We start from the raw sequence: 57,671 nt of genomic DNA, 5'->3' as shown, positions 1-57,671 counted from the left end.
TCGGTGTGCAGGTCGCCAGTTGGAAGCTGGCCGCCGCGCCGATCGGGCCGTTGTACAGGTGCGGGGCGATCTGCGCGTAGTAGGCCTCGGCCATGCTGGCGATCTTCTTGGCTTCCAGCAGGCCGCCGCAACGCGCCACGTTCATCTGCAGGATCGACGCACCGCCGGCCTGCAACAGCTTGAAGAACTCGTACTTGGTGGTCAGCCGCTCGCCAGTGGCAATCGGGATCGTGGTCTTGGCGGCCACTTGCGCCATGGCGTCTTCCTGGCCTGGCGGCACCGGCTCTTCAAACCACAGCGGGTCGTACTTCTCCAGGCGCTTGGCCAGGCGAATCGCCGAGGACGGCACCATCTGCCCATGGGTACCGAACAGCAGGTCGCACTTGTCGCCCACCGCTTCGCGGATCTTGCGGCAGAAGGTTTCGCAACGCTCCAGCACTTCCAGGGAAATCTGGTGACCGGAATAGGCGGTGTAAGGCCCGGCCGGGTCGAATTTCACGGCGGTGAAACCGAGCTTCATGTTCTCGATGGCACACTCGGCCGCCAGGTCCGGGTCGTCGTAGTCGTACTCGCCCTTGCTGTTCACCGGGTACAGGTAGGTGTAGGAACGCAACCGCTCGTTGACCTTGCCGCCCAGCAGCTCATAGACCGGCTTGTTCGCCGCCTTGCCGATGATGTCCCAGCAGGCCATCTCCAGTCCGCTGACCACGCCCATCATGGTCAGGTCCGGACGCTGGGTGAAACCGCTGGAATAGGCCTGGCGGAAGAAGCGCTCGATATGGTGCGGATCCTGGTCCTGCAGGTAGCGCTCGAACACGTCCTCGATGATCGGCACCATGGCCTTGGGCCCGAAGGTGGCGGCATAGATCTCGCCGACGCCTTCAATACCGCAGTCGGTCTTGAGCTTGACGAACAGCCAGTACATGCCCCCGATGTGCGGCGGCGGTACGGCAACGATATGGGTTTCCAGGGAGACGATTTTCATCTCAGGCACCTGCCTTGTGGTTGGTCTTGAATTTATTCACCCGGGCACGCAATGCGAGGGCGGCCAGGGTGCCCAGCACGCCGATAAAGGCGATGTAGCCGAAATACAGCTGGTAGCCGAGGGTGCCGGGGTAGTTTTCGGTGAGGTAGCCGTTGATCAGCGGGATAAAGGTGTCCGGCAGGTAACCCACCACCGAGACAATGCCGATGGCCAGGCCGGTGATACGCAACGGCAGCTTGCAGGTGTCGAGGATCGCCCAGTACAGACCACGGATGGCGTAGGTCATCAGGCCGATGAAGATCACCGTGACCACCAGCACGCCGACACTGCCCAGCGAAGGGAAGACGATCAGTCCGAGGATCCCCAGGGTCGCCAGAATCAGGGCAACGATCAGCACCGAGACGTTGGAGAACTTGTCCCCCAGGTAGCCGCCGCCAATACCACCGATGGGACGCATCCACAACTTGATGGTGGTGATGGTCCCGGCCATGACCGCGGTCATGCCGTGGCCTTGCAGGTAGTCGGAGAAGCTGTAGGTCGCCCAGAAGATGTGATAACCGCAGAACACGATGGCGGTCACCAGCCACAGCTCGGGGATTTTCACCAGGGTAGCGAGGTCCTGCAGCAGGTTGCTCTTTTCTTGCTCCACGGCGCTTTCGCTGGCAGCGGACTTGGGATCCTTGAGCGACACCAGCACACAACCGATGGCGATACAGGTAAAGGAGTACAGGTAGACCACGTGCTTGAAGCCTTCGGTCGCCGACTCACCACGGGTTTCGGTGGCGTAGGCGAACAGCCCCAGGGCCACGGTGGCGAGCATCGCTTCCACCAGGCCGCGGCCGCCGTCGAGGATGCCGAAGAAACGCCCTTGCTCGGACTGCTCGGCAATCATCTTGACGCGCTTGAGCACCGAGGCCCAGAAGGTCAGGCCGGTGGTCAGGCCCCAGCAACCGAAGATGATCATCAACCCGGTCATGGACGGCGCGGTGGAGTACCAGATGCCCAACAGGCCGGTCGCCACCAACGAGAAGAAGATCAGGAAGCGTGGCGCCAGGCGATCCGCCAGCCAGCCGCTGGGCAGGTAGCTGAGCAGGAAGATCGTCCCGAGCATGGAGTACAGATAGCCCAACTCGCTGTGGTTGATGTGAAACACTTCGAGCATGGTGGTCTGGTAGACCTGGCGCAAGTAGAGGATCGGGTAGATCGCTCCGGCGGCCAGGACCAGCAACATCAGTTGGAAATAACGGCTGCCCTTGTCACTTTTGACGGACGTGGCGGCGGCGTGAACCTGGGCAATAGCAGGCTTGGACATGACGTGGGACCTCGGGCGATCCGCCAGTGTGCGGTCGCCCCTCTCTATCAATTGTTGTTATTAGGGGTAGCTGCAAGCCACGAGCCGTAAGCCACAAGCCAAAGGCCTGAACACCTACCACTTCCAACTTGCAGCTTGAAGCTCACAACTTGCAGCTGCTTTTCTTCAATACTTCATGACCACCAGTCGGGTCTGGGTGAATTCGAGCATGCCGTGCTTGCCGTCATCGCCGCCCAGGCCGGAGCGTTTCCAGCCGGCGTGGAAACCCTGGTAAGGGTCGGCCGGGGTCCGGTTGACGTACAGCTCGCCGGACTCGATGGCATTCGCCACTTTCATCGCCGTGCGGTAGTTCTCGGTATAGAGCACCGACGACAGGCCGAACTGGTGATCGTTGGCCATCGCCAGCGCCTCGTCGATATCACGGTACTTGAGCACCGGCAGGACCGGGCCGAAGATTTCTTCCTGGATGATCTCCATGTCCTGGCGGCAACCGCTGAGCAGGGTCGGCGGGTAGAAATGCCCGGGACCTTGCGGGATCACACCGCCGGTCTCCAGCACCGCACCCGCAGCCACGGCACGTTCGACCATGGCGTGGATGTTGCGCCGCGAACTGGCATTGACCAGCGGGCCCATCAGGCTGGCGTCCACCGCGCGGTCGCCAAACCGTACCGCGCTGATTTTCTCCTTGAGCAGCGCGAGGAAACGCTCGTACACGCTTTCCTGGACATAGACCCGCTCCACCGCCGTGCACAACTGCCCGCAGTGGGTGGTCTTGGACGCTACGATGGCGCTGGCGGCCGCTTCCAGGTCGGCATCGGCCTCGATGATCGCCGGGGTCTTGCCGCCCAGTTCCAGGGACGGCTTGGCGATATTGGCCTTGCAGTAGTCGAGCACGATACGCCCGGCGTTGACGCTACCGGTCAGGGTGATCAGACCGACGGCCTTGTGGGTACAGACGCTGGCGGCGGTGTCGTGGTCCATGGTGAGGATATTCAACACCCCGGCAGGCAGACTCGATTGCTGCACGGCCCGGGCGATGGCAAACGCCGAGATCGGTGTGTTATTGCTCGGACGGACCACCACGGTGTTGCCGGCGATCAGCGCGGGAGCGATCTTGCGCAGCAGGGTGTAGACCGGGTAGTTGAACGGGATCAGGCAGGCGACGACGCCGATGGGCTCGCGCTGCAGAAACAGGTTTTCGTCCGGGGTGTCGCTGGGAATGATCTCGCCTTCGATACGCCGCGCCCATTCGGCGTGATAGCGGGTGATCTGCGCCGCATAACGGGCTTCGTTGCTGGCGTCGGCGACGCTCTTGCCGGACTCTGCCGCCAGGGCCTGGCCGATATCTTCGGCCTGGGCTTCAAGGGCGTCGGCAAAACTGCGCAGGTGCTCGGCGCGCTGGATACTGGTGAGCTTGCCCCAGATCCTCTGGGCGGCGTCGGCGACGTCGACGGCCTGGATCGCCTCTGCGGCGGTGGCGGCCGGCACGTGGTCGATCAAGGCTTCGGTGGCCGGGTTATAGACTGCGATCCGGGCAGTGCCGGTGGGCTCGACGAATTGACCGTTAACAAAGTTGCGCTGGGAAGACATGTACTGGTTCTCGTACTTTTCTTATCTGAGAAGCCAGCAGTCTTGTCATCCGGCGCGGGATGAACAAACGATTAATTCAGGCGGCAAACATTCAAAAAATGCAGGTTACCGCCTGGCCTTCAGATAACCGGCATCAGCGCCGCCGTGGACGGCTCCAGGTGCCGCCGCGCCAGCTCCAGTTCTTCCTGCAACCACTGGCTGAAAATCTGCAACTGGGGAATCTGTGTCTGCTCCTGGCGTGTCACCAGCCAATAGGACTGGTGCCCATCCACGTGCACGTTGAGCACCTGGGTCAACTGCCCGCTGGCCAGCTCGCCGGCCACCATGTGCCAGTCGGCGATGGTGATGCCCAGGCCGTCGACGGCGGCACCGATCGCCAGGTCCAGCAGGTCGAACTCATAACCGCTCAGGGTATCGACACCACTGATGCGCGCCGCGTCCAGCCAGTGTTTCCAGGTCAGGTAACGCTGGTCTTCCTTGGCCAGCACATGCAGCAGGGTCAGGCGATTCAGGTCGATCTCTTCCTGCCCGCTCAGTTCGCGGGCATACAGGCTCGGCGAACAGACGGCGATATGCCGCTCATGCATCAGCAGCGAGCTGTCCAGGCCATCCCATTCACCGTCGCCAAAGCGGATCGCGCAATCCAGGGTACTGGTTTCGGCCAGGCTGTCCTGCAGGCGCGTGGTGATGCTCAACTCCAGCCCCGGGTGCTGCTGGCGCAGGCGCCCCAGGCGTGGCAGCAACCAGCGACTGGTAAAGGTCGGCGGCGCATTGATGCGCAGGCGGTTGGCGTGGTTCTTCTCCTGGATGCCGCGCACGGTCATCTCGATCTTGTCGAAGGACTGATGCAGCGCACGCAGCAGGACACGCCCGGCAGTGGTCAATTCAAGGTGGTGATGACGGCGCTCCAGCAGGCTTTCGCCCAGTTGCTCCTCAAGCTGACGGACCTGGCGGCTGACGGCGCTCTGGGTCACGTTCAGCAGCTCGGCAGCACGGGTAAAACTGCCGGTGCTACCAGCGACTTCGAAGGCTTTGAGCGCATTGAGCGCGGGCATTTTGCGTTTCAAGAAAAGACACTCACCAAGGGCCGGACAGTGCCAAGCATCGCATGGTGCCGGGGGTGGGTAACATTCCTTTTTGTCTATCGTCCTACAAAATAACCCTGCCGGCGACGACGCCCCCCCTGTAGGAGCGAGCTTGCTCGCGATGGTCGTCAACGATACCGCTGAGGGCCTGGTGTACCGTGGCGCTCTCAGATCCATCGCGAGCAAGCTCGCTCCTACAGAGGGGGCGCTCCTGACAGCAGGTGTAAGCGTTCAAGGTCGCTTTTGCAGTAAAACTGTCGTTAAAAGATAAATAGCACGAGTATTTCGCACACGCCTCATGAGTATTCAGCACTGGTTATTTTCAACTTATAAACGCTACCCTGCCCTATCACTTTAAATCAAAAACTTCTGCGCACTTACATTGGGCGTCATCACTACTTTCGCCCCATTGTGTTGCAGATTTTTCTAACAACTTACTTTTCGGGCCGCGTAATGGCAATCATAAAAAACTCCCCAACCAGAACACTTGGCCTGCTCGCTTTTATATTCACCTGCTGCAATGCCAGTACCCACGGATTCAGTATTTTTCTTTATTCCGCCCTGTTACCCGAGATCCGCCAACACTTCTCACTGAGTTATAGCCAGGCCGCCTCCATCGCCGCCTTGCTGCAACTCTTCTATATGGGTGCCTCGATTGCCAGCGGGATCGCCGCCGCCTGGATCAGCCCCTTGAACATGGTGCGCCTGACCATGCTGCTCAGCCCGGTGCTGCTGGCACTGGCGGTCGCCACGCCCTGGGTCCTGCCCTTCGCCTTGTGCCTGGCACTGGTCTCGGCCTGCGCGGTGTCCAACTGGAACGCGATTGCCGCCCTGGCCGGCGAAGTGATTCCCGCGTCCCACCGCAGTCGGGTGCTGGGCCTGGCCTCTTCCGGAGCGGCCTTTGCCATCTGCCTGAACGGTATTCTTATCGCCCTGCTCCAGGGCATTTCCCTAAGTGCGTTCTGGCTGATCTGCGCCGGGCTCACCCTGGGCGTCACCGTGCTGACCCTCTGGGGCCTGGCGCCCCTCGCCCGCCAACCGGACACCCGCCCCCAGTCGGCGACCTCTCTGGTTCGGGTACTCCGGCACTGGTTGCGCCTGTGCCTGGAACAGCCCGTCGCCGTGCATATCCTGTTGCTCAGTGGTTTTATCGGCAGCATCAGCGGCCCGTTCCTCAACTTCCTCTCGGCCTTCGTCACCGAACGACTGGGCGCGGGCCCGCAGGTTACCGGCTCGCTCTGGACCCTGATCGGCGCCTGTGGCGCCCTGGGCGGGATGTCACTGGGATCGCTGGCTGATCGCTGGGGAGCCTTGCGGGTCATGGCCATCAGCATCGGTGCCTTCGGCCTGGCCATGCTCGGCCTGTTGCTGCACCCCGGCCTGCTGCTGACCTGGCTGGCCGCCGGGCTGTTCGCGCTGTTCTATTTTCCCGTCTGGGGCCTGATGGCCGCCTACCTCAGCGCCCGCCTGACACCCGTGCAAAGCCTGCAGGTGGTGAGCCTGAGCATGGTCGGCTACGGCCTGGGCAGCGCCAGCGCAAACTGGGCCAACGGCCTGCTGCTGCAAAGCAGCGGCTCGTTCGCCATCATCCATGCCTGGATCGCCGGCTGGGTCCTCGCCAGCCTGCTGTTACTGCAAGTCATGGCCCGCCACCAACGCAGTCGGCCACTGCTCCACGAGCCGATCTGAGCGTCGCAACTGGCGTCCGAGCATCTCCACCATCGCCTCAAGCCCCGGCTCCTGGCAGGCCGAGGAACGCCAGAGCATCAAGCGGGCCGGCTCGATGGCCGGGAAACCGTCCCGCTCATCGAGAATCCGCCAGCCCTCCGGCACCAACCGGCGGGCGGTCACCCCCACCGTTTCGCCACCTTCGATGGCCACCCCGATCCCCCGCGGGCTCTGGCTGGTGTAGACCACGTGCCAGGACCGACCGGCCTCGGCCAGGGCGTCGATGGCATTGGCGCGAAAGGCGCAGCCCTCGGCATAGACCGCCAGCGGTACCGACGCGTCATCCCTCCAGGAACGCTCATCCGCCGTCACCCAGACCAGCGGCTCGTCGCAGAGAAATTCGCCCTGTTGCAGGCTGGCATGCTGCACGCCGAGCACCAGGTCCAGCTCACCCCGTTGCAAACGCCCGACCAGGGCCACCGAAGCCTCACAGCAAACGTCCGGGCGGACCTTGGGAAAGTGTTCACGAAAATCCCGCAAGACCCCGGCCAGGCAGTATTGCGCGTAGTCCTCGGGCATTCCGACATGGATGCAGGCGAGGTCATTGGGCAGATGCGCGGCGTTGATCGCCTCGTTGTGCAGCTTGAGGATGCGCCGCGCATAGATCAGGAAGGTTTCGCCGCTGGGGGTCAGGCTGACGCTGCGGCTGGTGCGGTGGATCAAGGGTGTGCCCACCACCTCTTCCAGGCGTTGCAGACTCTGGCTGATGGTCGACTGGGTTTTATGCAGGCGCTCGGCCGCCGCCGAAAACCCCTGGCATTCAATAATCGCCACAAACACCTTGAGCAATGTTCCGTCCAGATGACCTGACATAACTATCGCTCCTGCCGATGGATTCGATCGTAACTCATCATTTCTATTACTCCTGCTTTTAAGCAACTATCGATTCAACGCCGAGACAACTTCGAACCTTGCACTGGCGACTAATGATCGTTAACTTCAGGAGCCCGAAATGAGCCTTCAACTTGCCGATGCCGAAGTGGGCGATATCAGCGATATCGTCAACACCGAACGTTATCCCATTCATGATTCGGGCCATGTCCAATTACAGGCACTGATCGATCACGCCCGGGCCGAACTGGCTGTCGACGGTTGCTGCCTGCTGAAGAATTTCCTGCGTCCCGAAGTGCTGGAACAGGCTCGCCTCGAGGGCCAGGCGCTCTCGGACAAGACCTTTTATTCGGTGCGCAAGGTCAACGCCTACTTCACCGAAGACGATCCCACCCTGCCGGCTGAAGACCCGCGCCGCACCTTCATGGAGCGCACCAGCGGCTTCGTGACCCGCGACATGATCGCCCCGGACGCGATCATTCACCGGCTCTACGTCTCGCCGATGATGAAACGTTTCATCGGCGCCTGCCTGGGGGAACCGGAGATTTTCGAATATGCCGACCCCTTTGCCGGCCTGGTGATCAACGTGATGCCGGAGGGCACCCAGCAGCCTTGGCACTTCGACACCAACGAATTCATTGTCAGCATGATGACCCAGAAGCCCGAGGCCGGCGGCCTGTTCGAGTACGCGCCGATGATTCGCTCGCGCACGGCGGAAAACCTCGGCGCAGTGGGCAAGGTGGTACGGGGTGAGGATCGCAGCCGGGTCAAGTACCTGGAGCTCAATCCCGGCGATCTGCAGATCTTCAAAGGGCGCTTTTCAGTGCACCGGGTGACCCGTGTCGAAGGTGCGGTGGAACGCAATACCGCGATCTTCGCCTACTCGGAAAAGCCCGGAATCATCGGCCGCGCCGAGCGCACCAAGCAGCTCTACGGGCGGCTCTCCGAAGCTCACCTGCAAGCCGAACGCAGCCGGGTGCGCAGCGACCAATTGCTCGACTGAATATACGCGGTCCTTGTAGGAGCCTGGCTTGCCAGCGATGGCGACCAGTCAGGCGGTGCAAGGCTCACTGGCCCCATCGCCAGCAAGCCGGCTCCTACAGATCCTGCGCACCCAACAAATACAGCTGCTTATAAAAACAAATTTCCATCACCAACCGGTATTAGCGAGGAACACCCCATGAGTCTTTCCGGCCCCAACCGTAATCCGTCCGACTGCGAACCCACCTACGCCGAGATCCAGCAGATCCAGCTGGACCGCCTGCAACGGGTACGCAATGAACTTAAAAAACGCGACTACGCCGCCTGCGTGCTGTTCGACCCAACCCATATGCGCTACGCCACCGGCTCGCGCAACATGCAGGTGTACTCGGCGCGCAACCCGGCCCGTTATGCCTTTATCCCCGCCGAAGGTCCGGTGGTGGTCTTCGAATTCGGCGGCTGCCTGCACCTGGCCGAGTCGTTGAACACCGTCGACGAGGTTCGCCCGGCCAAGGCGATCTCCTACTACTTCTGCGACAGCTTCCTGAGCAACGTCACCGCCGACTGGGCCGCCGAAATCGACGACCTGGTGCGCAAATGCGGCGGCGGTAAACGCATCGCCATCGAGAGCGCCACCTCGGCGGCGGCCTTCGAATTGCAGAAACTCGGCTATCAGGTCTTCGATGCCCAGGAACCCCTGGAGCGCGCCCGCTGCATCAAGGTGCCGAACGAGTTGAAGATGATCCGCGCCAGCCTGCGCGCCACCGAAGCCGGGGTGCGCTTGATGGAAAGCAAACTGCAACCCGGCATCAGCGAAAACGAACTCTGGTCGCACCTGCACCAGCACGTGATCGCCACCGACGGCGACTACGTGGAAACCCGTCTGCTCTCTTCCGGCCCCCGCACCAACCCCTGGTTCCAGGAGTGCAGCACACGGCCCATCGAAGCCGGCGACCTGGTGGCGCTGGACACCGATGTGGTCGGTCGTTTCGGTTACTACGCGGATTTCTCGCGGACCTTTCTCTGTGGCGAACAGGCGGCCACCCACAAGCAGCAGGAGCTCTACAAGCTGGCCTATGAACAGGTGCAGACCAACATGGAAATGCTCAAGGCCGGACGCAGCTTCAAGGAGTATGCGGAGCTGGCCTGGAAGATCCCCGACCACTACAAGGCCAACCGTTATTTCGCCCTGGCCCACGGGGTTGGCATGACCGGTGAATACCCCTACGTGGTGCACCGCGAAGACATCGATGCACTGGGCTATGACGGGGTGTTCGAAGCCGGCATGACCATCTGCGTGGAGAGCTACATCGGCCACGACGCCGGAGGTGAAGGAGTCAAGCTGGAGGAGCAGATCTACATCCACGAAAACGGTATTGAACTGCTCTCCGATTACCCGTTTGATCCGCGATTGTTGCCCAGGTAACTGAATCCGAGAGACCGCCTTCGCAGGCAAGTCGGTCTCATGGTATTACCTGAACTCATACCTGCATGAGTTTTAATAGTTAGGGTCGCGCGATGAGCCGGTGATAAAAGTCGCCAATCAAAGCTCATCAATAAAAACAAACGAGCGAGAGCAATCATGTCTGCTACCTGTCCGCCCAAGCTCCCTCCCTCGCATTCAACACATACCCGCAGCAATCTTCGCCAGCAAATTAGCGCCCAAAGGGTTCCAGGTCCGGCGTCCTCCCCGGATTGTGGGAGCCCATTTGTTGGCGAATGCGATGAACCGAACAGCTTGAAGGAGCAAGGAAGCGTCTGGAGGGGCAGGACGATTAGTAATGTGCATTTTTCGAACGTTTGCTCGCTGAATTTATCGTTTGTTCATAAATGGCGAGATGACAAAACTGCAAACACCTCAAATAAAAACAACATGAGAGCCGTCCTATGTCCTACCCCAAGTTCCGCCTCCTGAACGCTCCGAGCTTTGCTCTGCTGCCAATGCCATGTCTGGTGATCCACAGCTGACAGTACCAGTTGTCGTTTCGTTGCATCCATCAAACACGCATCAACGCCCACGTTTCGGAGAGGCTCATGAAAGACTTAAAGACCCTGGACGGCTCTGCGCCGCATTCAGCCGTAGCAGACCTGTGCATCCAGGCCAAAAGCGGCCAGATCAGCCGTCGTCAGTTCCTGCACACTGCCACGCTGCTGGGCATCACCGCCGCCACCGCCAGCACCTTCGTCGGTTCAGCCTTGCTCAGTGGCCCTGCCCAGGCCGGCGAAACCCTGACCCCGCGCAACGGCGGCAGCCTGCGTTTTGCCTGCGCCATCCAGGAAATCCAGGACCCGATGCTCATCACCTGGATCGAAGCCTCGAACCTGATGCGCAACAGCCTGGAATACCTGACCTGGGTCGACGCCCAGAACATCACCCACCCGTACCTGGCTGAAAGCTGGAAACCCTCGGACGATCTCAAGGAGTGGGTCTTCAACCTGCGCCAGGACGTCAAGTGGAGCAACGGCGACGCCTTCAACGCCGACGACGTCGAGCACAACTTCCAACGCTGGACCGGCGCCGACTCCAAGTCGGTCAACCGCACCGCGTTCCAGGACATCGTCTCATTCGAAAAACTCGGGCCTTACCAGTTCAAGCTGGTGCTCAAGCGGCCGATCCTGGCGATCCCGGAAATGCTCAATGCCTTCACCTGCGCCATTGTTCATCGCAGCTTCAAGGCCGGTGACGACTGGTCGAAAAACCCCGTCGGCACCGGTCCTTTCAAACTCGGCTCGTTCGCGGTGAACAAGGAAGCCACCTTCGCCAAGCGCGCCGACTACTGGGGCAAGCCGGCCTACCTCGACGAGTTGCGTTATGTCGACATGGGCACCGACGTGTCCACCCAACTGGCCGCCCTGCAAGCCGGACAAGTCGACGTCTTGTACCGCGTTACCGTGGCCGAACTGGACCTGGCCAAGCGCCTGCCCAACGCCAAGCTGCTGACCTGCAAATCGGCGCAGACCGTGGTCATGCGCATGGCCGTGGACCAGAAGCCCTTCGACGACCTGCGCATCCGCAAGGCCGTGGCGCTCTGCGCCGACAACGCGCAAATGCTCAAGATCGCCTATCGCGGCATGGGCACCCTGGGCGAAGACCACCATGTGGCGCCATCGCACCCGGAATACTTCCCGCTGCCCAAGCGTGCCCGCGACGTGGCCCAGGCCAAGGCACTGCTGGCCGAAGCCGGGCACCCCAAGGGTATCGACATCGACCTGATCGTCGGCAACACCCAGGGTCGCTACGAGCAGGACACCGCGCAGATCCTCCAGCAGAACTGCCTGGAAGCCGGCATCCGCATCAACCTCAAGGTGATTCCCGCCACCCAGTACTGGCCGATCTGGGACAAGGCCGCCTTCAGCCTCACCTACTGGGCCCACCGCCCACTCGGGGTGATGTCCCTGGAGCTGGCCTACCGCGGCGGCGGCGCCTGGAACGAAAGCCATTACCACGACCCGGCCTTCGACGCGGCCCTGGACAAGGCCATGGGTATCGTCGATCCGAAGCAGCGCTCCCTGGCGATGCAAAGCGTCGAACAGATTCTCCAGGACGCCTGCGTCATCGTCCAGCCGTTCTGGGCTGACAAGTTCACCGCCACGTCGCAGAAGGTCCAAGGCTTCCAGGTCCATCCATCGGACTTCTACCCGATGAACGAAACCTGGCTCAGCGCCTGATCCGACCTTTGAAACAATGAGCTCGCCCACCCCGGTGCGGCGAGCCGGCAACTGTATAGCCGGAGCATGCAAACATGGCTGATTTTCTGTGGCGCAAGCTACTGGCCCTGGCAGCGACTTTGTTGTCGGTGTCACTGATCGTTTTTTTCGCCCTGGAGTTGAATATCGAGGACGTCGCGATCAACGTCCTCGGCCCCTACTCCGCCGCCGACCAACGCGCCGCCTGGCTCACCGAGCACGGCTACGATCAACCGTTCCTGTGGCGTTACCTGATCTGGCTGAAGGACTTCGTCAGTGGCCACTGGGGCACCTCGGTGCACTTTCGTGAACCGGTGATGGACCTGCTGCTGCCCAATCTGGGACAGACCCTGATGCTCGCCGGCCTCGCGCTGCTGATCATGGTTCCCGTGGCACTGACCCTCGGCGTCCTGGCCGGGATTCGCCAGGGCTCGCTCCTGGACCGCCTGGTGTCGTTCCTGTCCATCGTCACCACCTCGATTCCGGACTTCGCCAGCGCGGTGTTCGTCTCGGCAATCTTTGTGTTCTGGCTCAACTGGCTGCCCGGCGTGAGCAGCATGAGCGACGGTTTCAGCGCCCTGCAACTGGCGATGCCGCTGATGGTGTTGTGCCTGTTCGGCGTCGGCTACCTGGCACGGATCACCCGCGCCTCGATGGTCGAGGTGATGCAGGCGCCGTACATCCGCACCGCCCGCCTCAAGGGTGCCTCGACCTCACGCATCGTGCTGCGCCATGCGCTGCGCAATGTGCTGATCGCACCCGTCACGGTGATCATGCTGTACATCCCGTGGCTGCTGTCCAACGTCATCGTGGTCGAGGTGTTCTTCGCCTACAAAGGCTTCGGCTCGCTGCTCTACACCGCCTCGCTGAACCATGACGTCTACCTGATCGAGGCCTGCGCCATGATCAGTGCACTGGTGGTGGGCTCGACCAAGATCCTCTCCGACCTGGCCTATACCTGGCTCAACCCGCGCATCACGCTGCGCAGCCTTGGCGGGAGCGCCCGATGAATCTTCTGCATGCATTCAAGAACCCGTTGGCGGCCCTGGGCCTGTTCCTGGTGGGCGGCTGGGTGATCCTCGGGATCTTCGCCCCGTGGCTGGCACCCCATGATCCGCTGGAAAGCTTCACCCCGCTGCTGACGCCGTTCGGCGACGACGGCAGCGGCCAGACCTTCCTGCTGGGTACCGATGTGCTGGGCCGCGACATTCTCTCGCGACTGATCTGGGGCACCCGTACGGTACTGCTCTGGTCGACCCTGGCGACCCTCACCGCGTTTGCCGTCGGCATCGCCATGGGCCTGTGCGCCGGCTACTTCAGCGGTTGGGTCGATTCGGTGCTGTCCTATATCGCCGACACCGTGCTGTCGTTCCCGGTGCTGGTGCTGTACATCGTGATCATCATCGCCCTCGGCGCCTCGGCGCTGAACATCCTGATCGCGGTGACCTTCACCAGCGCCCCGGCGATCTTCCGGATCATGCGCGCCCTGACCATGGACCTGCGTTCCCGGGACTATGTGCTCAGCGCCATCACCCAGGGCGAAGGTGCGCTGCGGATCATGACCGTGGAAATCCTGCCCAACTGCGGCGGCCCGTTGATCGTCGATTTCTGCCTGCGCATCGGCTACACCGCGATCATGATCGGCGCCCTCGGCTTCCTCGGACTCGGCTTGCCACCACCGACCCCGGACTGGGGCGGCATGATCAACGAAGGCCGCAGCATGGCCATCGCGTTCCCCCACCTGGTGATCTTCCCCTGCATTGCCATCTCCACCCTGATGCTCGGCCTCAGCCTGCTGGCGGACGGCCTGGACGAACACGCCCAGAAAGGCACAAGGAGTTGAGTATGAGCAACCAACAAGTATTGCGCGTCGAGGGGTTGTCCATCGAACTGCCACCGGGCGCGGACCGCAGCCATGCGGTCCAGAAAATCGACCTGGACGTGCGCAAGGGTGAAATCCTCTGCGTGATCGGCGAGTCCGGCTCGGGCAAATCGGTGCTGTCCGGAGCCATCATGGGCGATTACGCCAAGGGCCTGCGTCACAGCGAAGGGCGTATCGATTTCCTCGGCGAGGACATCTGCAGCATGCCTGAAGCGCAGTTGCGCGGCCTGCGTGGCAACCGCATCGCGATGATCTTCCAGGAGCCCATGGCGGCCCTCAACCCGGCGATTCGCATCGGCAGGCAAGTGGAGGAAATCTTCGAGATCCACGCGCCGGACATGGGCCCGGCGGAACGCCGCGAACGCATGCTCGCGCTGCTGGAGTCGACCCAGTTGCCGGAGCCGCCACGCATCGCCAACAGCTTTCCCCATCAACTCTCCGGCGGCCAATGCCAGCGGGTGGTGATCGCCATGGCCCTGGCGATGAACCCGGACCTGCTGATCGCCGACGAACCGACCACCGCCCTCGACGTGACCACCCAGGCCCAGGTGCTCAAACTGATCCGCGACCTGCGCGGTCGCGGCCAGCACGGCATCCTGTTCATCACCCATGACTTCGGTGTGGTGGCGGAAATCGCCGACCGTATCGCGGTGATGGAAGGCGGTTGCCTGGTGGAAATCGGTGAGCGCGACCAAGTGTTGCAGGCGCCCCGCCACCCTTACACACGCAAGCTGATTGCCGCGGTCCCGGCGTTGAACCCGGAACTGCACGTGCCCTGCGCCGACGGTGAGATGGCGTTGCGCATCGAACACCTGAACAAGACCTATCACGTCGAAGGACGCCAGGTCTGTGCCCTCAAGGATGTCTCGCTGCAACTGCCACGGGGCAAGACCCTGGCGATTGTCGGTGAGTCCGGCTCGGGCAAGAGCACCCTGGTCAAGGCGGCGATTCGTCTGGTGGACAGCGACAGCGGGCATGTCTGGCTCGGCGACAGCGATTTCCTCGCGCTCAAGGGCGAGGCGCTGACCCGCGGTCGGCGGCAGATCCAGATGATTTTCCAGGACCCCTACGGCTCGCTCAATCCGCGCCATCGGGTCGGCGACATCATCGCCCGTGCCGCGCAACTGCGCGGGCTGTCGGCCAAGGACGCCTGGATCGAAGCCGGCGACTTGCTGGAGCAGGTCGGCCTCAAGCGCGACGCACTGAAACGCAAACCCCGGCAGTTCTCCGGCGGCCAGCGCCAGCGCATCGGCATCGCCCGCGCCCTGGCCATGCGCCCGCAGGTCCTGATTGCCGACGAGAGCGTTTCGGCACTGGACGTCTCGGTGCAGAAACAGGTGCTGGAGTTGCTCGCCGAACTCCAGCAACGACTGAACCTGAGCATCCTGTTCATCACCCACGACCTGCGCGTGGCAGCGCAGATCAGCGATCACATCGCGGTGATGCGCCAGGGCGAAGTGGTCGAGTACGGCACCGCCGAGCAAGTGCTGTTGCAGCCTCGGCATAGCTATACCCAGACCCTGTTGGCCGCCGCGCCCGGGGCTTCGGTTCGACCGCCGCCCCAGGTGGGACCAGCAGCGGGCCTGAGTGCCACCGGCGGCTGATCCTCCCGGCCCGCCGCCACAGGGACGCTGTTTGCAGCGTTCGTCGTAGCGGGCCTTACCCCTTTCATCCTGACCGCGTTTTTGCCGCGGCCGGGATGGCTGTTGCCAACAATAAACCTAGAGAGACGGAGCGACCATGAATTTGAACACCACCCGGGCCTTGCGCTCATTAACCCCGCTGGCGCTGTTGGGCGCCCTTTCCACCCCCGCGATGGCCATCCAGGTCACCGACAACCTGGACATCGGCGGCGCCGTCCGCTATCGCTGGGACTACGCCCCGGATCGCGATATCCAGAAGTTCGATTTCGACACCGCGTTCCTCACCGCCAAGTACAACTCCGACACCTGGATCGCCGCCGCCAAGTACCGTTTCTACGGGCGCTCCTACCCTTACCAGTACACCGATCGCATCGGCGCGGTGCAGTTCGCCGAAACCGCCTGGGTCGGCTACAAATTCAACCCTGACCAACAAGTCCAGGTCGGCCTGAACCAGATTCCGTTCGGCCTGCAACCCTACTTCGGCAGCACCTTCTATGAAACCCTGGGCAACGTTGTCGGCCTGGAGGACGTGGAACAGGTCGGGGCCAAGTACATCCAGCAGAGCGGCGACTGGAACCTGCAAGCCGGCTTCTACCTGCGTCCGGCCCTGCAAGGGCGCGGCACCAGCAACGGCGACACCTACTCCACCGTGGTCTCCCGGGCCGACAGCTATGTGACCGATGGCAGCGACAACCAGGAACACAACACCGCCGTGGTGCGCCTGGCCAAGGCCATGCAACTGGGTAATTGGAAATCCGAGGTGGGGATCTCGGGACTGACCTCGACCCTGGAAAACCGCGACACCCATGAAGACGGGCGACGCAATGCCGTGGCCATCCACTACCTGGGCAAGGACGGCCCGTGGGGCCTGCAATTGCAGGCGGCGCGCCAGCAGATGTCACCACGCAACCCGGGCAGCAACGAGGTGGTGACCTTCGGCGGCTATGACGGCACCTTCAACGTCGCCAGCCGCGGCAACCTCTACGTCGCCGACCTGAGCTACGACGTCGACGGCAAGTACCTGCTCGACCAGATCAGCGGGATCAAGCTGTATGCCAACTACAGTGCCTTCGACAAATCGGCGGATGACTTCAAGACCTCGCAACGCTTGATCCTCGGCACCTCGTTTTCGGTGAGCAAATTCTGGGTCGCCACCGAATGGCTGATCGGCAAGAACGATCCGTACATCGGCGGCAGCAGCTATACCCAGAGCCTCGCGGCCGGCGGTACCGACCTCTGGAAAAACCAGCTGTATGTGAACATCGGCTACTACTTCTGATTGTTCTGCTATTGCGTGGGAATCGGCATGCCGGCTCCCACGCCATCCCCTCCTCATTTCATTGCGCATCTTTGTGGGAGAGCACCTGGGCTCTCCCACCTTTTTCCATCCCCTTCGCTTTTTTTACTCACTCTCGCCAAGCAACGCTTGCATCGGCTCGCCGCTGATAGTCAGATATCTCCTACAGAAAAAAAGCATCTCAAAAAACAACAATAAACCGGCTCCACGCTGGTCGACGCCGTGCTTCAACGCGGTGTTTTTCAGCGCTGCGCCAGCCGGTCCGGAGTATCTATTTCATGCGTCAACTGCCCTCGCTGAACATGCTCCGCGTGTTCGAGGAAGTCGCCCGGCATCGAAGCTTCAGCCAGGCCGCCGCGTCCCTGAACGTGACCCAGGGCGCGGTCAGCCGACAGATCAAGCAACTGGAGGATTACCTCGGCGTCGCCCTGTTCGTGCGCACGCCCCGGGGCCTTTCGCTGACCGAATCGGGAACCGCCCTGTCGCCGCAGTTGGGCGATGCCTTCGACCATATCGAACGCGCCCTGCAAGCCGTTCGAGTGCCCAATCTGCGCCAGCGCCTGCGCATCCTCGCGCCACCGACCTGGGCCACTCGCTGGCTGTCGGCGCACCTGCGGGCGTTCTGTCAGCGCTACCCGGATATCAGCCTCAGCGTGACCAACCAGGCCAGTCATGACAGCCTGGCCGAGGTCGACTGCCAGATCCGTTTCGGCCTGGAAGCGGACAGCCATTGCAGCAGCCAGTTACTGGTGATGGAGCGGCATATCGCGGTGGCCAGCCCGGAATTGTTCGAGCAGGGCGAGGCACCGGACCTGCGTCACTTTCCGCTGCTGCATATCCTGCACGACGGCAAGCGTCTCAAGGTCTGGGAGAACTGGCTGGCGGCCATGGGCCGTGAGGACGTGGATGCCCGACAGGGTCTGGAATTCAGCACCCTGGACCAGGTGATCAACACCGCGCTGGCCGGCGGTGGGCTGGCGGTGATCGATCGGCAGATGATCGTCAAGGAACTGGCCAATGGCAGCCTGCTGCCGATCACCCCGGTGGAGGTGGTCGGACCTTATGGCTATTGGCTGGATGTGGCGAACGACAAACAGGGGTTGTCGAAAGTGCGGCTGTTTACCGAATGGTTGAGCCTGGTGAGCAACCCCTGATTCCCCAAGGAAACGCACGACCTGTAGGAGCCGGCTTGCTGGCGAAGGCAATCTCATCGACGCCGCAAAGCACGATGAATGGCCGCCTTTGGCGGTTCGCCAGCAAGCCGGCTCCTACAGGTCCGTGTTTATCGCCCAATACCGCCCGGTCAGATGCTCACTGCCTTGACCGGCCTGAGCACTTCGCCCGGCACTACTTCGTCGGCCTTGCACGCCTGGCTCAAGGTCAGCGACTTGGTCTCCGGCGCCCAGGCCCAGGAGATCAATGCGCCCAGTGCGAGGATCGCAGCGAGGATGCCCATGGTCGGGCTCAAGCCGATTCCCGCCACACTCACCGGCAACAGGAAGGTGCTCACCGCCGAACCCAGGCGGCTGACCGCCGTCGCCAGGCCGATCCCGCTGGCCCGCACGTCCGTCGGGAAGCTTTCTGCCGGGAACACCCCGACCAGGTTGCTCACCGCCGACAACACCAGGGTGAACAGCCCGAACACCAGCACCATCAGCCACGCCGCGCTGCCCGGCAACACCGCCAGCAGGAACAGGGCCGCCGCGAGAATAATGAACGAGTTGATCAGGAAGCCCCGGCGGGAAAACTTCACCGTGCACCAGATACCGATCAGCGCACCGACGATCAGCAGAAGGTTGAGCATCAGCTCCGTGCCAAAGCCCTCGGCCAGCCCCATCTTCTGCAGGATCGACGGCAGGAAGGTGTAGATGGCGAAATACGGCATGACGATGCAAACGAAGAACAGACAGTTGAACGCCGTGCGCTTGCGGTACTCGGGACTGAACAGCACCGCGTAGCCGGCGCGGGTTTGCGTGGTTTGCTCCTCATCGAGCACCACGTGTTCGCCCAGGTGCTTGCGGACAATGGCTCGGGCCTCGGCGACACGCCCCTGGTTGACCAGCCAGCGCGGTGATTCCGGCGTGCCGATGCGCGCCAGCAGGATCAGGCCGGCGGGGATCGCCGAGGAAGCCAACATCCAGCGCCAGGCGTCATCGCCCATCCCCAGCATGGCGGTGCCGACAAAGGTCGCGGCAACATAACCGAAGGTCCAGATCACGCTGAACGAGCCGAGTAATACACCACGGTGTTTACGCGGTGAGAACTCCGCCAGCATTGCATGGCCGACACTGAAGTCACCGCCCAGGCCGATGCCGATCAGCACCCGGCAGAGAAACAGCTGCATCGCGGTTTCGGCATAGAACTGCATCACCGACGCCAGGGTAATCAGCACGAAGCTGACCAGGAAGATTTTCTGCCGTCCGAGGCGATCGGAGATCCAGCCGAAAAACAGGCTGCCAAGGAACAGGCCGATCAGCGCCGAGGCACCGATCAGGCCCTGCCAGAAGGTATTGAGGTGCAGTTGTGGACTGATCAGGGTGAACGCGATACCGATCAGACCGAGGATATAGCCGTCGGTAAAGTGGGCACCGAAGGTCAGGCCAGCGATCTTGATATGAAAGCGGCCGATGGGCAGATCATCAATTTTGACGGGTTGAACGGACATATTCGTCTCCAGTTGTTGTTATTGACGGAGAAGTGAAACCAGTTAAAACACCGCCCATTTGTAGGAGCGAGCTTGCTCGCGATGAACGCCAGGACACCGCGGTATCGCAGCGACTCTGCGTTATCGTTGACACTCTTTCGCGAGCAAGCTCGCTCCTACAGGGGGCTCTGGGCTTAGAGACCGCCCATCAGCAGGTATTTGACTTCCAGATAGTCGTCCAGACCGTAGTGCGAGCCTTCACGTCCCAGGCCCGATTCCTTGATGCCACCAAATGGCGCCACTTCCGTGGAGATGATCCCTTCGTTGATCCCCACCATCCCGGCCTCCAGGCCTTCAGCCATGCGCCAGACCCGGCCGATATCACGGCTGTAGAAATACGCCGACAAGCCGAATGGCGTGTCATTGGCCCGACGCAGCACCTCGGCCTCGTCCTTGAAGCGGAAGCAGGCCGCCACCGGACCGAATGTCTCTTCCTGAGCAATCAGCATGCCATCGCCGACTTCGGTGAGGATGGTCGGCTCGAAGAAGGTACCGCCCAGGGCATGACGGCGACCGCCGCACAACAGCTTGGCGCCTTTCTCCAATGCATCGCCGACATGCTGCTCGACCTTGCCCAACGCGGCCGTATTGATCAGCGGCCCCTGCTCGGTTTCGCCGTCCAGCGCATTGCCGACCCGCAGGGCCTTGACCGCCTCCGCCAACTTGGTGGTGAAGGCCTCGTAGACGCCCTCCTGGATAAAGAAGCGGTTCACGCAAACACAGGTCTGCCCGGTATTACGGAACTTCGAAGCCATCGCGCCCTTCACGGCCGCGTCCAGATCGGCGTCATCGAACACGATAAAGGGCGCGTTGCCGCCCAGTTCCAGAGAAACCTTTTTCAAGGTGTCGGCAGCCTGGCGCATCAGCAACTTGCCGGTGCGGGTCGAGCCGGTGAAGGACAGCTTGCGCACCACCGACGACGCCTGCAGCGCACCGCCAATGGCCACGGCATCGCCGGACACGATGTTGAACACACCCGCCGGAATCCCCGCTTGCTCCGCCAGTACCGCCAGGGCAAAAGCCGACAGCGGCGTCTCTTCCGAAGGTTTGAGGATCATCGTGCAACCGGCGGCCAGGGCCGGGCCGACTTTGCGGGTGACCATCGCCAGCGGGAAGTTCCACGGAGTGATCGCCGCGACCACACCGATGGCTTCCTTGGTGACGATAATCCGCGCATCGGCCTTGTGGCTCGGGATTACATCGCCATAGGCGCGCTTGGCTTCTTCACCGAACCACTCGAGGAAACTGGCGGCATAGACCACCTCGCCCATGGCTTCGGCCAGGGGCTTGCCCTGTTCGCGACTGAGCAAGGTGGCTAGCTCGCGCTGGTTGCTCAGCATCAGCTCGCTCCAGCGCTTGAGACGCACGCTGCGCTCCTTCGCGGTCAGCTTGCGCCAGGCCGGCAAGGCCCGCTCGGCGGCGGCGATGGCCAGGTCGGTTTCCTCGGCGCCGGCGCGTTGCACCTGGGTGATCAGCTCGCCATTGGCCGGGTTCAGCACCGGGTAGGTCGGGCCGCCGCTGGACCATTGGCCATCGATGTAGTTGCCAGTACGGATCAACTCGCTCATGCCACGGCCTCGGTCAGGGTGAAAGCTGGCTGGGACGGACGGGCCGAGCGCAGGATACGTTTGCCCGCGGTGTAGTCGTTGATCACATCACACGGGGTGTAGTTGCGTTCCAGCTCGTACAGCTCGTCGGCGTCCAGGCGGGTCTCCAGGGCCGCCAGGGCACTGTCGAACTGCTCGGTGGTGTCGGCGCCCACCAGCATGCAATCCACGCCCGGGTGATTGACCACCCAGGACTGGGCGATCTGCGCGTTGGAGACACCACGACGGCGGGCCACACGCTGCACCGAATGGGCGATCTCGAAGGAGGCTTCGTCGCTGTACATCTGCTGGGTAAAGAAGTCGGTCTGGTTGCGGGTCGACTGCACGTCGCCGGTCAACAGGCCACGGGCCAGCGGACTGAACACCGAAACACCAAGGCCCTGGTCACGGCAGAACGGCAGCATCTCACGCTCTTCTTCGCGGTAGGCGCAGTTCAGTTGCAGTTGCATGTTGATCGGCTTGACCCAGCCGTTGCGCTCGCAAGCCATGAGGATCTTCGCCAACTGCCCGGTGAGCATGGTCGAAACGCCGATATAACGCGCCTTGCCGGAACGCACGATATCGTTCATGGCGCTCATGGTTTCTTCAACCGGGGTGTTCACGTCGAAGTAATGCAGCATGAAGACGTCGACGTAATCCATATCCAGGCGTTTCAGGGACGCGTCGATGCTGTCCATGATGTGTTTGCGCGAATGACCGCTGGCGTTGATGCCGCTGCGGGTGCCGTAGCCGACTTTGGTGGTCACCACGATATCTTCGCGACGGGTCAGGCGCTTGAGGATGCGCCCCACCACTTCCTCGCCGACACCGGCGGAATAGAAGTCCGCCAGGTCGATGAAGTTCACCCCATTGTCCAACGCATGCTTGACGATCGGTTCGCTTTTCTTCTCATCGAAGATCCACGGTTTCCAGTCCGGCGTGCCCATGTTCATGGTGCCGAGGCACAGTTTGGAGACCTGCAGGCCGGAGTTGCCCAGACGAATATATTGCATGGCGCGGACCTCAGGCTTTCGGGGTGTAGAAAGGGTTGGCGACGTGGTTGACCACATCGGCGAGCTGGGCGCGTACCGGCAGGCCGGTCAGGGCGGCGCGGATCGCGGTGCGGCAGGCGTTGTAGTTGTTCAGGTAGACGGCATCGAGGTCATCGCAGGAAGGGTTGACCCAGTTGGCGGTGACGATGGCCCATTCGTCTTCGGCTTCGGCCGGCAGGGTGCCGTCGAGCAGCGCTTCGAGCACAGCCTTGGCGATCCCGGCCTGGGACGCGCCCCAGGTGGCATTGCCGTGGAAGTCGCTGCCGATGGCAGCCTTGTTGACGTAGAGGGTCATCGGCTTGACCGGGATATTCGGCTGGGCGATCACCATGAACGGGCAATGGCCCTGGCTCGGCGACGCCAGGCTGTTGGCGAAGGCCTGGCCGGCCGGACCGTTGCGCGGGCCGATCAGGATATTGATGTGGGCGGCGTTCACGCCGGGGCCTTCGAAACCTTCGCCGATGTACAGGTCTTGTTCTTTCATGAGTGTTTATCTCAGGGACGCGGGAAATGGAGGGTGATCAGAAACGCGTACGGGCCTTGGGACACGAACGGTCAAAGTCGGGTAACGCAGAGCGCAGCGGGAAGCTGGCGAGGACGCGGCAGTGGGGCTGGGTCATGGTGCAAACGCTCTTTGTTTTTATGAGTGAGCTGGTGTTTGCGCTTTTTTATCACTGGGGTTGGAGGGGGGTGTAACCATTAAAAGTCATGGGGGTATGAGGTTTTGTAATAACCTCAATCAGGAGTGGGTATCAGTGATCGTGGATCTCTATTCAATCTGGCCCTTGCGGCCTAATGATTCGAGCAGCAGATGGGATTCGATGTCTGGGTTCACCCCAAAATAATAAAGCTCACAACAGGTGATCGGATTACGCTTCAACTGACCCAGTTAAACGAAATGGAAAGTGTCGAACTGAGAGAGAGGCCTAATCCAGCTGCATCTGATGCGTGAGAGATATTTAGTCTTGCTGAACAGAAAATCGTATGTTTGACCGCATCATCAGTCGACTGCCAGCGGTGCCCCTGCTCGATCGTGATGCTGCCCCTTCGACAACAATACCGTTGAGCGCATAGTCGAACCGCATCGTCACTGATCCTTGAGCCCCACAAAAAATTGAGGTGAGGTGTTAACAAGGCACGTCCGCGTCGCGCCTTGAAATATCACACGCAGAAGGAGCGTAGGCATTTGGCAACCGTATAAATTTAACCGGGCGTTGGTACCCGATCTTGCAGAGGGGACCCGATTTGCTTGTTATTCAGACGATTACTTATCCATCGGCCAGAATAAATTCCACGGCGCTCGACAGTCACAGTTAGGCAGTAACAAACACAGAGCAGTATTGCAAACACCGCCACGTCGAGTGTAAGTCCTGATAGGCCAGTACCTTTCATAGCGCTTTTGATATACGCCCATAGCCAACCATGGAAAAGATAAACTGAGTATGTTATCTCTGAGGTCATTCGAAGGAAGAGGCCGTCTTTAAGAAAACGCCCCCAATGCCAGCTGACCAAGAAGATAGTGAGTGCCATGACCGCGAAATTACTTTCCTTCCATGCCGGGTGATAGGATGACATAAGAAGACAAAATACAACCATCACTAAAATAACGGCGGCAGTGCAGACATAAGCATTAGCCAACCTCTTTTCTATCAGATACACACATGAACCGGCCAAAAGAAATGGGGCGTAAATATTGAAATAGCCATCCGACCATACGGCAAAATCAGGAAAGGCAGGGGCATATAGAAAAAAAACAACCATGCCAACATAAACCCACGGCAGCAATCTTTGAGCCTTGAAAAGCCCAACATATTTAACCAATGCCATAAATAGATAAAAGAGCACCTCAATTCTCAACGACCATTCAACACCTGTAAGGGCGTAGGGCGTATCAAAAAAATCTCCAGTCAACGTAAGTCGAGCCAACATTATTGACAGCGAAGGAAACGGCGCACCAAATGATACTGTTGCGAATAATGACTCCGCCAGTACTGCAAAAATATAAAGAGGGTAAATTCGCAGAACCCGCCTTACCAGGAAAATCTGAGTTGTTTCACGCTGTAGCACGTGAGTTATGATATAGCCTGAACTTAGAAAAAAAATCACAACGCCCGCGGCTCCACCTTGAAACAAGGGGATCAGCATATCCGCCATATATCTAAAAGTAGCGTGAAGGCTTTTATCTTGCGCCATATTAACTAAGTATATAAAAAATTCATGACCAACTACTACACTCATGAAAGCAACGATTCTCATATAATCTAAAAAAACTATTCGGCCTGAAAATTTTGCATTCATAACTGGTCGCTTAAGTGACATTCATTTAAGCATGATTGTACAGGCAATACACCATCAAGGGATATCCATATTTTACGTAGAATGATGTACATTTCAAGGCGTACCCGGAAGAGAACTGGGTCAACCCGTGTAGTGATCGGAACTGGAGATCCAGATTCAAGCTTGGGAGCGCGATCAAAGATGTGTTTCCCGAAGAAGTTGGTGGCGCCATTCTGAAATCTGGGTTGCTCAGTGAACGCCGAGCCGTTGCCAGCAAGGATGGTATGGATTTGGCACGGAAAAATTTCAATCACCTAGGCATAAAAACACGGTGCCGTTGCGATTTGTTGCCGCGCCAAAAAGTGCGACAGAAGTGAAGTTCATCATCCGTTCGATAGACGCGAACATATGTTGTTTGCCGCTCTCAAGGCGTAGCTCAGAGCTGTCGATATGCAGATAACCCATCTCCGTCGGTGCGAATTTACCGCGGTTGGGGGAGTCGGTATTATTGGGGATCCGACTGAGTTCATGACGCACCAGGCAACGATGCAAGGCGCTGCGCCTCAACTATTACGGCAGCAAAGACAGCATCGCCCGCTGACGAGACTCAACCACCATCGCCTCCTCAGCCGGTGTCAGCTTGACACTACGGGGCTAACACCAAATACTCTCTTGGCTGCGCTAGGCCAAACTCCACCTCCAGCGAAATACAAATAGAGAACCGCTAACTAGCATTTTCATGCTATTTTTTAGGGCTGAAAAATCTCAAAATAATCATCCAGCCTAAGCCGTTCTACCATAGAAAAATCTGAAAGACAGATCCGTCCCCCCCAATAATTCCCCATACCGGCAAGCTGCAATGAAACCCATTAATTAGCCCTCCGTCTGGTACAAGCTGGCGTTGGCAATAAAAAGAGTAATGCCCCACCAAGAGGTAATTATCTATCAAATCGCCCACCATTTTCAGTGCAGGTATAAATAATACTGATAATTTAATAAAATTCGGCAAATCGGTCCCGCATGACTGCTCGTCTTAAACTTGTGCTACTGCACAATGGGCAGAGTTCTATCCCATTTTACCTGCAGCCCTTGAAAATCTTCCTGCGTTACAAGCCCTGGAACAGTCAAGCTGACTCCATCGAAATAAACAATTTTGAGATTATCATATTTAACAAAAGATCTATCGAAAGACGCCTTAGCATTGATCACCCCTTCATCTTTAAATGTCACCTTCCAAACTTCATCGTACGCAGGCGCTGGAGATGGGTAGCTAACAAAAAGACGTAACGAAGTATCATTACGACCTAAAATTGTCGGGGCATAGCTCGCCAAGGTTGGCTCGCTGCCAACTTTCGGGCTAACCGGATTATGAATTTTTACTAGGTAGTTCATTGGTACTTCTTGTCCACTATCTATTTCTCTCAGCGCCAAAGCAAGGTTTCTCTGATAAAAAGAAACTTCAGTTTGAAGGTGATTGAAGCCAATCGTCACAAAAAGCATCACCGCACAAACCAAAGAAACAGCAATAGCACAAGCCCAACGCCTAGCCGCCTCGTTTCGAATCAGGGAGGCAGCGACAAAAATTAACGAAACAATCAACACCGGCTCCCATACTTGAAGAAGCATAATGGATCGGCTACCGGGCCCCCACATTGGGTTACCAGCCTCCACAAATACTGTTGGAAGACCAATAGACACAAGCAGCAACCCAATCCAACCAAGAGGAGGAAAAGTTGCAGTCAATCTAGAACCTAACACTATTGATAGAACCAAAAAAAACCCTGAAACAGCGGAGAAAAAATACCAAAAAATACGCTGACTCTCTAAAAACTCAGCCTTGGCCACATCAATAAACTGTTGATTTGATGATGGAAAAATAAAAGCTTTAAGGCTGACCGAAACATTAGCCAAAAGATCACTATATGCGATATGAAACGTCGAGCCGGAAGAAGGCCCAGCAAAATGCATCCATGTTAAGGTATAAGCCATAAAGGTCGTAAAAAAAAATATCGAATCGCAGCCAGCCCATAATAAGCGACTTTTTAATGGTCTCTGCAATCGAAATAACACAAGGAAGGGAACAGCAATAATTGCACCTGACTGAATTGTATATGTTGCCAGCGCAATCAAATAACAAAACAGCGCGGAGAGAAGCAAACCCTTTCTACGCCTGTCCTCATCAATAAATCTTGCATATAAAAAAATTGTCAGAAGCGAAAATGCTAATGCAATAACCATCACTCTATCGACATGATCATGCCTTGCCGGAAAGTTCCAAAGCAACACCAAAAGCGCCACCAACAAGGCGAACAGACGACTACGGCCACGGTCCAGTCTATCAAGCGTCAGGAAGGTTACAATCGCAATCAAGGGTGAGACAATCAATGAAACGACATGGAGCCCCCAGTCAGAAACTTTTATGATCGGCGATATCAAAATCCACCAAAAAGCAGCTAGAGGATTCCTACTGTCCAGAGCCCAAAACTCTTGGAAAATCTGAATTGGATTCCCACTACGCAGAAGATAAAGCCAGTTTCTGTCTTCACCTATAGGCCAAACTTTAAAACCTATACCTGTGCCACTCACCTGAAGAGCCAAAAGCCACGCCAGATAAGCACCCCAGGCAAATAAAATAATTCTAATTGGACCTAGGGGGCTTAAATTTTTTTTTGAAGTAGTATGCACCACTACAGCATCCATTTTATAAAACTCCGAGTACAAAATTCACACACTATAACTGAAGCTTCGAAATGCCAGGAAAACAATCCGCCGCATTGTGACATCAACCTGACTCAGGCCTGTTGCTCATTCTAATATTTTCTCAAATCATCGTCACAAGCTAATTTGGCGCTATCTTCACGGCAGTAGACAGTAAACCATCTCGAACGAGACACTGATCAGCGAGGACTGACCAGCATCCGCTTCGACGACTACTGACAAAAAAAACAGTTAGTATTTTGTAATTTCAACCCAATCCAATTTCGCCGAAAGGCCATAATAGGCATTATTAACAGCAGAACTAAAGGTGATGGTATTCACTCCTGTTTTCAGCAACCCCTCCCCCACGGTGGCCTCAAAATCATTCTCGCTCGTCCATTTAAGCGTAACTGGTGAGCCATTAATCAAAATTTTCATGCTAGCTTTTATCTCAGGCCCAGCAAACACTTCAAACCGTCCATGCAACCGATGTTTCTTAGCCACGGACAAAAAACTGAAGTATAAATCAGCATTTTCATTAATTTTCCATGCCGAAGCCTTGTGATAAAATCGATTAATCTGCCACTCTGCCGGCCGCCAACCAGCACCCGCAATCGGAAATTCCATGCTCCACCAATTGCCAAAGCCCCAATAATAGTGATCACTTACCAGATCATTTTTAAATTTTACTATCGAGAGGGGCGGTGTTGATCGAGCAATGACCCCCCTATAAATTAAGCCCGTTCGGCTTTCTTCTTCGAGCCACGGCTTTTCAACAGTTGGCGTCGCATTCGGAACCTGTATTTTATCCGGATCAACGACCAAGGTGATAACATCATTTTTCGACAAAAATTTATCGTCAATTTTCGGAGTCAACTCAATACCCGGTCCACTTATCGGCGTGGGATAATGAAAAATCCATCCATCCGCGGTCTCTTCACACTGTCCTTTTCGACCGATAACATCTGTCTGTTGCCACTCTTTGGCCGGCATGTAGCAAATCTCTAAGCGATTAATCGGGTGACCATAAATATAGCTCATCGCCGACATCAGATTGGCTTTTAGAAACATCCAAGTGCTGTCAAGCTGACCGCTTTTATCGAGCACCAAAATCGTCTTACCTGCATCCTCACCATCAAATTTATCGACTATATCGCTCAGTATAATTTTCTGCCTATCGGAGAGCTGAACGTAGTGATGAAACTGAAAAAGCTGTGTCGAAAAGCCTATAAAAAACAAAGCTGCTATCCCGCAAAGCGACATTTTATCACTGAGTCTGCCTATGAACATAAGCACAGAAAGCGTGATTATCGCTCCACCTACGGAAGCAAATAAAAATGTTCTCTGACTAATACTTTGATGGGAGACAGACAGCAAAAAAGGTGCATACCCCAGCAGCACAAAAATCACGCCAACCGTCAAAAAGCGCACGATGAACCCTTTAGACGATTTTTTTTCTACACCCTGAGTCTTACATTTATCAATATATGCAAAACACCAAAAAAACATCGTAAGCAAAAAAACAACCGCAGTTGCGTATCCATAATTTGAAAATTCAACACCCGTAATTCTCAACGCGTCAAACCACCCCCCCAAAGCTGTTCTTAACAACCCAATTGAAAACAAATTTGGCAATGAATGTTGGAGAGTTGCCATGACGCTACCAGTAGTAGCAAAACCACTTTGGTAACTTTTCACCAATGGTGCCGTATGATACACATAAAAAATATAGGCTAAGGCTCCTGCAAAAAAAATCAAATATTTCCCAATATTAAGACGCGCCTGAGCAATCGCCCCCCTCCCTCCTACCAGTACAAAAGGAACAAAAAGAGGAATGATTGAAAATAATAATGAGACCTCATACATAGCGCATGCACAGGACAATAACCCAGCGGAGATAGCGCTCAAAAAATAGGACAACCGTGCATTTTTCACATCAAGGGCAAATATGAACAATGCCGTCCCAAGCAGCACAAGCGCTAACGCCCAATTAATGTGAAGTGCCCGAAAAGACAATTGCATGGTGTCCGCCGGGTAAATCAAGATCAGGATACTCGCAACCACTCCCCAACGCAGTGCCCCCGTCATTTTACTGACTATATAACTAAGCGCCGCTCCCTTTACAAAAAGCGAAAGTGCTAAAAGCCAGTTCCAATAATCAAATGAATAAGGATCCAGATAATATGCGATGGCTTGCGGAAAAATCGTTAAAGGCCTAAGGGCGTGCGCCGGAAGAGGGCTCCCGGGATCGGCAATAAAAAAAAGCCCTTGGGTGGTGAACAGACCTAACACCCCCCATTCCTCAATAAGGCCGGTCAAGGCAAAACCGAATGGCAACCAGAGCACGAACACCAACAGCGCTGAGGGTAATGTGTGCGCCAGGATTGCTTTTACACTTGCACAATCCGGTCGGCGCCAAGAGACGCTTTGGTCCATAAAGTACTCAGTATTATTTATCATCGGAAACCTGTGACTGCACAGTCGACTTCGACTGATGAGTGGCGTGCAGCAAGGTTTTGCTCAAGAGGTAAGTTACCGGGGTCAGCAAGACCACAATCAACAGGGGGGCTATCTCTTTTGAAATAGCCAAGCGCTCGACCATGAAATGCAAAATTGATGCAGAGAGTACGTACTGAATCAAATAAACAAGCGGATACAGAACGAATCCGATCCACGTCCTCTTCACTTGAAAAACGACCTGCGAATTGAACAGGTACGAAAACCCGATACCGCACGCGTAAGCGATAACATAGGCAACCTGATACGTCAGGAACAAACCCAGCAGCAGATAAATGCCGTAAGTTATCGCCGTGTTCAATAAGCCGCCCATCAAAAAAACCGCCCACTTACGCATACGACTCTTCATACAAAACTCATTCACTTCAGCTTTTTTCCGCAGTGATTTTTGAAAACTCAGAGTATTCTCTAATATAATCATCCGCCTCGTAATACTCTGAAGCAAAAACCAACAACACGGCATCTTCCGAATACTTGTACTGAATCCCCCATATCAGAGGCGGCAGATAAATACCTTTGTTCGGCGCATCCAACACAACTTCAACCCTGTTTTTTCCGTCATCAACAACGACGGCACAGCTGCCCTTCACACAAATCAAAAACTGGCTACATTTATGATGCGCATGTTCACCCCGGGTTTTCTGACTCGGGACACCGAACACCAAAAAGTAACGTTTAGGCGAAAACGGAATATCCTTATGAAACTCACCTACCGACAAGTCACCTCGCATATCAGCAATATACTTCAAACGGTGAACCGTTACGTCCCCCACACCCACTCTCGTAATAGCCTCTGCTTGATCAGCACCCTCTATGGACTGTGGCAGCGGTTGATTGCTTGAGGACGCATTTTCGACATAGCCGGTGATTCTGGCAGGCGAACCGGTAACGATTGCGTAAGGCGGGACCGACTTGGTCACCACCGCGCCAGCGCCAACCATTGCCCCAGTGCCAATGGTGATGCCCGGTAGAATGACTGCACCACCGCCAATAGAAGCCTTGTCGTGTATGACGGTTTGCAAGAATGACTCAGGGTATATTTTTGACCGTGGAAACTTGTCATTTGTAAAGGTGACATTGGGGCCGACAAACACATCCGCACCGATCCTGAGACCGTCCCAGACAAATACACCTGACTTAATCGTTGTGCGATCGCCGATGATGACATCGTTCTCGATCAGACAATGCGAGCATATATTGACCTGCGCCCCAATAACGGCTTCCGGAAAAATAACTACATATTGCCAAACACGGGTATCCGGACCGATGTTGCTGCTTTTCACATCAGCGGTTGGATGTATGAATTGATTAGGCATTCTCATCACCTTCCCTATTTTTCAGCTTGATCGATACGACCGCCAGCGGCCTTTGTTTGGTGTTTTCATAAGCACGCCAAGCGTAGGTCCCCACCAGCCCCAGCCCCAGGAGATTCAATGTCCCCAGGAGAAGAACAACAAGCATGGTCGCCGCATAACCTGGAACAGCAATGGCACCGGAAACCCGCGCGATGATCACCATCAGCCCCACCAGTACGGCACCCAGCGAGCCGATGGTTCCCATGCGAATCAAAAGGCGAATCGGGTAGTCGGTAAAAGCGAATATACTGTCCATCATATATTCCAGCTTTTTCTTGAATGTCCAGGCAGACTTGCCCTCCTGGCGGACCTGACGCTCGTAATCAACGAACTTACGCCTGAACCCCAACCAGAAAATCAGTGCGATCAGCGATGAACGGGACTCTTCAAGTTTTAGAAGCTGGTCCCTGAAAGCCCGATTACAGCCAAAGATATCAACACCGCCTTTGGGCATATCATGGACCACCAGCTTCCTATACAGCCCCCAGAACATCGATGATGCCAGGCGACTGAGGAAGGGATCGCTTCGAGCATTACGCGTACCGATCGCCACATCACACTCGTCATTCGACAACGCTTGGAAAAAGCTTATCAACAACTCGGGCGGCTCTTGCAAATCTGCAGCCATGACCCCGAAATACTCCCCAGAAGCCGCTATCAGGCCAGAACGAATGGCCGGAAACGAGCCAAAATTTCGGGAGTGCACCAAGAGTTGCGCAGAGAATGGAAGGCGGCCCAATTCTTTCTGAAGCAGAGAGAACGAAGCATCCGGGCTCCCGTCTACCACAAAAACGGCTTCCAGTTCGTTATTCAGACTCACGTTGACTTCAGCCAGCACTTGAATCAAGCGTGGAATAGACTCTGCGTTCTTGTAGACCGGGATAATGACCGAGTACTTCATGCCCCCCACCCGTTTACCGCATCAATCACGGCACTGACCTCGACATCGGTCATTTCCGGATAACAAGGGAGTGTCAGAATTTCCCTGGCAAGAAACTCGGTGTTTTCCAGACAGACATCATGGTAGCTATTATTGAACACCGGTTGTTTATAATCCGGGATGGGATAATGAACGTCTGACGCAATATTCCTGCTACGCAGGTGTTGCTGCAGTGCATCTCTTTGCGGACACTTTATGACATAAAGATGGGCCACGTAGGCGCTGCTGCCTTCTTGAGGGTGGCTAATCTCTGACTTCTTTATTTCTGTCCTGTACCGCTCGGCAATCTCACGTCGCCGTGCATTCCCCTCATCCAGGAAGGGAAGAAACTCGGAAAGAATGGCCGCCTGCATCTCATCCAGCCGGCTATTTCGAGCACCTTCCAGCTCGACACAATATTTCGAGGACCAACCGTATTGCCGAAGCTGGGACGCCCGCCGAGCAAGCTCCTCGGAGTGGGTAACGATCGCTCCCCCGTCACCCAGCGCGCCGAGGTTTTTTGTAGGGTAAAAACTGAAACTGGCAGCGTCGCCAAATGTCCCTACGCGTTTGCCATGTCTAACGGCACCATGAGCTTGTGCGCAGTCCTCGAGAAGCGGCACATTATGTTTTGCGCACAACTCCGAGATTTCCTGAATCTGCGGAACCGCCAAACCGTATAGATGCGTGACAACGACCGCTTTCACACCTGATTCAATGGCATGCTGCACCTGCGACAGCGTGACAAGCTGGGTATCCAGGTCGACATCCATAAAGACCGGTATGGCTCCAATCGCCAAAATCGAGGTCGTGGTATACATACTGGCATTGGCAACAGTGGCAACCCGGTCGCCTTTCTGAACACCCAACGCTTTCAAGGCCAGCTCGATGGCGTCGGTACCATTGGCCACGCTCACACAGTGGCCAGTCCCCAAATATTCGGCAAAAGAAGCCTCGAAGCGCTTCACTTCAGGCCCCAGGACCAGCCAGCCACTGGCGACCACGCGCTGGACAGCTGTATTGATCAACCCCTGGAATTTTCCAATTTTTGCTGAAAGGTTGTTGATTTGCTGCATCGATATTCTCCCTTCGAAGCGTAAACATTTAAATTTCAGGCACCCCTGAACTGGTGCGCTGAAAAGCTCGCCCTCAGGTGGACGTTGAGCCCGACTGCCCCTGAGTAGCGGAGATGGAATCCAGCACAGCAATGTGATCATTGACCACATCTGCCCAAGTACGTTTGGAAAGCAGCTCATAGGTTGGCATCTGCGTCGCTACCAACTCCTCTCGATGCGCGACCGCCCACTCGATACGATGAGCCATGTCTCGCCAATCATAAGGGTCGAAGAACGTCTTGGACTGCAGCACCTCATCAACCAACACTTCTTCGGTCACGGCAATCCTAGCCATGACCACCGGCGTACCTACCGACATCGCTTCGGTAAAGGTAAAGGGACAGCCGCCTTCGCTCAAGCTGGGGTTCACGGCAAGGTCTGCCAGCTTGTAGCAAGCAGCAAGCTCTTGAACACTCAGGCCATGGAGACATAACACGTCGTTCTCCAGACCGTGTTCGACGATAAAGTCTTTAACCACCGGAAACTTATCCGGGTCCCCGGTCAAGATCAGTTTGTGCTTGAGATACTTCTTTCTAAGCAGGTACTCATAGGCCCTCAACAAAGTCAGAATATTCTTGTTTGCCCTGAACTGGCTGGCATAGAACAAATACTTGAACTCAGCATTGACGAACCCCACTGTGTAGTTTTTGTTAGAAGACTTACGCAGGGCCGAGGACAAAAGCGTCGAGCAGTAATGGTGGGATGTCGCCTCAAGGTCCTTGAAACCGCGGGTCGTCACCCACTGATTGAGCATATTGGGTGCATGGTGGATGACCGAGACATCCGAGGGACGGACCAAATAATGATCGACTAACGTTTCCCATTTGATGGTGTCACTATAGGTGACAAAGTGTTGTCCGTTCTGGATAGCTGTGCGCACGCTTTCAAAGGTCTGCAGGAATCGGTCTCCGCCTACGCTCGAAAAACCAATCGGGAAGTCCGATAGCACCACGTCCGGTACACACATGAGCCGGGGAGCCTTGATCTGGTTGAACGCCGGCCAGAAAGCCGCTGGGCTGTACCATGCGCGAACAGTCTCCATCCGCCCGATCAAACCGAGCATCCGCTCGGACTCGACTTTTTCCATACGCCGATACAAACGTAATACAAACGTATCGTCCTTGGGGTTGCCCAGCAGCCGGCTAACGCGTGAAATGAGTCGAAGATAGGGCCTTAGTCTCTTATAAATCATGGCTTTTGATCGGACCATGATAACGCCAACCAACAACAGCAGAAACAACGGACTCAGGAGCAGGGCAAGTCCCAGCGCCAACGCCAGTTCAAAAGCAAAAAGTACACCGGTTACAATATCAACAGTGACCAAACGCTGTTCGGCATGATTGATGGCTGCCTGTTTGAGCACGCAATATTTTTCCAGGATCCATCGACCTATCCTGGATTTTTTTCGACGTTTTTTCCGCTCGAGATAGCGCTCATACAGTTCCAGGACGATGGGCTTCTTTGCAGGGCTGACAATTTCAATTTTTTCGTTATTGATGCCTTCACTGGAGAACAGCTCAACCAGACCTTCCTTTGTCCAACTTGGGCAGACAAGGACAAACTTGACATCATCCCTCTCCGAGGCCCCCTTCACGAACGCGGCAAGATAACGGCCCAGCCCCTCATGACGTAAATCAACGCCCGGAGCATAAGCCAAGTAGATTCCATAATGTTTCACAGACATTCCCTGATGACCTCCCAGTATTTTCCGCCCAAACGTCCGACACTCTGTTCGTTCAAGCGCTCATGGGTCGGTAGGCTTGCAATCTTGGAAATGTACGTCATCTCCATTTCCTTAAGCTTGTGTGCCATATCCTGATAGTCGTCAGGGTCCATCCACGTCAGGTTCAATGCAAACTGAGCATTGATTTCGTGCATGGCGGGATAGTCACTGCTGAGTGCAGGCACCCCAAAATAAGCCGCTTCGATGGTGCTGAACGTACCATTATCGATTTTTCCCGCATGCCAAAGAAAGGCAGCCCCACGCAGAACGGAGCGGTACTCATCATCGGGCAGTTCACCCAACCAGTTCAGGCGCTTTTTCAGGATCCTGTTTGACTTCGCGACCTTGATCGCCGGTTGTAGATGATCATGCAAGCTCTTCAGGAGCTTCTTGGTATCAACGCCGGTGATATGGCAATCGAGCTTTCCATTCAGACTCCCATAATAAAAGCTCAGCGCCTTGAATGCATTTTCGTGATTTTTATGCACGCCCGCGTTAGTGGTCCAAACAAAATAGGGAGAAACCTTCGCATCGCTGACTGGAGACACCGAATCTTCACAGGAAAAATCGGGTGCGAGCATCGGCAGTTTTACCAGGCGCTGTTCATCAACACCCGCGTACTGAATGGCGTCATTCTTGGTGAACTCAGTGGTCACCAAGACTTTTTGCGCGTGACGAACCGCGTGAATAAAGTTCTGATCGGCGCCCGCCATACGTCTTTCATAACGTTGCAAATAATCATAGACAACGAATATACAAGGTCGCAATGGAAGCAAAGGAATGCTTATTCGATCAGAAATAATGATCCAGGCGTCACAGTCCAATAACTGCTGGATGCCATCATCTGGCACCATATATTGCTCGGATGCAGGTTCCCAACCATCATGGCCAGCATACCGCATGGCGCGGCGCGCACTGCCCCCATCAAGAACTTTCCAGCGATATGCTCGACGCTGGATATGTTCACTGACGTCCTTGAACTCCTCATCCTTATAACTAGCCTGTACATCAAGGTGTGCCAAAACGACGTCGACGGGCTCATCCCAATCACGCGCACCAGCATAAATAGCCTGCGCCATGAGTTTTGCCCCACGCAAGCTGCCGCCACGGTATTCAACTGGCACCACCACGGCAACTTTTTTGTTTTTCACATGAGGTTTGAAGCGTTGCTCGTTCTTGATGGACTCAAGTTCAGAAACAATCTGTTTGAAGCCGATACGCCAGGCGTCCACACAGTTCTCTGAGCGCATAGGATCCAGCAGGATGACCTGGGTCTCGCAGATACGCCGAATCAGCGATTCATCGTTATTCAATATCTTGCGAATTTTAATCTTCGCCTCAGCTATGCTTTCACATCGCCCAGGCAAACCAATCCCCCCCATTCGGTCCAGGATCCCTCCTGCCATAAAGACCAAAGGCATACCCACCCGAATCGCTTCGAAAGGATGGTAATGGATGTGATTCGGCTCACGGGAGTGATAGAACATGAGCCTCGACTCTCTCATGTTGCTTTCATGCTCTTCGTTAGTCACAAAACCCAGTACATGAGGATCATCAACCTCAATAGGTTGAGACCCTCCTATCTTGTAAGAGAACTCCCCAAAATCCCGCTTAAAGTCTTCGTACACCGACTTGTAATAACTACTGAAACCAATATCCGGACAAACAAAAAATATAACCTGATCACGCCCTCTCCACGTTGGAGTCAGTTCGCAATTACTGAGCCCCAAGGGCAGATACACTTTTCTTTTCTGCAGGTAAAGCGGTTCTATGCTCGCCAGGTGATCATAGGCGATGCCGAACCAGAGCCTACGCCCCAAACGCTTCACAGACTGGCTGCCATAGTGGCAAATTTTGACTATTTCTGCGTAGCTTAACGTTTTGTCGAGCCCATACGCGCGCCAAATAGCCGCCCCTTCAAAGGATCGGGACACTTCATTCATGAAACCTGGCGAATGGCAAATAAAAAAACAAATGTCAAAATGTTTGTTGGCAATACCCCACGCTTCCTTGGTCGGTGCCACATACCAATTCTGAGCGTTGAGAATCTCCAGGTCTTCAGGTGGAATCGTCAGGCTCGCATCCTCGGAGTAGTCGACACTGGCAGATCGAAAACCAACCTCCTGAGGATAGGATTTAGGCAGAAAAATCTCGCTGATCCCCACGGATTTAAGCATGGGCAATTCGAATTTTCGCGCAGATCCATGATTGAGTAGCCACATCACTCGCAATGGTTTACCTGACATTATTTATTCCATTAGCTATTACGTACGCAGCAATGTCGTCGTTGACGCTGCTGTCAAAAACCAGTTGGCGACGGCGGCAGCCAGTTCAGAACGGAAAATCCCGTTCTGAACCGGGCCTTGCCTGATCAATCAGAGCGCTTTCGCATCCATTCAATCAAGCACCGAACAAATGACACGACATCATCCTGCCAAACCTGGGGGCAATAGTGTACGTGCGGTTCATTCCAGATCGCCACTAATCTGCCAAATATGCTGAAATTCCCTGGTAACGACTATCGAGAAAGCAGCTTACGATAGACTTCAGCATAAGCACGGGCCATATCATCTGCAGTAAAGAGCTGCTCGAAACGCAAAGCAGCCCGACGTCCCATCTCCGCCGCCACAGCAGGCCCCTCCCACAGCTGTCTCATCGCATCAGCCAACGCCGGAGGGTTGGCTGGAGGAACCACCAAACCGGTTTCGCCGCCAATATTGATATAGCTGGTACCGGTACCAATCTCACAGGAGATCAGCGGCTTACCAAACATCGCCGCCTCCAGCAAGGAAATACCAAATGCCTCTGAACGCAAGTGCGACGGAAAAACCAAGCCATAGCACAATTGGAGCAAGGCGGCCTTATCAGGATCCGAAAGGCCACCTAAAAAGCGAACATTGGATAATCCCAATCGTTGGGATTTCGCTTTCAACTCGCACTCCATCGCCCCCTGCCCCAGAATGACAATGGGATAGGGCACCGTCGACGCGGCCTCCAATAGATAGTCAAGACCTTTGTAATAACGCAGCGCACCGATAAAAAGAAAGAACCGATCACCTACGGAAGACTTCCAGAATGAAAGCTTCTCGGGAGTCACGGCAGGGTAAGTGTTTCGGTCCAGTCCGATAGGAATAATTGACAGCTTTTCCTTGAAAGCACCTAATGTTGGACTACTTTCGACATAGTTTGCAGACGAAGCAACGATTCTATCGACCCGACTCAGAAAGTGGTGCATCAACGGCTGATACAACCGTAACAAGGTTTTCTGCTTGACTATGTCCGAGTGATAACTGACGACTGTTGGCTTGCGCACACCGGTCCAAAAGTGTACGACATCCATAAAGGGCCACGGAAAGTGGTAGTTTATGATGTCCGCCTCATGCGCCAACTCTTTAAAATCCCTGAATGCCGAGAGCGAAAAACCTGTCGATGCCACATGCAGATCAAGCTTTGAGGTATGCGTAAGGTGCTGACCCAGGCGCTGCCCACGCGTCGCCCCCCGCTCACTGAGGTATAAAACCTCGGAATTGACGCCATGCGCTATCCCGGCTTCGGCCAACTGAAAGATAACTTGTTCAGTACCACCCATCGTTTCTGGGTAATAGGTTTTAAAAAAATGAAGAACTTTCAATTTTCAGCGCATCCCACTTATTAATCGAGCAGGCACACCCACATAGGTACCCGACAACTCAAGCGCCTGAGTTGCGCACCCCCCAGCACCGAGTATCACGCTATCAGTAATACTCAAACCATCAATGACCGTTGACCCTGCGCCCAGAAAACAATATCGGCCGATCCTGCTGCGTCCTGCCACGCAGGCACCGATGGAAACGTGCGTGTAGTCCCCAACGACACAGTCATGCTCGATAATCGCCCCCGAATTCACAATGCACCCTTTACCAACACTGGCCATCGGCCCCACATGTGCGTGTTGCGCAACAAAGCTGCCCGCCCCGACTGTCGATCCAACCCCCAACGTGGCAGTAGGCGCCACGAGTGTCGCGATGGGCCAACCTTGTTCAGTAGCAAACGCCAGCTGAGACTGTCGTTTGAAATTATCACCACTTCCCGGGATGACTGCCCACCCCTCCGGGAGTTCGCCCACCCATTCGGGCAATACCTCGAACCCAACGAAAGACTCGTCAGGACGAGCATTCTTATCGACGAAGCAGAGCCGGGCAATGCCAGCACTCAGTCCAACATCGGCGATGCTGCGAGCATGACCACCAAAACCGAGAATCAACAAACCCGAATAGACTGCCACGGCTTCACCTCTCATACCCAGCACTCAACGGGCGCTCTATTACTGAACCGACGCATTAACAATCTTGTACTCCACAATGGCATCTTCGATATCACCGTCATAGACAACAACACCATGATGAAACACCAAGCCGCGGGTACAGATAGACTTCAGCGCATTAAAATCATGAGAGGCAAGTACCAGAATCTCTGCCTGCTCAATCAATGAGGTAATTCGTGAGCGGGCCTTTTCCATGAAATTCGCATCGCCCGCACCGATCACTTCGTCCAGCAACAGAATATCGCCACCCACTGTGGTTGATATAGCAAACGCCAAGCGAACCTGCATACCTGCAGAATAGGTCTTTATAGGATAGTCGATAAACTCTCCAAGCCCGGCAAAGGCAACAATTTCCTCTTCCTTTTGGCGCATAAACTTGGGCGAGAGACCAAGCAGCAAACCGCGATAAAGGATATTCTCTCTGCCCGTTGCATCGGGCTCAAACCCAAGGCTTAAATCAAAAAGTGACCTGACTTGGCCACTGACTTGCAAAACGCCACTTGAAACAGGATATAAGCCGGCAACAGTTTTCAAAAAGGTGCTTTTCCCAGCGCCGTTATGGCCCAACAGCCCTACACGCTCACCGCTATTGATTTCCACATTGACATTCTTCAATGCATGAATATCCGCGATCTGTTTATTCCGGGCGGCTTTTTTAAAAGCACTGGCCATCAGCGACTTCAACGATCGCTCTCGATAAGCCATCGCCGCATAATGCAGATTCACATTCTCGAGTAAAATACGATTTTTCTTCATAAGTAGAAAATCACCTTTCGCTCAGATTTATACCCGACCAGAATAGCGATCAGCCCCAGCACCAAGGCAGTCCCCAAACTGAACACGTAATTCTCAAGGGTCGGCCACTCCCCATGCAGCAAGGGCGCCCTGAGTAATTGAAGAATATGATAAATGGGGTTGTAGTCCACCAGAGCGTGCAACCCGCCGCTCCTGAACATTTTCTCCTCAAAGTAGACCGGGGAGATAAACCACAACGACTGCATGACCAGCCCAAGCGCATGCGGTACGTCTCTGAAACGGGTGCTGACATAGGCCAGCAGGGTTGAAACGGGCCAAGCGATTGCCGCTAAAACTGGGTAAATGGTTAACGTGGCCAACCAGCTCCAGCCAAAATTTTCGGGTAGCACGATAGCGACCCACCCATAAAGAGAAAGACTCGCTAGCATTAAAACAATGGAGCTGCTCAGAATATTTCTCAGCGTGTAGATCGCCAGGGGATGATTGCACTGTTTTATATAAGCATCCGCCTGGACAAACGAAAGCGAACCGCCGATGGTATTCGCAGAGATATACTCCCAGACAATAATCCCCGAGAGAATGTAGGGTGCATAGGTCACAATATCAGTATGAAGAATCCGACTGAATACCAACGCCAACAAACAGGTCAGCCCCAGCGGCTGTATAATTGACCAAGTGACACCAAAAAAAGACCGCCTCCACCTCGATCTCAAATCAGCCAGCGCAAGGTGTACCCAAAAATACCGGGCCGCCCATACACGAGAGAAGTACGAAAACATCGATCCACCTTCAAGCGTTCATTAAGTTCAAACCATCATTTCAGCAACGTCAATGCACCATGATGGAATCGCAGCCGATTACTCGGCCGCGATCACGACTCGTTCAACTCGAAAAATATTTCCGAATCTCATTCGCCACCTGCCACACCTGATCACGACTCAGCGTCGGATAGCTGGGTAGGTTAACCCCACGCAAGCTGAGATCCTGCGCCACGGCAAAAACTTCGTCAGTTCTACAATGAGGCATGGTATGAGCGGGTGGAAAGAGAGGGCGTGTTTCAATTTCCTGCGCCTTCAAGTGATCTCGCAACCCTTTGCGCTGCTCTGCGTCATCCAGCTGGATGGAACACATCCAGTAGGAATGACGTGTGCCTGGCTGCTCGGCATGCAGGGCCAATGGCAGCCCCACCAGCGCCTCGCGGTACCAGTCGGCCACCTGGCGCTTGCGAGCAAGTATCTCATCCGCCCGCTCCAGTTGCGCAAGCCCAATGGCCGCACAGATATTGGTCATACGATAGTTAAAAGCCAACTCATCGTGCCAATACTCACGTGTCTTGCTCACGCCCTGGCTTTTCAGATGACAGGCCTTGTCATGAACAACCCTGTCCCTGCAAACGACCATCCCACCCTCTCCGGTAGTGATGGTCTTGTTGCCGAAGAAGCTGAATGTCGCCACATCGCCGAAGGTGCCTACATGTTGCCCCTTGTACAGCGAGCCAAACGCTTCGGCACAATCCTCGATCAGCAACAGGTTGTGCTCATTGCACAACGCGACGATCTCATCCATGTCACAAGCCAGACCGTACAGATGAACCACCATGACAGCCTTGGTGTTCTCGGTGATTCGGCTCTTGATGTCGGCAACACTGACGTTCCAGGTGTCAGCCAACGACTCGGCAAAGACCACTCGGGCGCCAGTTTGCATAACGGTATTGACCGAAGCGATGTAGGTGAGCGTCGGAACGATCACCTCGTCACCCGGACCCAGCCCCAAAGCCGCCATCGCCAGGTGCAGGGCTACGGTGCCATTGCTTACGGTAGTCGCATGTTCTGAACCAATGTATTGAGCAAACGCATTTTCGAAACGCGAAATGAACTCACCACGCGAAGAGATCCATGTCGAATCAAGACATTGATTGACATATTCCTTTTCGCGACCGCCCAGATGAGGCTGATAAACCGGGATCATCTCAGCCCCTTACTCTTGGTAGTTGAAATATTTATAGCCATGGGATTTGACCAGTTGATCCCGGTCTGCTTCGCGCATATCTTCCTGCATCATCTCTTTCACGAGTTCGGCAAAACTGGTCACCGGCACCCAACCCAGTTTTTCCTTGGCCTTGCTTGGGTCACCGAGCAACGTTTCTACTTCGGCAGGCCGGAAATAGCGCGGATCAACCGCGACGATGCATTTGTTGGTCGCGGCATCGTAACCCTTTTCCTCAACCCCCTGCCCTTCCCAGCGGATCTTGATGTTAATTTCCTGAGCGGCCAACTCGACAAACTCTCGAACCGAGTGCTGTTCGCCTGTCGCGATCACGTAGTCTTCCGCAACCTCTTGCTGCAACATGAGCCACTGCATTTCAACGTAGTCACGGGCATGCCCCCAATCACGCAACGCGTTCATGTTCCCCAGGTACAGGCACTCTTGAAGGCCCAGTTTGATTCGCGCCAGAGCACGGGTGATCTTGCGGGTTACAAATGTTTCACCACGGATCGGCGATTCGTGGTTGAACAAAATACCGTTACACGCGTAGATGCCATAGGACTCTCGATAGTTGACGGTCATCCAGTAGGCGTACAACTTGGCTACGGCATAAGGAGAACGCGGGTAGAACGGAGTGGTTTCTTTCTGCGGCGTTTCTTGCACCAAGCCGTACAGCTCGGAAGTAGAGGCCTGGTAAAACCGGGTCTTTTTCTCAAGACCGGCAATCCGAATCGCCTCAAGCAGCCGCAAGGCGCCAAGTGCATCGGAGTTGGCCGTGTACTCGGGTTCTTCAAAAGAAACAGCAACATGGCTTTGAGCGGCCAAGTTGTAGATCTCATCCGGCTGAACTTCCTGGACGATGCGAATCAAGCTGCTCGAGTCGGTGAGGTCACCATGATGCAAGGTCAGATCGTAGCCTTGCGCATGCGGGTCATGGTACAAGTGGTCGATACGCGCGGTATTGAACATCGAACTACGGCGTTTGACCCCATGAACGGCGTATCCCTTCTTGAGGAGGAACTCCGCCAGATAAGCCCCGTCTTGCCCGGTGATACCGGTAATCAAAGCTACTTTTTTCTCACTCATTTCTTCACCACTTCAATATCAGTTGTGTCAGTGCGACCCTGCTGACGGGGCCGTGCCATTACAAATCTTTAGCGACTCAACAATCCGGGCGCCTTAAGCCTCAGCTCTTTTTTTGCGCCTGGAGCATTGAGAAGAATATAGTGCTCTCAATACTCATCGCCGTGCATGCGACATCCTTTTCACCTCAAAATACGCGACTAAAAAAACATTCATTAGCAACAGCCACCACGGCCTGATTACACACAAACAATAAAAATCAGAACTTATTGCTCGACACGACCATAGTTATCTTCAAATCGAACAATATCATCCTCGCCCAGATAATCGCCGCACTGCACTTCGATTAAAATAAGATCAATAACACCCGCGTTCTGCAAACGATGCTTATGCCCAGCACGAATAAACGTGGACTCGTTGGTATTGAGCATCAACTCCTGCTGGTCATTGATCACGATCGCCGTGCCACAAACAACCACCCAGTGTTCGCTACGGTGATGGTGCATCTGCAAGGAAAGCGAAGCCTTGGGCTTGACGACAATACGCTTGATTTTGAAACGATGCCCGCTCTCAAGCGTCGTGTAGGTGCCCCAAGGCCGATGAACGGTCCGATGCAGGAGATGCAGCGTATGACCATTTGCCTTTAATTGACCCACGATATGTTTGACATCCTGGGCGTGATCCTTATGGGCAATCAGGACGGCATCGGGCGTGTCCACCACCAGCAGATCTTCGACCCCGACCAAGGCGGTCAATCGCTCCTTGCTGTGCACATAATTGTTTTGCGCATCGTAAGAGAGCACCTCACCCTCGAACCGATTGCCTTTTGCATCGGCAGAGGTCAGCTCGCTGATCGCACTCCACGAGCCAATATCGCTCCACCCGATGCTGCATGGAATGGTTGCCACCCTGGACGATCGTTCCATGAGCGCGTAGTCAATTGAAATATCAGGAACGCCTGAGAAAGCCGTCGCATCCAGCGCCAGGCAGCGGTAACGCGTGCCCTGGGTCACTCGAGAGGCGGCAAGCGTTCTGGAAACGGCCTCCATGACATCAGGCGCGTGCGTGGCCAACTCATCAAGCACTGTACCCACTCGGAAGCAGAACATGCCGGAGTTCCAGAAAAAATTCCCCGCGGCCACATACGCCTCAGCCGTTGCCTGATCAGGCTTTTCAACGAAGCGCGTGACGGGTAGGCCACCTTCGAGCGCCGACGACATCGTCGCCTCAATGTAGCCAAAGCCCGTCTCCGGATAGGCAGGCTTTATACCAAAGGTAACAAGCCAGCCCTGATCGGCTAATACCTTCGCCTTGGCAACAGCACTGGCGAACGCAGCCTCATCCTGAATCAGATGGTCGGCGGCAAGTACGAGCATCTGCGCGTCGGGCCCATAAACTTCCGCTAACTGCAAAGCAGCAACGGCCACTGCTGCTGCCGTATTGCGGCCAAACGGCTCGAGAATATATCCCAGCGCCAAGCCTGCGGTATTAACAACGAGGTACTCGTCCTCTGTTTTAAATAGTAACTCTCGATTGGTGACCGTGAGAACCTCCCGCACTCCCTCCAGTCGAGAGGCCCGCAGAAAGGTTTTTTGAATGAGATTCTGCCCATCCGGCAAAGGCATAAATGGCTTCGGATGAGCCTCCCGCGACATTGGCCACAAACGGCTGCCAACACCGCCCGAGAGGATTACAGGTATCAGCTCCATGACATCAACATTCCTACAGCTTGAATAGTGGCAAATTGCCTTATCATTAACATAAGCTCACATCACCTGGTCGATCTTGCATGTGAAACCCTGAACGCATCGGAGGATGCCAAAGCTTCGCCTGCCATAAATCACCAAGGCGCCGCGATAAACGTGGGCCGCACGGTATCAGAATTAGCAAGTGAAATTGTATGAAAGATGAACCCAAAGCGTACGTCATCTTACCAAGGCATTCCGGCTGATGCTACGCACCGAACAGCTGCACGCTATAGCGTCGGCGCCTCATTTCCGCGGAGTACCTTTTTGTTAAATAATATTTCAAAATATATTACAAATGACCACGCGAATTAATTTTGGTTCAGTCCAAATGCACTCGTACAGACAGTCATAAACGAGCGTCACGGATGCATTTCACTGCGCGGCGATCTGGCGATGACCAGATCACCAAAGAGACCCTTCGCCTCCGGGCTGCCGGGCTTGCCACAGATGCTTGAGCAACCCTCAAACACCGATGGCGCACCGCTAAGCCGGTGCCCCTCCCTGCACATCGACGGTACTAGGAAATCGAGCCACCCACGAAATCATATGGCCACTATACAACCAGCTGTTATCTGGTAAGCCTGGACACCCGACCGCTCCAGGCCTGAATACCCTTGATAGCCCGACAACCCCGCAATACTTTCAGTACTTTGTTTAATTTTTGACACAATTTGAAGTATTTGTCACATGAAATAAAACCCAGAGGCTTACTTCAGCCACAGACTCAGGGTGCCGACGCTTGCGTGTCGATGGCGTCCTCATCGATTGCACAGGCCACCACGATGACCATTGCCCAGAAATACGCCGAACTGCTGCGGCCCTCGGCAACAACCCAGCAAGGCATAGGGCCATCACTCGAGCCAATACATGATCGGGCAGAAGCTCAACGCCCATAGGCAAACTGCAGGCAAAAAAAAGCCCAAGCGGCTGATGGACGCTTGGGGCTTAAAAATGCATAAACCGTGGTAGGTGAACGCGGGGCTATATTAACCCACTGCGACAATCTGTAACAAGATATTTTCCAGATTCTTATTGACATAACCCCTTCAATAACCACATGTTTTTCATGGACTGAGGTGAGCCATAATGGGGTAAGAACACCTGATCGTTATTCCTGAAAGAAGCTGCCGGATGATCTGATATCACCGACAACAGTATTTGCTTCGCCCTCCGTGGACAGCGACAATTGCCGTTCAATTTTCTTTCGAGGTTTGCAACATGCGTAAAGCACTTACCGTCCTGGCCCTGAGCGCCCTGTTTGCCCAAGGCGCCATGGCGGCGGGCGGCACACAGGCCGCGGTCGGCGGTGGTCTGGGCGGCGCCCTGGGCAACGTTCTCGGCCAGAAGATGGGCGGCAGCACCGGCGCGGCGCTTGGCGCAGGCCTGGGTGGCGCAGCGGGTGGCGCGGTAGCCGCCAAGAAAGGCAAGAAAACCAAAGCCGCCATCGGCGGTGGCCTCGGCGCAGCCGGCGGTTCGCTGCTGGGCAACCAGTTGGGCGGCAAGACCGGAGCGGCCATCGGTGCCGGCCTGGGCGGCGCAGCCGGTGGTGCACTGGGCGGTAAGTAACACACGCTCGTTGTAGGAGCCAGCTTGCTGGCGATGGGGCCGGCAAGTCTTGCATCGTTCTTACGGACGTCGTCGCCGGCAAGCCGGCTCCTACAAAGGTTCACGGCGCTTTCAGAAGCGCGCCTACCACAAGGCCTTGGTATCTCTCGCCCGCGTCGCGGCTCACCCGGTACCTACATGTTGTCGTCGGTAATATAGCGACTCATGAAGGTCAGCCAGGGAATCCCCATCTGTTCGTAATCGTAACCTGCTTGCCAGGAGCGCTCCCATGCTTCGGCAAAATCACCGATCTGGGTGAAATTGACCAAGTATGCGCACGCTCACAACAGCAACGCCTTCAGACGATCAGCGAACAAGTGCAGGGGAGAAAAATCTTCCGCAAAAGGGTCCGGGGTGTAACCGGCCGCCGCGAACAGGTACCCACGGGACTCTTCAGTCGCCAGTTCCAGTTGCGGGCGATCCACCCCCAGCACCACACCCGCTTGCTTGCGAATCCGCCCGGCGATGATCACGGTGTCGATATCGCCCCGTTCCGCGGCATGCACCACCGTGCCCAGCGCATTGTTGGACGGATAGAGACTGAGGTTGTCGGTGCGGATCAATACGATGTCCGCTTGCTTGCCTGGTGTGAGGCTGCCGATACGCGAATCGAGCCCGGCACACACCGCACCGTCGAGGGTCGCGGCCTTGAGCAGTTGCCGGGTGCTCACCAGGTCGGGAGCAGGCGATTTTCCGTGGAAACGCGCGCTATGAGCTGCCGCGCGCTGCAGGTAGAAGGCCACACGCATTTCGCCGAACATGTCGCCGCCGTAGGAGCTTTCGTTATCAACACTCAGGCCCGGGCTCATTCCGTGATCCACGGCCTTTTGCCAGGCGAACATCCCGTCTTCGAGGCCGTAGTGAGCGTCGGAGCGCGGGCAGACGTTGACCTTCACCCCGGCGTTGCGCAGGATCGACCAGCCCTGGTCCGGCAAGCAGGTGCAGTGGTTGAAGATATTGTCCGGTCCCAGCAGCCCCTCCTGGTGCAACGCCTCCAGCTCGCCGGCCATGCCGGCCCCGAAGAACTCGGTGACAATGCTCAGGCCCAACTCGCGGGCCAGCGCCCATTGCTCACGGTCGATCTGCGACATCATTGCCAGGGTCACCAACGAGTCGCCGGTGCTTGCATACTTGTCCTTCAGACGACGTAGATCGCCAGGCCACCGGGCCGAGTCCCATTCCCCGGACAAAGGCGCGCCCGGCGCATGGACAGCCCGGATACCGGCGTCCTGCAAGGCTTCGATGGCCGCATCGGAATGCGCACCGCTGCGGGCGTTATGGGAGTTGTCGATGAGGGTGGTGATGCCGGCGTTGATGCAGCCCAGGGCAGTCAGCATATTGCCCACGTACATGTCCTGGGGCCGGTAGTACTTGGCGAAGGAAAAATGCGTGGCGTTGCAGTAGTCCTCCAGGGATGAGGAGTCCGGGTTGATACGTCGCAGTTGGCCTTCCCAGGCGTGGCGATGGGTATCGACCATCCCGGGGATGACGATCATGCCCTTGGCATCGATCACCTCGGCCCCCTCGGCCACAAGATTGACACCGACCTCGACGATCTCGGTACCACGGATCAGGACGTCGCCCTCGACAAAGTTTCCCAGTTGATTATCCAGAGTGACAACCATCCCGCCCTTGAGCAGCAACAGGCGGTGTTGATCGGGCAAAGGCGCGAGGGCTGAGTTCAGCAGGTCGAAATGAGCGGGGAATGACATGACAATTCCTTCGGTGGCAAAGGCAGGATCGCCGATTGAACGCATTGTCCGACCCATGCCATTTATTTAGAATATGGAACCATCTTCAAACATTATGAAGGAGCGAATACATAATGCGCGATCAGGAGTTTGCCAACCTCAAGGCTTTTTTTGCCGTGGCCCAGACGCTCAATTTCTCCCGGGCGGCCCAGTCGCTTGGCGTCTCGGCGTCGGCCTTGAGCCAGACCATCAAAGGCCTGGAAGAACGCTTGGGGGTTCGCTTGCTGAACCGGACAACCCGCAGCGTCTCGACCACGCAAGCCGGTGCCCGTCTGTTCGAACGCCTGGGCAGCGTGTTCGCCGACCTGGACTCGGCGCTGGAGGCACTCAACGAATACCGCGACACGCCCATCGGCACGCTGCGCATCAGTGCCCCGCAAGTGGCGATGCTGCACTTTATCCAACCGATCCTGCCCGCCTTCCAGGCCACTTATCCGGACATCCAGCTCGAACTGATTGCCGACGACAGCACCACCGACATCGTCGCCCAAGGTCATGATGCGGCCATCCGCCTGGGAGAATTTATCGAGCAGGACATGATTGCCCTCCGGCTCAGCGAACCGCTGACCCAGATAGCCGTGGCCTCGCCCAAATACCTGCAACAACGCGGTCGGCCCCAGGCACCGGCAGACCTGCTGCAACACAGCTGCGTGAACTGGCGCCGCGCCGGTGAAGCAGGGTTGTACAAGTGGCGTTTCTTCAACGACGGCACGCCGTTCGAGCTCAGCGTCAAAGGCTCGTTGGTGGTGAGCGATTGCGCCGTTGCACTGCAATCGGCGGTCGATGGCCTGGGTATCACGGTGTGGATTCGCGAGTGGATCGAAGCCGAGTTGGGCAGCGGCGCACTGGTGCCGTTGCTGGAGGAATGGTCGACGCCATTCCCCAGCTTCTATCTGTACTACCCGAGCAACCGGCAGATGTCTTCGGCCTTGCAGGTGTTTATCGCGGCGTTGCGTCAGCAGCACTGAACCCAGGCGAGGCGAATCAGGCGGCTTGCAGGGCCGGCGTCCCGGGACGCGCCTTGTCGAGCAACGATTTCGCCACGATCACCAGCAACGACAGCGCTGCGAACAGCAAACCGCAGGTGATCGTGCCCGACAGGCCATAAGCGTTGATAAACAGGCCTCCGACCCAGGCGCCAATGGCAATCCCCGCATTGGCCGCCGACACATACAGGCTGGTGGCGAACGAGTGGGCTTCAGGGGCGGCGCTGGTCAGCCACATCTGGGTGATGACCATGCCACTGGTGTGAATCGCCCCCCAGACAAACACGATCGGCAGCATCGACCCGACCGAAGCACTGCCAAAGCAATAAAGCATCCCGTAGGCCAGGCTCAACAGGATCGGAAACAGCACCACCGTCCTGACCAGGTGACGGGCCAGCGCCCTGCCCGCCAACACATTGCCCAACACCCCGCCGACACCGAAGACCACCAACAACAGGCTGATGGTCTCGCCGGCAAGACCGGTCTGGCTTTTCAGGTACTCGGCGGCATAGCTGTAGACCGCGAACTTGGTGGTGAATACCAGCACCGTGCCGATGATCGCCAGCCACACCGCCGGTTTGCGCAGGATCGACAACTGACTGGCGAAGCTTTCCGGTACGACGGCCTGGCGCGGCAACTTGAACCACAAACCCAGGCCTGCCAGAAATGTCGCCACGGCGCAGAGCAGGATCGCGGTTTCATAGGAAAAGCGCCCGGCGACCCAGGCCGTGATCGGGATGCCGAATACCAGGCCCAGGGTCGTGCCAATAAAGGCCACGGTGGTCGCATGGGCGGCGCGATCCCTGGGATAGAGCGAAATGGCCGTCGCGAATGCCGCCGAGAAAAATACCGGATGCAGCATCGCCGGCAGGATGCGCAAGGCCATCAGCGTCGAGTAGTTCGGCGCATAGGCCGAAAAAACGCTGCTCAGGGAAAAGCACAGGAGCGCCCCAATCAGCACTTTCTTGCGCTCGAAGCGGGAAAACACCAGCACCAGGAAAGGACCGCACGCCGCCACGATAAACGCGAACAGGCTCATCAGCAGGCCAGCCTGGGCCACCGTCACGCCGAAGCGTTCGACGATCAATGGCAGGATGCCGACCACGCCCAGTTCCAGGGTGTAGAGACCGAACAGGCCCAGCATGACAAAGGGCATGACGCTCAGGGGATTGATCGAACGAGTCATTTCGAGCCCAACGCGAAGTCGATTACGACCTTGCCGAACGCGCCACGATTCAGGTGCGCGAAGGCCTCGGGGACTTGCGCGAAAGCGTAGGTGGCATCGATCACCGGCTTGATCCCGTGGTGATCGATCATCCGCACCAGGTCTTCCAGTGCCCGCCGTGGCCCGACCGCCACCGCGACGATGGACGCGCGACTGCCCAGCAACGGCATGATCGGGGTTCGCAGCTCTTCGGACTCCAGCAGACCGATAATGGAGACCCGGCCACCGGGCACCACCGCTTGCAGGGAGCGTCCCAGGTTGTCGCCACCAGCCATTTCCAATACGTGATCGGCGCCACGCCCGTCGGTCAATTCCAGCACCGCCGTTTGCCACTCCGGCGTGGTGGTGCGATTGATGCCATGGCTGGCACCGAGCTTGATCGCCTCGGCGATCTTCGCGTCACTGCTGCTGGTGACAATCACCTTCGCCCCGCTGGCCGCCGCCAATTGCACGGCGAACAGCGATACTCCGCCAGTGCCCTGGACCACCACAGTCTGCCCGGCATGCAAGTGCCCCAGTTCGATCAGCGCCATCCAGGCGGTCAAGGCGGCGATGGGCAGCGTGCTGGCCTCCACCGGGGTCAGGTTTTTCGGCGCACGCACGCACCACTCGGCTGGCGTCACGACGTACTGCGCGAGCATCCCTTGAATCGGCCCGCCCTGGGTCGGCATTTCAGCCCAGGTCTTGGGATTACCATCGATCCAGTTGGTAATGTAGGTGGAGATGACGCGCTCGCCTACACTGAAACGAGTCACGCCCTCGCCCACCGCGACGACGGTCCCAGCCATGTCGGAGGCGGGTGTGAACGGAAAGGCCAGCGCCGCCGTCATGCCGTTTTCGGCCACTTGAGTGTCACGGTAGTTGAGCGACACGGCCTCGATTTTGATCAGGATTTCCCCAGCTTTCGGGACTGGACGCGGTGCGGCGGCCAAGCTCAGATTATCCAGGCCGAACGAGGAAATTTCCCAGCGATTCATGATTGCGGACATGACGGTGATCTCGGTTGATGAACGATGTGGCGATGATAGGAGTCCTCCAGGCTCCGATTAAGTAGGTGACAGATCCGTTATCTGCGGAGGTTTTATTCCGCAATCAGGTTAGGATACGCAACCGCCGGACCGGCAATCAGGCCCAGGGTCGAGAGTGGAAGATGGATAGCTTGAGCAGTTTGAATGTCTTCGTCTCCGTGGCGCAGACCCGCAGTTTTGTCGCCACCGGACGCCTGCTGGGAGTGTCCGCCTCGGCCATCGGCAAGAGCATCGTGCGGCTGGAGGAACGCTTTGGCGTGCGCCTGTTCAACCGCAGTACGCGTAGCGTCACCCTGACCGAGGAAGGCTCGCGTTTTCTGGAGCGCAGCCTGCGCATCCTGGCGGAGATCGAAGCCGCCGAGGCCGAGTTCTCCCAGACCACCAGTGCTCCCAGCGGACGCCTGAAGATCAGCCTGCCGCTGGTGGACGCGCCCTTTCTGCCGGTCCTGGCCCAGTTCAAGAAAGCCTATCCAGCCATCGACCTGGACCTGACCTTCGACGATCGCCGGGTCGATGTCATCGAAGAGGGCTACGACGCGGTGATTCGCAGCGGCGAAGTGCCCGACTCCAGCCTGACCTCCCGTCATCTGGGCACTTATCAAATGATCCTGGTGGGCTCACCGGACTACTTCGCGGAGCATGGCGTGCCCCACTCGCCCCTCGACCTGATGCAGCACAGCTGCATTCAATTTCGCTTCCCCAACACCGGCAAGTTGCAGGTCTGGCCACTGAACCGCGAAGCCCAGGACATTGACCTGCAACTCCCCACCTCGATGGTCTGCAACAACCTGGAGGCACGCATCGTGTTCGCCGTGCAGGGGATCGGCATTGCCTACCTGCCGGACTTCGCCATCCGCGAATGGCTGGAACGGGGGAAGCTGGCCAGGGTCCTCGATGACTGCTCCGAGTCCGGTGTCTATCGGCTCATGTGGCCTTCCGGAAAGTACCCGTCACTGAAGTTGCGGGTGTTCATCGACTTCCTCAAAGCCCAGCTGTTTCCCGAACAGCGCCAGTAACTCCCGGCGCCTGAGCAGTATCGATCACACTGATATCCGCTATTGGCAAGGATCCGTTCTATTGAAGGCGGTGCCGTTCGTAAAATGGCCACCACTGCCTCACTACCATCAGGTGAGGAGGATGTCTTTCCGGAGACCGCCATGAAATACCTTCTGTTTATCCTGCTGTCGCTGTTCAGCCTGGTTGCCACCGCTCAAGGTCATGCGACCGCAGCCCCCCAAAGCCAGGGCGCAACCGCCAGCACCAGCACCGAACCCTACGACTATTCCGAAGACCTGGACATGGCCAAGGCCGTGCGCGCCGACAGTGCCGCCGCGTCCGACTGTGGTCCGGTGCAGGGGCATGTGGTCTACGTCGACGGCCAGGGCGTACGCCACGAAATGAACTTCATTCGCCTGGGCGATGCCTGCCAGCACGGCTGATCGCCAGGCCGCTCAAACCGCCAGATAATCCAAGCCCTCTCGGACGTCGAACACCTGTCGGCGTCTGCCCCCCCTTTCGCTCATCGACCTCTCGTCCCCTGCCTGAAAATACCTGTCTGTAGTGACTTGCAAATTGAAAGTCGCAAGAATATATTACCATCATAATATTATCAGCATAATATCCCGCACCTTCAGAGGTCCCGATGATGAAAAGGACAAGCCTGGCCCACCTGCACTGCCCCGTGGCACGCAGCCTTGAACAGGTCGGCCAGTGGTGGAACATCCTGATCCTGCGGGACGCTTTCTACGGTCTCAGCCGCTTCGACCAATTCCAGGAAAGCCTCGGGATTGCTCCCAGCATCCTGACCCGGCGCCTCAATGACCTGGTCGAAAGCGGGTTGCTCGAACGCCAGGCCTACAACGATGCCCCACCGCGCTTCGACTACCTGCTGACCGCCCAGGGCCGGGACTTCAGACCGGTGCTGCTGACCCTGATGGATTGGGGTAACAAGCACCTTTCGCCGGAAGGTCCCGCCACCCAACTCGTCGACGGCGCCAGCGGCGAAGTCGTCGAACTGGCCTTGATCGACAGCCACACCGGCCAGGCCATCAGCCGGCGACACAAGGTCGTGGCCGGTCCGACCGCCGACGAGCCCATGCGTCGGCGCTTTGAAAAACGTCGTCAACTGGCGGCACTGCAACACCCTGATATCGCTCCCCCACTCCCTGCCAACCGGTAACCCCGCCATGACCAACCTGTCCTCGGCCGCTGCCCCTGAACTGGCCGTTCAGAAAAAACCCGTGCTGTTCAAGCGGCTCGTGCTGCTGACAGCCGCCACTGGCGTATTGGTATTCGCCGGTTTCTACGGCCTGCACTGGTGGACCGCCGGGCGCTTTATCGAAAGCACCGACGATGCCTATATCGGCGCCGATGTGACGGTGATCGGGCCAAAAGTGCCGGGCTATATCGCCGAGCTCAAGGTCACTGACAATCAGTTCGTGCATGCTGGCGACCTGCTGGTGAAGATCGACGACCGCGACTATGTCGCCGCCCTGCAAAAGGCCGAAGGCGCGGTGGCGGCGCAACAGGCGCTGCTGGCCAACCTCGACGCCACCGAGCAGTTGCAACACGCGGTGATCAGCCAGGCCCGGGCCGGCATCGATGCGGCCAATGCGGAAACCGTGCGCTCGCGCAACGACCACGCCCGTTACGAAAGCCTGGTGGGCCGTTCGGCAGTGTCGGTGGAAAGTGCCCAACGGGTCGACGCCACCTTCAAGACCGCCCAGGCCAATGGCGCCAAGGCACAAGCCACGTTGTTGGCCAACCAGCGCCAGGTGGACGTGATCGAAACCCAGAAACTGCAGGCCAAAGCCGCGCTGATGCAAGCCGTCGCCGAACGCGACATGGCTCGCCTGAACCTCTCCTACACCGAATTGCGTGCACCGGTGGACGGCGTGATCGGCAACCGTCGGGCCCGGGTCGGTGCCTTTGCCGCGGCCGGTTCGCAGTTGCTTTCCGTGGTGCCACAACAGGGCCTTTGGGTCGACGCCAACTTCAAGGAAGACCAGTTGACCCACATGCTCCCCGGCCAGGCGGTGTCCATCCGCGCCGACGTGCTGCCCGGCAAGGTCTTCCATGGTCACCTGGACAGCCTGGCCCCGGCCACCGGCGCCCAGTTCAGCGTGCTGCCACCGGAAAACGCCACCGGCAACTTCACCAAGATCGTCCAGCGGGTACCGGTCCGGGTCATGCTCGACCAGGCCGACGGTGTACTCGGGCAACTTCGCCCGGGGCTCTCCGTCACCGCCGAAGTGGATACCCTGCACACCGCCAGTGACGTCGCCAGTCGCCCATCGGTTGATGGCTCCGCCAGCCAACTGGTCAGCACACCATGAGTACCCGCGCCCCAGCCAAACCTTTCGACGCGGCGTCGATGAGCACCTCGGTCAAGGTGTTCGCCTTCGCCACCCTCTGCGTGGGCATGTTTATCGCCCTGCTGGATATCCAGATCGTCTCCGCTTCATTGCGTGATATCGGCGGCGGACTGTCCGCCGGTACCGACGAAACCGCCTGGGTGCAGACCAGCTACCTGATCGCCGAAATCATCGTGATCCCACTGTCAGGCTGGCTGTCGCGGGTGTTTTCCACACGCTGGCTATTCTGTGCCTCGGCGGTGGGTTTCACCCTGGCCAGCCTGCTCTGCGGTGTGGCCTGGAACATCCAGAGCATGATCACGTTTCGCGCTTTGCAGGGTTTCCTCGGCGGCTCGATGATCCCCCTGGTCTTTACCTCGGCGTTCATGTTCTTCGGCGGTAAACAGCGTGTCATCGCCGCTGCGACCATCGGCGCCATCGCTTCACTGGCACCGACCCTCGGCCCGGTGATCGGCGGCTGGATTACCGATATTTCCTCCTGGCACTGGTTGTTCTACATCAACCTGGTGCCCGGCATTTTTGTCGCGGTGATGGTGCCGATGCTGGTGCGGATTGATGAGCCCGACCTGCGCCTGATCAAGGGCGCCGACTACCTGAGCATGCTGCTGATGGCGGTGTTTCTTGGCTGCCTTGAATACACCCTGGAAGAAGGCCCGCGTTGGAACTGGTTCAGTGACAGTACCATCCTGGCCACCGCCTGGATTTCCGGCCTGGCCGGGCTGGCCTTTGTCAGTCGCAGCCTGATGGTGGCCAATCCGGTGGTCGACCTGCGCGCACTCAAGGAGCGCAATTTTGCCCTCGGTTGCTTCTTCTCCTTCGTCACCGGGATCGGGCTGTTCGCGACCATTTACCTCACCCCGCTGTTTCTCGGCCGGGTGCGCGGCTACAGCGCGCTGGACATCGGCCTGGCGATCTTCTCCACCGGCCTGTTCCAGTTGGCGGCGATTCCGCTGTACGCGTTCTTTGCCAACCGGGTCGATCTGCGCTGGTTGATGATGGTCGGGCTGGGGCTGTTTGCCGTGTCGATGTGGGACTTCTCACCGCTGACCCATGACTGGGGCGGCAAGGAACTGATGCTGCCCCAGGCACTGCGGGGCATGGCCCAGCAATTCGCCGTGCCACCCACCGTGACCCTGACCCTCGGCGCCCTGGCCCCTGCGCGACTGAAGCAGGCTTCAGGCCTGTTCAACCTGATGCGCAACCTGGGCGGCGCCATTGGTATCGCGGCTTGTGCGACGATTCTCAATGATCGGACCAACCTGCATTTCAGTCGGTTGGCCGAGCATCTGAACAGCACCAACGAAGCGTTGAACCAGTGGATGACCACGGTCGGCGGCAACTTCGCCAACCTCGGCCAGACGGGTAGCGAAGGGACCACTGCCAGCCTGCAACAACTCTGGCAACTGACCTACCGCGAGGCGCAGACCCAGAGTTATGCCGACACCTTCCTGGTGATCATGGTCTGCTTCATCATCGCGGCGGCGATGGTCCCACTGATGCACAAAGTCAAACCGCCGCCGGCTGCGGCAGCCTCGCCCGATGCACATTGAGGGGGCATCAGCGGCCAAGTCCTTCGACAAAACGCTGGATAGCCCCGGCGACTTCATCCGCCGACTCCAGCGGCGACAGATGCCCGGTACCGGCCAGCTCATACAAGGTGGCCTGGGGAATCCGCGAGAGTACTTCGGCCCGTAATACCTCAACGGGATCGACCCGGTCCCGCTCACCGGCGATCACCAGGGTCGGCACCTCGATCGCCGCTACTTCTGCCGTGATGTCCTCGCGGCTGGTCGAACAGGGCCAGGCCGCCTTGGCTTGCGGTGCGCCACGCAGGCTGTCCTCGATCACCTGTTCGTGATGCTTCAGGCTCAAGGGCTTCGCCGTCAGCATATGCTCGATAGCCATCGCCACTGACTCACGTGACTCATAAGCCGTCTCCATGGCTGCCTGCACCTCGGCCGGGAGCCGCAGCGGCCCGGGCGGCGATGGCGCCACCAGCACCAAGCCGATCAAACCGGCCGGACGCCGCGAGGCGAACAGTTGCGCGATCTTGCCGCCCATGGAATGACCGATCAGCACGTAGCTGCCGAGGTTCAATGCGGTAATCACCGCCAGGGTATCGTCGACAAAATCGGCCAGGGCATAACCGCTGGTAGGCCCTTGCGAATCGCCCCAGCCGCGATGGTCATGGGCGATGCTGCGGTAATGGCTGGGCAGCGCCGCGCGCACGTCGTCCCAGGTGCGTGACGAACCGCCCCAGTAGTGCAGGAACACCAGGGCCGGCGAACTGGCACCGCGATCGCTGACTTCGAGTTGAATACCGTTGGAAACTACTTTCATATCGATCTCCAGAGACTGAATGTCTGGAGGCGATCGTAGATCAAGGCAAATAAAGCGATAATCCGGTTATTTCTATTATCAGCCAATCACCAGGCTATCGACTGGAGTGCCATATGGACCGTTTCATGAGCCTCAAGGTGTTCAGCGCTGCGGTCGAAGCCGGCAGTCTGGTGGCCGCGGGTCGCCGTTTCGGGCTGTCGGCGTCCATGGCCGGCAAGTACCTCAGCGCCCTGGAAGCCGAGTTGAGTGTGCGGCTGATCCAGCGCAGCACCCGCAGCCTGAGCCTGACCGAGGCCGGTCGGGCCTACCACGCTCGTTGCCAGCGAATTCTCGAAGCCCTTGAGGAAGCCGACCGGGAAGCCAGCGATACCCAGCATGCCCTGCACGGGAAATTGCGCATTTGCGCGCCGGTGACCTTCGGTTCCCTGCACCTGGCACAACCGCTGGCGCGGTTCATGGCCGAACACCCGCAGCTCGATACCGAAATCGTGCTCGACGATCGTTATGTGGACTTGCATAC

Annotated in this window: 47 protein-coding genes and 1 pseudogene (2 of these 48 only partly in view); 17 read left to right on the top strand and 31 right to left on the bottom strand. The window is 57.0% G+C overall.

Going from position 1 to position 57,671, the window contains the following annotated elements; translation table 11 throughout:
- The 4 genes from HX866_RS04545 to HX866_RS04530 form a co-directional block, all read right to left on the bottom strand.
- Window positions 1-985, bottom strand: partial view of a mandelate racemase/muconate lactonizing enzyme family protein gene (locus tag HX866_RS04545; RefSeq protein WP_177105941.1) — the 5' portion only. 233 nt of this gene lie to the left of the window's left edge; 985 of the gene's 1,218 nt are visible here — the first part of the coding sequence; the start codon lies at window positions 983-985; its stop codon lies off the left edge, out of view.
- Window position 986: 1 nt separating this feature from the next.
- Window positions 987-2,297: an MFS transporter gene (locus HX866_RS04540; protein WP_177125032.1), complete on the bottom strand. Its 1,311-nt coding sequence runs from the start codon at window positions 2,295-2,297 to the stop codon at window positions 987-989.
- Window positions 2,298-2,462: 165 nt separating this feature from the next.
- Window positions 2,463-3,887 (bottom strand): aldehyde dehydrogenase, encoded by a 1,425-nt coding sequence (gene aldA / locus HX866_RS04535; protein ID WP_177138253.1) that lies wholly within the window; start codon window positions 3,885-3,887, stop codon window positions 2,463-2,465.
- Between the two features lie 119 nt (window positions 3,888-4,006).
- Window positions 4,007-4,954, bottom strand: coding sequence for a LysR substrate-binding domain-containing protein (locus HX866_RS04530; protein ID WP_177094320.1), 948 nt, complete (start codon window positions 4,952-4,954; stop codon window positions 4,007-4,009).
- Window positions 4,955-5,425: 471 nt separating this feature from the next.
- Between HX866_RS04530 and HX866_RS04525 the strand changes: the two genes are divergently transcribed.
- Entirely contained in the window at window positions 5,426-6,661 is a 1,236-nt protein-coding gene (locus HX866_RS04525) for an MFS transporter (RefSeq protein ID WP_177138252.1), read from the top strand.
- Here the strand turns inward: HX866_RS04525 and HX866_RS04520 are convergent.
- Complete coding sequence (locus tag HX866_RS04520) at window positions 6,602-7,513, bottom strand: LysR family transcriptional regulator (RefSeq protein WP_177138250.1); 912 nt, start codon at window positions 7,511-7,513, stop codon at window positions 6,602-6,604. The two genes, HX866_RS04525 and HX866_RS04520, sit on opposite strands and share 60 nt — an antisense overlap.
- A 139-nt stretch (window positions 7,514-7,652) precedes the next feature.
- On the opposite strand from HX866_RS04520, the gene HX866_RS04515 reads away from it, so the two are divergent.
- From HX866_RS04515 to HX866_RS04480, 8 genes are all read left to right on the top strand, one after another.
- A complete protein-coding gene (locus HX866_RS04515) occupies window positions 7,653-8,534 on the top strand; it encodes a HalD/BesD family halogenase (RefSeq protein ID WP_177094314.1) in 882 nt (293 codons plus the stop codon).
- A gap of 177 nt (window positions 8,535-8,711) precedes the next feature.
- The gene (locus tag HX866_RS04510) at window positions 8,712-9,938 is read left to right on the top strand and encodes a M24 family metallopeptidase (protein ID WP_177094313.1); all 1,227 of its coding nucleotides are present in this window, start codon (window positions 8,712-8,714) and stop codon (window positions 9,936-9,938) included.
- Window positions 9,939-10,546: 608 nt separating this feature from the next.
- Window positions 10,547-12,181, top strand: a complete 1,635-nt coding sequence (locus tag HX866_RS04505; RefSeq protein WP_177094311.1) for an ABC transporter substrate-binding protein — start codon at window positions 10,547-10,549, stop codon at window positions 12,179-12,181.
- A 74-nt stretch (window positions 12,182-12,255) separates the two neighbouring features.
- Window positions 12,256-13,209, top strand: coding sequence for an ABC transporter permease (locus tag HX866_RS04500; protein ID WP_177104952.1), 954 nt, complete (start codon window positions 12,256-12,258; stop codon window positions 13,207-13,209).
- The gene (locus HX866_RS04495; RefSeq protein ID WP_177094307.1) at window positions 13,206-14,042 is read left to right on the top strand and encodes an ABC transporter permease; all 837 of its coding nucleotides are present in this window, start codon (window positions 13,206-13,208) and stop codon (window positions 14,040-14,042) included. Before HX866_RS04500 ends, HX866_RS04495 begins: the two co-directional genes overlap by 4 nt.
- Window positions 14,043-14,044: 2 nt before the next feature.
- Window positions 14,045-15,685, top strand: a complete 1,641-nt coding sequence (locus HX866_RS04490; RefSeq protein ID WP_177094305.1) for a dipeptide ABC transporter ATP-binding protein — start codon at window positions 14,045-14,047, stop codon at window positions 15,683-15,685.
- A 136-nt stretch (window positions 15,686-15,821) separates the two neighbouring features.
- Complete coding sequence (locus HX866_RS04485; RefSeq protein ID WP_177094304.1) at window positions 15,822-17,003, top strand: hypothetical protein; 1,182 nt, start codon at window positions 15,822-15,824, stop codon at window positions 17,001-17,003.
- A gap of 296 nt (window positions 17,004-17,299) precedes the next feature.
- On the top strand, window positions 17,300-18,175 hold the full coding sequence (locus HX866_RS04480; RefSeq protein WP_177104950.1) for a LysR substrate-binding domain-containing protein: 876 nt from the start codon (window positions 17,300-17,302) through the stop codon (window positions 18,173-18,175).
- Between the two features lie 149 nt (window positions 18,176-18,324).
- Here HX866_RS04480 and HX866_RS04475 read toward each other — a convergent pair whose 3' ends face one another.
- The 21 genes from HX866_RS04475 to HX866_RS04375 all read right to left on the bottom strand — a co-directional run bounded on the left by HX866_RS04475 (window position 18,325) and on the right by HX866_RS04375 (window position 44,803).
- Window positions 18,325-19,686 carry an MFS transporter gene (locus HX866_RS04475; protein ID WP_177104949.1) on the bottom strand — a complete coding sequence of 454 codons (1,362 nt, stop codon included), beginning with the start codon at window positions 19,684-19,686 and terminating at the stop codon, window positions 18,325-18,327.
- A 173-nt stretch (window positions 19,687-19,859) separates the two neighbouring features.
- The gene (locus tag HX866_RS04470; protein ID WP_177104948.1) at window positions 19,860-21,293 is read right to left on the bottom strand and encodes an NAD-dependent succinate-semialdehyde dehydrogenase; all 1,434 of its coding nucleotides are present in this window, start codon (window positions 21,291-21,293) and stop codon (window positions 19,860-19,862) included.
- Window positions 21,290-22,324: an aldo/keto reductase gene (locus tag HX866_RS04465; RefSeq protein WP_177094295.1), complete on the bottom strand. Its 1,035-nt coding sequence runs from the start codon at window positions 22,322-22,324 to the stop codon at window positions 21,290-21,292. The genes HX866_RS04470 and HX866_RS04465 overlap by 4 nt, the downstream gene beginning before the upstream one ends.
- Window positions 22,325-22,334: 10 nt before the next feature.
- On the bottom strand, window positions 22,335-22,847 hold the full coding sequence (gene fae, locus HX866_RS04460) for a formaldehyde-activating enzyme (RefSeq protein ID WP_103499372.1): 513 nt from the start codon (window positions 22,845-22,847) through the stop codon (window positions 22,335-22,337).
- Window positions 22,848-23,566: 719 nt separating this feature from the next.
- Window positions 23,567-24,661, bottom strand: a complete 1,095-nt coding sequence (locus HX866_RS04455) for an acyltransferase family protein (RefSeq protein ID WP_177138248.1) — start codon at window positions 24,659-24,661, stop codon at window positions 23,567-23,569.
- A gap of 285 nt (window positions 24,662-24,946) precedes the next feature.
- Window positions 24,947-25,192, bottom strand: coding sequence for a hypothetical protein (locus tag HX866_RS04450; RefSeq protein WP_177094291.1), 246 nt, complete (start codon window positions 25,190-25,192; stop codon window positions 24,947-24,949).
- 492 nt (window positions 25,193-25,684) lie between these two features.
- Complete coding sequence (locus HX866_RS04445) at window positions 25,685-27,340, bottom strand: hypothetical protein (RefSeq protein WP_177138246.1); 1,656 nt, start codon at window positions 27,338-27,340, stop codon at window positions 25,685-25,687.
- Window positions 27,341-27,589: 249 nt separating this feature from the next.
- Window positions 27,590-29,773 carry a hypothetical protein gene (locus HX866_RS04440; protein WP_177094287.1) on the bottom strand — a complete coding sequence of 728 codons (2,184 nt, stop codon included), beginning with the start codon at window positions 29,771-29,773 and terminating at the stop codon, window positions 27,590-27,592.
- Between the two features lie 13 nt (window positions 29,774-29,786).
- On the bottom strand, window positions 29,787-30,203 hold the full coding sequence (locus HX866_RS04435; RefSeq protein ID WP_177094285.1) for a GtrA family protein: 417 nt from the start codon (window positions 30,201-30,203) through the stop codon (window positions 29,787-29,789).
- Between the two features lie 16 nt (window positions 30,204-30,219).
- Complete coding sequence (locus tag HX866_RS34590; RefSeq protein WP_177094283.1) at window positions 30,220-31,170, bottom strand: WxcM-like domain-containing protein; 951 nt, start codon at window positions 31,168-31,170, stop codon at window positions 30,220-30,222.
- A complete protein-coding gene (locus HX866_RS04425) occupies window positions 31,163-32,110 on the bottom strand; it encodes a glycosyltransferase family 2 protein (protein ID WP_177094281.1) in 948 nt (315 codons plus the stop codon). Before HX866_RS04425 ends, HX866_RS34590 begins: the two co-directional genes overlap by 8 nt.
- A complete protein-coding gene (locus tag HX866_RS04420) occupies window positions 32,107-33,204 on the bottom strand; it encodes a DegT/DnrJ/EryC1/StrS family aminotransferase (protein WP_177094279.1) in 1,098 nt (365 codons plus the stop codon). The genes HX866_RS04425 and HX866_RS04420 overlap by 4 nt, the downstream gene beginning before the upstream one ends.
- A gap of 73 nt (window positions 33,205-33,277) precedes the next feature.
- The gene (locus HX866_RS04415) at window positions 33,278-34,927 is read right to left on the bottom strand and encodes a glycosyltransferase (protein WP_218179641.1); all 1,650 of its coding nucleotides are present in this window, start codon (window positions 34,925-34,927) and stop codon (window positions 33,278-33,280) included.
- On the bottom strand, window positions 34,918-37,212 hold the full coding sequence (locus HX866_RS04410; RefSeq protein WP_177094277.1) for a glycosyltransferase: 2,295 nt from the start codon (window positions 37,210-37,212) through the stop codon (window positions 34,918-34,920). The genes HX866_RS04415 and HX866_RS04410 overlap by 10 nt, the downstream gene beginning before the upstream one ends.
- Before the next feature lie 272 nt (window positions 37,213-37,484).
- The gene (locus HX866_RS04405) at window positions 37,485-38,597 is read right to left on the bottom strand and encodes a glycosyltransferase family 4 protein (RefSeq protein WP_218179640.1); all 1,113 of its coding nucleotides are present in this window, start codon (window positions 38,595-38,597) and stop codon (window positions 37,485-37,487) included.
- A gap of 3 nt (window positions 38,598-38,600) precedes the next feature.
- Window positions 38,601-39,245 (bottom strand): NeuD/PglB/VioB family sugar acetyltransferase, encoded by a 645-nt coding sequence (locus tag HX866_RS04400; RefSeq protein WP_218179639.1) that lies wholly within the window; start codon window positions 39,243-39,245, stop codon window positions 38,601-38,603.
- Window positions 39,246-39,269: 24 nt separating this feature from the next.
- Window positions 39,270-40,025 carry an ABC transporter ATP-binding protein gene (locus HX866_RS04395; RefSeq protein WP_177094275.1) on the bottom strand — a complete coding sequence of 252 codons (756 nt, stop codon included), beginning with the start codon at window positions 40,023-40,025 and terminating at the stop codon, window positions 39,270-39,272.
- Window positions 40,022-40,804: an ABC transporter permease gene (locus HX866_RS04390; protein WP_177094273.1), complete on the bottom strand. Its 783-nt coding sequence runs from the start codon at window positions 40,802-40,804 to the stop codon at window positions 40,022-40,024. The genes HX866_RS04395 and HX866_RS04390 overlap by 4 nt, the downstream gene beginning before the upstream one ends.
- 103 nt (window positions 40,805-40,907) lie before the next feature.
- A complete protein-coding gene (locus HX866_RS04385) occupies window positions 40,908-41,993 on the bottom strand; it encodes a DegT/DnrJ/EryC1/StrS family aminotransferase (RefSeq protein ID WP_177138244.1) in 1,086 nt (361 codons plus the stop codon).
- Between the two features lie 9 nt (window positions 41,994-42,002).
- Complete coding sequence (gmd, locus tag HX866_RS04380; RefSeq protein WP_177094269.1) at window positions 42,003-43,097, bottom strand: GDP-mannose 4,6-dehydratase; 1,095 nt, start codon at window positions 43,095-43,097, stop codon at window positions 42,003-42,005.
- A gap of 263 nt (window positions 43,098-43,360) precedes the next feature.
- Entirely contained in the window at window positions 43,361-44,803 is a 1,443-nt protein-coding gene (locus HX866_RS04375; protein ID WP_177094266.1) for a mannose-1-phosphate guanylyltransferase/mannose-6-phosphate isomerase, read from the bottom strand.
- Between the two features lie 1,257 nt (window positions 44,804-46,060).
- Between HX866_RS04375 and HX866_RS04370 the strand changes: the two genes are divergently transcribed.
- Window positions 46,061-46,408, top strand: coding sequence for a bacteriocin (locus tag HX866_RS04370; protein ID WP_121139059.1), 348 nt, complete (start codon window positions 46,061-46,063; stop codon window positions 46,406-46,408).
- A 176-nt stretch (window positions 46,409-46,584) separates the two neighbouring features.
- Here the strand turns inward: HX866_RS04370 and HX866_RS04365 are convergent.
- Together HX866_RS04365 and HX866_RS04360 are read right to left on the bottom strand one after the other, a co-directional pair.
- Window positions 46,585-46,719, bottom strand: a pseudogene (locus tag HX866_RS04365) (OprD family outer membrane porin); the annotation flags it as partial.
- 9 nt (window positions 46,720-46,728) lie between these two features.
- Window positions 46,729-48,159, bottom strand: coding sequence for an amidohydrolase family protein (locus tag HX866_RS04360; RefSeq protein WP_177138242.1), 1,431 nt, complete (start codon window positions 48,157-48,159; stop codon window positions 46,729-46,731).
- Between the two features lie 113 nt (window positions 48,160-48,272).
- Here HX866_RS04360 and HX866_RS04355 point away from each other — a divergent pair, with 113 nt between their 5' ends.
- On the top strand, window positions 48,273-49,166 hold the full coding sequence (locus tag HX866_RS04355; protein WP_177094260.1) for a LysR family transcriptional regulator: 894 nt from the start codon (window positions 48,273-48,275) through the stop codon (window positions 49,164-49,166).
- Between the two features lie 16 nt (window positions 49,167-49,182).
- Here the strand turns inward: HX866_RS04355 and HX866_RS04350 are convergent, their stop codons facing one another.
- Entirely contained in the window at window positions 49,183-50,370 is a 1,188-nt protein-coding gene (locus tag HX866_RS04350; protein ID WP_177138232.1) for an MFS transporter, read from the bottom strand.
- Window positions 50,367-51,398: a zinc-dependent alcohol dehydrogenase family protein gene (locus HX866_RS04345; RefSeq protein WP_177138230.1), complete on the bottom strand. Its 1,032-nt coding sequence runs from the start codon at window positions 51,396-51,398 to the stop codon at window positions 50,367-50,369. The genes HX866_RS04350 and HX866_RS04345 overlap by 4 nt, the downstream gene beginning before the upstream one ends.
- Before the next feature lie 161 nt (window positions 51,399-51,559).
- Here HX866_RS04345 and HX866_RS04340 point away from each other — a divergent pair, with 161 nt between their 5' ends.
- The 5 genes from HX866_RS04340 to HX866_RS04320 all read left to right on the top strand — a co-directional run bounded on the left by HX866_RS04340 (window position 51,560) and on the right by HX866_RS04320 (window position 56,361).
- Window positions 51,560-52,453 (top strand): LysR family transcriptional regulator, encoded by an 894-nt coding sequence (locus tag HX866_RS04340; protein ID WP_177138228.1) that lies wholly within the window; start codon window positions 51,560-51,562, stop codon window positions 52,451-52,453.
- 141 nt (window positions 52,454-52,594) lie between these two features.
- On the top strand, window positions 52,595-52,876 hold the full coding sequence (locus HX866_RS04335; protein WP_177138226.1) for a DUF2790 domain-containing protein: 282 nt from the start codon (window positions 52,595-52,597) through the stop codon (window positions 52,874-52,876).
- 203 nt (window positions 52,877-53,079) lie between these two features.
- Window positions 53,080-53,616: a winged helix-turn-helix transcriptional regulator gene (locus tag HX866_RS04330; RefSeq protein WP_371318776.1), complete on the top strand. Its 537-nt coding sequence runs from the start codon at window positions 53,080-53,082 to the stop codon at window positions 53,614-53,616.
- 7 nt (window positions 53,617-53,623) lie between these two features.
- On the top strand, window positions 53,624-54,772 hold the full coding sequence (locus tag HX866_RS04325) for an HlyD family secretion protein (RefSeq protein WP_177138224.1): 1,149 nt from the start codon (window positions 53,624-53,626) through the stop codon (window positions 54,770-54,772).
- Window positions 54,769-56,361 (top strand): DHA2 family efflux MFS transporter permease subunit, encoded by a 1,593-nt coding sequence (locus tag HX866_RS04320; protein WP_177138223.1) that lies wholly within the window; start codon window positions 54,769-54,771, stop codon window positions 56,359-56,361. The genes HX866_RS04325 and HX866_RS04320 overlap by 4 nt, the downstream gene beginning before the upstream one ends.
- A gap of 7 nt (window positions 56,362-56,368) precedes the next feature.
- On the opposite strand, the gene HX866_RS04315 is transcribed toward HX866_RS04320, so the two are convergent.
- Window positions 56,369-57,151 carry an alpha/beta fold hydrolase gene (locus HX866_RS04315; protein ID WP_177138222.1) on the bottom strand — a complete coding sequence of 261 codons (783 nt, stop codon included), beginning with the start codon at window positions 57,149-57,151 and terminating at the stop codon, window positions 56,369-56,371.
- Window positions 57,152-57,264: 113 nt separating this feature from the next.
- Between HX866_RS04315 and HX866_RS04310 the strand changes: the two genes are divergently transcribed.
- Window positions 57,265-57,671 carry the start of a LysR family transcriptional regulator gene (locus tag HX866_RS04310; RefSeq protein WP_177138221.1) on the top strand. It continues 502 nt past the right edge of the window, so 407 of the gene's 909 nt are visible here — the first part of the coding sequence; its start codon is at window positions 57,265-57,267; its stop codon lies off the right edge, out of view.

Source organism: Pseudomonas gingeri, assembly GCF_013386165.1.
Classification (GTDB): Bacteria; Pseudomonadota; Gammaproteobacteria; order Pseudomonadales; family Pseudomonadaceae; genus Aquipseudomonas; species Aquipseudomonas gingeri_C.
Note: the sequence above shows the minus strand (reverse complement) of the source record. Positions and strands in the feature narration are given on the sequence as shown.

Bases quoted from the DNA above. Each gene is read 5' to 3' on its own strand.
- HX866_RS04540 (WP_177125032.1), bottom strand. From the start codon at position 2,297: ATGTCCAAGCCTGCTATTGCCCAGGTTCACGCCGCCGCCACGTCCGTC.
- aldA (WP_177138253.1), bottom strand. From the start codon at position 3,887: ATGTCTTCCCAGCGCAACTTTGTTAACGGTCAATTCGTCGAGCCCACC.
- HX866_RS04525 (WP_177138252.1), top strand. From the start codon at position 5,426: ATGGCAATCATAAAAAACTCCCCAACCAGAACACTTGGCCTGCTCGCT.
- HX866_RS04520 (WP_177138250.1), bottom strand. From the start codon at position 7,513: ATGTCAGGTCATCTGGACGGAACATTGCTCAAGGTGTTTGTGGCGATT.
- HX866_RS04515 (WP_177094314.1), top strand. From the start codon at position 7,653: ATGAGCCTTCAACTTGCCGATGCCGAAGTGGGCGATATCAGCGATATC.
- HX866_RS04510 (WP_177094313.1), top strand. From the start codon at position 8,712: ATGAGTCTTTCCGGCCCCAACCGTAATCCGTCCGACTGCGAACCCACC.
- HX866_RS04505 (WP_177094311.1), top strand. From the start codon at position 10,547: ATGAAAGACTTAAAGACCCTGGACGGCTCTGCGCCGCATTCAGCCGTA.
- HX866_RS04500 (WP_177104952.1), top strand. From the start codon at position 12,256: ATGGCTGATTTTCTGTGGCGCAAGCTACTGGCCCTGGCAGCGACTTTG.
- HX866_RS04495 (WP_177094307.1), top strand. From the start codon at position 13,206: ATGAATCTTCTGCATGCATTCAAGAACCCGTTGGCGGCCCTGGGCCTG.
- HX866_RS04490 (WP_177094305.1), top strand. From the start codon at position 14,045: ATGAGCAACCAACAAGTATTGCGCGTCGAGGGGTTGTCCATCGAACTG.
- HX866_RS04485 (WP_177094304.1), top strand. From the start codon at position 15,822: ATGAATTTGAACACCACCCGGGCCTTGCGCTCATTAACCCCGCTGGCG.
- HX866_RS04480 (WP_177104950.1), top strand. From the start codon at position 17,300: ATGCGTCAACTGCCCTCGCTGAACATGCTCCGCGTGTTCGAGGAAGTC.
- HX866_RS04475 (WP_177104949.1), bottom strand. From the start codon at position 19,686: ATGTCCGTTCAACCCGTCAAAATTGATGATCTGCCCATCGGCCGCTTT.
- HX866_RS04470 (WP_177104948.1), bottom strand. From the start codon at position 21,293: ATGAGCGAGTTGATCCGTACTGGCAACTACATCGATGGCCAATGGTCC.
- HX866_RS04465 (WP_177094295.1), bottom strand. From the start codon at position 22,324: ATGCAATATATTCGTCTGGGCAACTCCGGCCTGCAGGTCTCCAAACTG.
- fae (WP_103499372.1), bottom strand. From the start codon at position 22,847: ATGAAAGAACAAGACCTGTACATCGGCGAAGGTTTCGAAGGCCCCGGC.
- HX866_RS04455 (WP_177138248.1), bottom strand. From the start codon at position 24,661: ATGAATGCAAAATTTTCAGGCCGAATAGTTTTTTTAGATTATATGAGA.
- HX866_RS04445 (WP_177138246.1), bottom strand. From the start codon at position 27,340: ATGGATGCTGTAGTGGTGCATACTACTTCAAAAAAAAATTTAAGCCCC.
- HX866_RS04440 (WP_177094287.1), bottom strand. From the start codon at position 29,773: ATGGACCAAAGCGTCTCTTGGCGCCGACCGGATTGTGCAAGTGTAAAA.
- HX866_RS04435 (WP_177094285.1), bottom strand. From the start codon at position 30,203: ATGAAGAGTCGTATGCGTAAGTGGGCGGTTTTTTTGATGGGCGGCTTA.
- HX866_RS34590 (WP_177094283.1), bottom strand. From the start codon at position 31,170: ATGCCTAATCAATTCATACATCCAACCGCTGATGTGAAAAGCAGCAAC.
- HX866_RS04425 (WP_177094281.1), bottom strand. From the start codon at position 32,110: ATGAAGTACTCGGTCATTATCCCGGTCTACAAGAACGCAGAGTCTATT.
- HX866_RS04420 (WP_177094279.1), bottom strand. From the start codon at position 33,204: ATGCAGCAAATCAACAACCTTTCAGCAAAAATTGGAAAATTCCAGGGG.
- HX866_RS04415 (WP_218179641.1), bottom strand. From the start codon at position 34,927: ATGTCTGTGAAACATTATGGAATCTACTTGGCTTATGCTCCGGGCGTT.
- HX866_RS04410 (WP_177094277.1), bottom strand. From the start codon at position 37,212: ATGTCAGGTAAACCATTGCGAGTGATGTGGCTACTCAATCATGGATCT.
- HX866_RS04400 (WP_218179639.1), bottom strand. From the start codon at position 39,245: ATGAGAGGTGAAGCCGTGGCAGTCTATTCGGGTTTGTTGATTCTCGGT.
- HX866_RS04395 (WP_177094275.1), bottom strand. From the start codon at position 40,025: ATGAAGAAAAATCGTATTTTACTCGAGAATGTGAATCTGCATTATGCG.
- HX866_RS04390 (WP_177094273.1), bottom strand. From the start codon at position 40,804: ATGTTTTCGTACTTCTCTCGTGTATGGGCGGCCCGGTATTTTTGGGTA.
- HX866_RS04385 (WP_177138244.1), bottom strand. From the start codon at position 41,993: ATGATCCCGGTTTATCAGCCTCATCTGGGCGGTCGCGAAAAGGAATAT.
- gmd (WP_177094269.1), bottom strand. From the start codon at position 43,097: ATGAGTGAGAAAAAAGTAGCTTTGATTACCGGTATCACCGGGCAAGAC.
- HX866_RS04375 (WP_177094266.1), bottom strand. From the start codon at position 44,803: ATGGAGCTGATACCTGTAATCCTCTCGGGCGGTGTTGGCAGCCGTTTG.
- HX866_RS04370 (WP_121139059.1), top strand. From the start codon at position 46,061: ATGCGTAAAGCACTTACCGTCCTGGCCCTGAGCGCCCTGTTTGCCCAA.
- HX866_RS04360 (WP_177138242.1), bottom strand. From the start codon at position 48,159: ATGTCATTCCCCGCTCATTTCGACCTGCTGAACTCAGCCCTCGCGCCT.
- HX866_RS04355 (WP_177094260.1), top strand. From the start codon at position 48,273: ATGCGCGATCAGGAGTTTGCCAACCTCAAGGCTTTTTTTGCCGTGGCC.
- HX866_RS04350 (WP_177138232.1), bottom strand. From the start codon at position 50,370: ATGACTCGTTCGATCAATCCCCTGAGCGTCATGCCCTTTGTCATGCTG.
- HX866_RS04345 (WP_177138230.1), bottom strand. From the start codon at position 51,398: ATGTCCGCAATCATGAATCGCTGGGAAATTTCCTCGTTCGGCCTGGAT.
- HX866_RS04340 (WP_177138228.1), top strand. From the start codon at position 51,560: ATGGATAGCTTGAGCAGTTTGAATGTCTTCGTCTCCGTGGCGCAGACC.
- HX866_RS04335 (WP_177138226.1), top strand. From the start codon at position 52,595: ATGAAATACCTTCTGTTTATCCTGCTGTCGCTGTTCAGCCTGGTTGCC.
- HX866_RS04330 (WP_371318776.1), top strand. From the start codon at position 53,080: ATGATGAAAAGGACAAGCCTGGCCCACCTGCACTGCCCCGTGGCACGC.
- HX866_RS04325 (WP_177138224.1), top strand. From the start codon at position 53,624: ATGACCAACCTGTCCTCGGCCGCTGCCCCTGAACTGGCCGTTCAGAAA.
- HX866_RS04320 (WP_177138223.1), top strand. From the start codon at position 54,769: ATGAGTACCCGCGCCCCAGCCAAACCTTTCGACGCGGCGTCGATGAGC.
- HX866_RS04315 (WP_177138222.1), bottom strand. From the start codon at position 57,151: ATGAAAGTAGTTTCCAACGGTATTCAACTCGAAGTCAGCGATCGCGGT.